Below are 57,012 nucleotides of genomic sequence, written 5' to 3'. Positions count from 1 at the left end.
AACGTGGAAAACTCGGCCGATGGTCTGGAGTGGCTGGATTGCGGCACCATGGGGTCCAAGGTGGCGCTGGGCAACCCCAACCTGCAGATCAACCTGATCATCACCCAGAGCGGCAACAACAGCGTCGCCACCGTGAATGTCAAGGGCAATACCCAGCTCTACTTCGTCGAGTCCTCCGGCGAGCGGGTACTGGCTCCCTCCATCACCCCGGTGTGCGTCTCCCGCGGCAGCCTGGAACAGAGCCTGTTCTCCACCCTCGGCAATTAAGTTGCGCCGAGTGCCAGCAAAAACCCCGTTGCCTGCAACGGGGTTTTTTGTTTCCGGCCTGGCGACAAGGTACATGTGGCCGTTGTCGATAGCCGCAAAAAACAACCCCCGGCAGGGACGGGGGTTGAATAGATACGGGTGGCTTAGCGGACGACGTCGCCGTGAAACAGCGTCTGCTCGCCGGCTTTGAGTACATAGCCCTTCCAGGGGAAGAGCTGATAGCCGCCGCCCTGCCAGGACCAGTTGCCCTCTTCGCCCTGGCGGATCAGCCGAATTGGCTCGCCTTCTGGCAGGGTCAGCTCGGCCTGACTCTGATCGGCATTGAACAGCACGAAGGCGCTGACGGTCTGACCGGCATCGGTCGGATTGAGGCGAATGCCCTGCTCGAACAGCCGCACGCACTGGCCTGCCAGCGCCGACCACTGATAGCCCGCGCTGCCGATGCAGCCATGTTCGTCGCGATCCGCGCCGACCAGGGGTTCCCTCGGTGTCGTGTTGCAGGCGGCCAGCAGCAGGGTGGCCGCCATCAGGGTCAGGGTGCGCATGGTTACTCCTTGGCGTCCCGTTCGATGACGATGCTGGAGAAGCCCAGCTCCTTGAAGTAGTTCTCCCGGTAATCCTTCACGCTCTTCTTGTCGCGGCGGCACACCTGGGCCAGCTGCTCTTCCATGGCGTGGAAGCGGGTCAGATCGATCCCCTCGGCGGCGGCAACGGCATCATAGATGCTGTTGAACTTGTCGTTGGCGTAGCCAATCTCCCTGGCCTGCTTCTTGTAGGTGTAGGTAATCTTGAACGCCATGGCGTCACTCCTTCTCTTTGGCCTGCTTGCGCTGGACGTACAGATAGAGGCTTTCGACCTTCTCTCTGGCCCAGGGGGTCTTGCGCAAGAACTTCAGGCTGGACTTGATGCTGGGATTATCGGTGAAGCAGCGGATATTGATCTGCTGCCCCAGCGCTTCCCAGCCATAGTGCGCGACCAGGGCGGTGACGATGGCCTCCAGGGTCAGCCCGTGCAGCGGGTTGTTCTTCTGGGAAGCGGGTTGATCGCTCATGCTTGTGCCGCCAGGGTGGCAAAGGGCTGACCCATGCGGGTGGTGACCCCGTTGGCCAGGTGCGGCTCGAAACCGGCCAGCATGCCCGGGCCAAACAGGCAGACGACTGTGCTGCCCAGCTTGAACAGGCCCATCTCGGCCCCCTTTTGCAGGGTGATGGCTTCATCGCCGGTGTAGTCCCAGCGCACCACCTTCTTCTCTTTGGTCGGCGCTATGTTGCCGGCCCAGATGGTTTCGATGCTCGCGACGATAGTGGCACCGACCAGCACCAGGGCCATGGGGCCGTGGGGGGTTCGGAAGGTGGCCACCACCCGCTCGTTGCGGGCAAACAGGTTGGGCACGTTCTCGGCCGTGAGGGGGTTGACGGAGAAGAGATCCCCCGGCACGAACACCATGCTCTCCAGCACGCCGTCCAGCGGCATGTGGATGCGGTGGTAATCCTTGGGTGCCAGATAGATGGTAGCGAAGTCGCCATCCTTGAACGGGGCCACCAGATCCTCATAGCCCCCCAGCAGCTCGCGGGCGCTGTAGTCGTGGCCCTTGGCCTGGATGATGCGACCTTGGCTGATGGGCCCGAGCTGGCTGACGGTGCCATCCACCGGCAGGGCCAGGGTCATGGCGTCTTCCACCACGGGGCGGATGCCGGGCTTGAGCTCGCGAGTGAAGAAAGCGTTGAAGCTCTTGTAGTGGGCAGGACTCTCGTGCAGCGCCTCGCTCATGTCGACCTGGTACTGCTTGATAAAGGCCTCGATCACCCTGGTGGTGAGGTTGCCCGCTTCGGCGGCGGCAAGTTTGCCCACCAGGCGGGAGAGGGCGTGTTTGGGCAGGCAGTATTGACCGGCAATTTTCAGGTTGTCAGTGATGCTCATGATCTTCATCTGGGAATGAGTTGAACGGGTCACAGCCGCGCCTGTTGGCGACCGTGGCGGGCTTCCTGCATGGTTTCCAGGATGCGGTGGTAGTTGTGGAAGCGATCGGCGCTGATGGCGCCCGCTTCGACCGCGGCGCGCAGGGCGCAGCCGGGATCATCCTTGTGGGTGCAGTCGCGGAACTTGCAGCCACCCAGGTAGTCGCGAAACTCGACGAAGCACCAGGTGATGCGGTCGGCTTCCAGGTGCCAGAGGGCGAACTCGCGGATCCCGGGGGAGTCGATGAGATCGCCGCCGCTCGGGAAGTGGTAGAGCCGTGCCGTGGTGGTGGTGTGCTGGCCGAGCCCCGAGTTCTCGGAGATCTCGCCGGTGAGCACGTCCAGCCCCGGCATCAGGGCGTTGGTGAGGGATGACTTGCCCACCCCGGACTGGCCCACGAAGATGCTGATCTTGTCGGTGAGCGCCGCCTTGAGGGCGTCGATGCCCTCACCGCTCTCGCAGCTCACCAGCAGCACCTCGTAACCGAGCTTGCGGTAGGTCTCGAGCTGGTGCTCGATACGGGCGCGGGCCGCGTCATCGAGCATGTCGACCTTGTTCAGCACGATGAGGGGCGCTATCTCCACATCTTCTGCCGCCACCAGGTAGCGGTCGACGATGTTGGTGGAGAACTCGGGCATCACCGCCGAGACGATGATGATCTTGTCGATGTTGGCGGCGATGGGCTTGACCCCGTCGTAGAAGTCCGGCCGGGTCAGCACCGAGTGGCGCGGATGCACCGCCTCGATGACGCCGGCAGTCGAGGCATTGAGGCCGGGGCGCCACACCACCTTGTCGCCGCACACCAGGCTGCTGATGCTGCTGCGCCGCAGGTTGCTGCGGTGGATGGCACCATCGCTCGCCTCGACATCCGCGTGCTGGCCGAAACGGCTGATCACCACCCCTTCGATGGCGGGGCCGAACAGGGTGTCATCGACCACTGTGGTGTGCTCTTTTTGCAGCCGCCGCTCGCGGTTGGCCTGGACGCGCCTTTGTTGACCCAGATTGAGTTTTGCTTTCTTTGCCACGGGGTTTGCCAGTTTATGAACAGATTCAAAGCCAGTATGATACATGCAAATTGGCAAAATTCCGCCATTCCTCCCAATAGAGAGAGCAATCATGACAGTCAGCGCGCAGAACCTGGTATGGATCGACATGGAGATGACGGGTCTGGACCCCGAAGAGAACGTGGTACTGGAGATCGCCACCATCGTCACCGACAAGGACCTGAACGTGCTGGCCGAAGGGCCGGTCATCGCCATCCACCAGAGCGAGGAAGAGCTGGGCAAGATGGATGACTGGAACGTCAACACCCACACCAAGAGCGGGCTGGTGGCCCGGGTCAAGGCGAGTCAATACGACGAGGCCAAGGCCGTTGCCGAGACCCTCGCCTTCATTCGCCAGTGGGTGCCGGAGCGCACCAGCCCCCTGTGCGGCAACAGCATCGGCCAGGATCGCCGCTTCATGGTCAAGCACATGAGCGATCTGGAAGCCTTCTTCCATTACCGCAACGTGGACGTCAGCACCATCAAGGAGCTGGTCCGTCGCTGGCAGCCTGAACTGCTGGATCAGTTCAAGAAGAGCGGCTCCCACCAGGCGCTGGACGACATCCGCGAATCCATCGCCGAACTGCAGTTCTACCGCACCCACGTCTTCAAAATCTGAGTGGCTGGCAAGGGTTTGCCGTCGTTCGGTTGCTAAAATCAGCAGTTCGGCCAGCTTTTGAGCGAACGGCTGCAACCAGACAAAAAAGCCCTTGCAATTGGAATGTCTGCTCTTATAATTCGGCTCCCGTACAGTAGCGCAAGCAACCAAATGCTGTACGGTCTGTTTTCAGGTTTTGCGGGAATAGCTCAGTTGGTAGAGCACGACCTTGCCAAGGTCGGGGTCGCGAGTTCGAGTCTCGTTTCCCGCTCCAATCATCAGCACAGCCTCAAGACAATCCATGTTGCGGGAATAGCTCAGTTGGTAGAGCACGACCTTGCCAAGGTCGGGGTCGCGAGTTCGAGTCTCGTTTCCCGCTCCAATATGCAGTGCCGGAGTCACCGCGTTGGTAGAGCATGTTGAGTGCTTGCCAAGGTCGGGGTAGCGAGCGCGAATCTCGTTGCTGGCTCCAAAATATGTAAGTGATATTCCGATGCGGGAATAGCTCAGTTGGTAGAGCACGACCTTGCCAAGGTCGGGGTCGCGAGTTCGAGTCTCGTTTCCCGCTCCAATCACTTGCAGATGACATTCTGTTGCGGGAATAGCTCAGTTGGTAGAGCACGACCTTGCCAAGGTCGGGGTCGCGAGTTCGAGTCTCGTTTCCCGCTCCAAACAGTGTCCGGTAGATATGTGTAAGTGATATTCCGTTGCGGGAATAGCTCAGTTGGTAGAGCACGACCTTGCCAAGGTCGGGGTCGCGAGTTCGAGTCTCGTTTCCCGCTCCAATCACTTGCAGATGACATCCTGTTGCGGGAATAGCTCAGTTGGTAGAGCACGACCTTGCCAAGGTCGGGGTCGCGAGTTCGAGTCTCGTTTCCCGCTCCAATCTCTCTTCGAACCCTTCGAATTCAATCTCTCCCCCAAGTACACGAATCCAGTTTCTCAGTACCATCACTGCCGCGTCCTGTTGGTAGAGCATGATCCGCGCTTGCCAAGGCTGGGGTCGCGAGTTCGAGTCTCGTTTCCCGCTCCAATCTCTCTTCGACGTCCTCATAATCCCTTTGAATTGCCCATCACATCGCGCCGCGATGATTTGTCGTATCCGGCGTTTGCCTGCTTTCTCTCTTCCCCGCACATCCCAAGTCATAAGACCAAGATGTATTGCTTGCTAATAGCCTCCCGGAGATCGGGCACAACCCTTTGCGGTCGGCTAACAGGCTTGGCAGGGCCTGAATGACAGACAGTGGCTCGCTATAAGTTAAAACCGGGGCATTTAACCAAAACTCATCATTTTGATTTATAGCGGCTGGTGGCGGCCATAAGCGGCTTGCAGGTGGGGATGGCAAGCCCGGCAAGAGCTCTGCCGGTCGGGAAGGAAAGATCGCGGGCAAAAAAATAGGAGGGGCGATGGCTCCTCCTACGGGTTCACTGGCGCTGGCTCAGATAACGGTGACGTTCTCGGCCTGAGGGCCTTTTTTGCCCTGGGTCACAGTGAACTGGACTTTTTGACCTTCAGCCAGGGTCTTGAAACCTGCGCTCTGGATGGAGGAGAAGTGAACGAAAACGTCCGGTCCCTGGGATTGCTCGATGAAGCCAAAACCCTTGGTTTCGTTGAACCATTTTACTTGGCCGGTGCGAATGTCAGACATGTGGTAAGTCCTATCTATAACAAAATGAAACTAAGCCTGGTTGGGCAGCATTTGCCTGGAAGTCAGGGGTTGAAGCATGACTGACCACGTCTCTTTGTCCCAGTAGCATGTAGCACAATCCCTGTCTAAAGCCTGACCGATTGTACTGGAGCCCGATCCCTTGTCAATTTGGCACTTTTCATTTTTTGAGCGAGCTAAAAGTATTGTGAAGTCAGCAGCTTGTTTCATGCTTCACATCAAAAAAAACGGGAAGCCATGGCCTCCCGTCTGCATAAGGGGGGTGGTCGAGCCCCTTATTCCTTGAGGGCGAACCCTTCCCCCTGGCGGTCGTAGCGGTAGCTGACCTGACCGAGAGAGCGGACCTCGACCCGCTGGATGCGGCGGCTGGTGTCCACCAGGATGAACACCGACTTGCCCGACTGCAGCCGGGTCAGCGGCCTGTCCGGCCCTTCGATGGCGATGAGCCGGCTGAGCTCGGCCCCCGGCAGCTCGAACTTGCGGAAGATGGAGTAGAGGGTTTCACCGGCCTGCACGTCGTGCTGCAACCAGGTGCCATCCACTTTTTCCTCGACGGGCTTGGCGGCCTGGGGCTCACCGGCGTTGCCGACGGTCAGGGCCTGGGCCGGCACGGCCAGGGGGACCGCCAGAGAGCCTGACGGCGCCGTGGTCGGGGCGGCGGGGGCGGGCTCCCAGGCCAGCACCAGCAGCCAGAGCGGGATCAGCACCAGCAACCCTATGGTGTGTTTGCGGGGCAGGGGGCTTGCCAGCTTGAACGAGGCCGCCTTCGGCTCCTTGTTGCGCTGACCCAAGCCACTCATGCCCTGGCCGAGACGCTGGCGCAGGGGCAGGGTAGCCGCGTTGATACGTTGGAGCAGGGTTCCTTGTGATTCGTCTTGGCGACGCTGCTGGGCTCGTCTGTTATGGCCACGTGGGCGACGGTCCGGGGTGGGCACGGCATTTACCTCTCACTACATTGCCTGCCATCAGGCAAATATGCCGCCTATGGTAAACGGACTCGTCCCCGAGGGGGAGAGTCCGGAGCATGAAAATTATCAGCTGAGACGAAACTGACCCAACAATTGCTGCAAACGTTCCGCCGCCTGACGCAAGGCCTGACTGGCGTTGGCCGTGCTGGTGGCGTCCCTGGCGATGTCGTTGGCCAGTGCGCTGGTTTTTGACAGATTGCCGGAGACGGTCTCGGAAACCGAGCTCTGCTCCTCGGCGGCGGAGGCGATCTGGTAGGTCATGTCGTTGATGGTGGCGATGGCCTGGAAGATGCTGCCGAGGGCCGCCTCCGCCTGATCCGCTTCCCCCACCGCCTGATGGGTCAGCTGCTGGCTCTGCTGGATGGCGTTGACCGCGTTGGTGGAGCTGTGGCGGATCTTGTCGATCAGCTCCTGGGTATTCTGCACCGCCTGCTGGGTGTTGCCCGCCAGCTTGCGCACCTCGTCGGCCACCACCGCAAAACCGCGCCCCTGCTCGCCGGCCCGGGCCGCCTCGATGGCGGCGTTGAGCGCCAGCAGGTTGGTCTGATCGGCGATCCCCTGGATGACGGTGAGGATGCTGGTGATCTGCTCGCTGTCGTGAGCCAGCCCTTCCACCACTTCGGCTCCCTTGCCCGCCTCGGCGGCCACCTTGTGCATGGAGTGGATCACCCGCTGGAAGCGTACCTTGCCCTCGTCCGCCGCGCTCTGGGCCTGCTTGGCGGAGTCGGCGGTGTTGTTGGCGTGGGTGGCCACCTCCTGGCTGACGTAGGACATCTCCTGTACCGCGGTCAGCATCTGCTCCATCTCGGCCTGATGATGCTGCAGGTTGCTGTCGGTCTGGCCGGCGATGCGATCGGTATCCCCAGCGTGGCGATGGACCTCGCTGGCGGTCTTCTGCACATCCCCGAGCAGGGCCTGCAGCTTGTCGATGAAGCGATTGATGCCCCGGGCCAGGGCCCCCAGCTCGTCCCGGGAGCGGCTCTCCAGACGCTTGGTGAGATCCCCGTCGCCGTCGGCGATGTCATCCACCAGGCTGACCATCTGGCGGATGGGGCCCGTGATGCTGCGGGCAATGACCAGCATGGTGCCAAGGGCCAGCGCCAGTACGATGAGGGCACCGATGAGCTGCTGGGTCATGGCGGCGCGGTTCATGTCGGTGAGCTGGCGTGCCAGCTCGTCCGCTCCCGCCAGCACCACCTTGTAGGGCAGGGTGACGATGATGGCCCAGTTGCGGGCCATGCCGGGCACCGCGATGGGCACCGAGATGCGAAACGCATCGTCGAGCTCCTGGCGCTGCACGTCCGGTTTGAGGTACTGCTGCCAGCCGTTGCCGAGCACCTTGTCGGCGCGGCTGCCGAGCAGGCTGGCGTCGCCGCTGGTACCGGTGATGACGCCGGCGGCGCTGACGATCAGGGTCTCCCCCTTGCCGTCATAGATGTTGCTGTTGAGGGACTGGGCCTGGCGGCTGATGGAATCCACCGCCAGATCCAGCGCGGCGATGCCCTTGAACCGGCCATCCACCAGGATGGGGGTGGTGATGGTGCTCACCAGCACCTGCTGGCCGTTGATGTCCACCTTGAAGGGGTCGATGAGGCAGGGGCGCCCCTCCCGTTTCGGGCAGGCGTAGTAGTCGTTGGCCGGGTTGCCGAACTCGTCCGGATCGCTCTTCTCGATGGAGAGCAGCAGGTCGGTGCCTATGCTCTCCTTGTCGCGATAGAAATAGGGAACGAAGCGCCCCTTGTCGTCGCTGCCGAGCGCGCTCTGGCCGGCGAAGCTTTCGTCCTGGCCGTCGAAGCCGTTGGGCTCGAATCCCGCGAAGGCGCCATAGAGCTGGGGCTCCAAAGCAAGCTGGGCCTTGAGCAGGTCAGTGGCTTGCTGGCGATCCAGCGGCAGCTTGCCCTCCTGCTGGCGGGCGAAGACGCTGGCCATCTGCTGGGTGTAGGAGAGCCCCTTTTGCAGCAGCTGGGTGATGGTGGCGGCCTCGGCACGGGCGTTGGCGCTCACCTTCTGCCACGCCTCCTGTTGCAGGGCGGCGCGGCTGGAGTCGATGGTGAGCTGCTGGGTCTGCCGGCCTGAATACTGGTTGAGCAGGATCAGGATGACCAGGGCCGTGGTCATGGCGACACCGGCCAGTACCAGGATACGATTCTGGATAGAACGAAACTGCATCGCGCGTTCCTTGTATCGTTGAGGGTTCGTTGACGGGGTGACTGAAGTATCGGCTGTGCGGGAGATCTCTCCAGCGACCTCGCCTAGCTAAGCGGGAAAAAAGGGAAAATTCTGAGACATCACTCTAAAACAGCGGTTTTTGCGGGAATAGACCCTATTTTCCCCTCTGCCTCGCCATGGTTTTCCCATCCGTCATTGTCGGTGCTAAAATGCGACGGTTTTTTTAACGAATTGGCCCAAGGCCCTCTACACAAGGCTTAAAGATGAAAGTCAAAACCCGTTTTGCTCCCAGCCCGACCGGCTTTTTGCATGTCGGCGGTGCCCGTACCGCACTCTATTCCTGGTTGTTTGCAAAGAACCAGGGCGGTGAGTTTGTGCTGCGTATCGAGGATACCGATCTGGAACGTTCCACTCAGGAGGCCATCGACGCCATCATTGAGGGCATGGAATGGCTGGAGCTGAACTGGGATGAGGGCCCCTACTACCAGACCAAGCGCTTCGATCGCTACAACGGCCTCATCGACGAGATGCTGGCGGACGGCCGCGCCTACAAGTGCTACTGCTCCAAGGAGCGGCTGGAAGCGCTGCGCGAAGGCCAGATGGCCAACGGCGAGAAGCCCCGCTATGACGGCAAGTGCCGGGATGGCGCCCACGATCACCCGGCCGATGCGCCCCACGTGATCCGCTTCCGCAACCCGACCGAAGGCTCCGTGGTGTTCGATGACCACGTCCGTGGCCGCATCGAGTTCGCCAACACCGAGCTGGACGATCTCATTATCCGCCGTACCGACGGCGCGCCGACCTACAACTTCTGCGTGGTGGTCGATGACTGGGACATGGAGATCACCCACGTGGTGCGTGGGGAAGACCACATCAACAACACCCCGCGCCAGATCAACATCTACAAGGCCCTGAACGCGCCGGTGCCGGAGTTTGCCCACGTCTCCATGATCCTGGGTGACGACGGCGCCAAGCTCTCCAAGCGCCACGGTGCCGTCTCCGTCATGCAGTACCGCGACGATGGCTACCTGCCGGAAGCGCTGCTGAACTATCTGGTGCGTCTGGGCTGGTCCCACGGGGATCAGGAGATCTTCACCCTGGACGAGATGATCAAGCTGTTCAGCCTGGATGCCATCTCCAAGTCTGCCTCTGCCTTCAACACCGACAAGCTCTTGTGGCTGAACAACCACTACATGCGCAGCCTGGATCCGGCCTATGTGGCCAAGCACCTGGCCTGGCACATGGAACACCAGCAGATCGACACCAGCAATGGCCCGGCGCTGGCCGACGTGGTCACCCTGCTGGCCGAGCGCTGCAACACCCTGGTGGAGGTGGCTGCCCAGAGCCGCTACCTGTTCGAAGAGTACGAAGCCATTGACGAAGCCGCTGCCAAGAAGCACCTGCGCGGTGTGGCTGCCGAGCCGCTGGCGCTGGCCAAGACCAAGCTGGCGGCCCTGGAGACCTGGACCACCGAGGCGCTGCACGAGCTGATTGAAGCGACCGCCGCCGAGCTGGGTCAGGGCATGGGCAAGGTCGGTATGCCGCTACGTGTGGCCGTCACCGGTCTGGGCCAGTCTCCTGCCATCGACGCAGTGATGGCGCTGGTGGGCAAGGAGCGGGTCCTCGCCCGTATCGACCGCGCTTTGGCGTATATCGAAGCGCGCATGGCCGCCGAGTAAGCTTGCCGTCGCACATTGCCGTCACCGGTCTGGGGTAGTCTTTCTCCTGCCATCGACGCCGTGATGGCGCTGGTGGGCAAGGAGCGTGTCCTCGTCCGCATCGACCGCGCCCTGGCGTATATCGAAGCGCGCATGGCCGCCGAGTAAGCTTGCCGCCGCACATTGCCGTCACCGGTCTGGGGTCATCTCTCCCCCGCCATCGATACTGTGATGGCGCTGGTGGGCAAGGAGCGGGCCTCGCCCGCATCGACCGCGCCCATGGCCGCTGAATAAACATCGGCCATGGCATGAAAAGGGCTCCCTGACGGGGGCCCTTCGTATTTTGGCCTCAAGCGGATTTGCGACGTAAAACAGCGACATAGCGACGAGGTTGGCGGTAAAAACAGCTAACTGCCTGAATTTTGACTAAACGCTCCAGTGGGCGAGAATTTTGGGTTGACAGCAAAGCGGGTGATGCCTATCATGCGCCTCCGTTGCCAGAGATAACTTTGGTAGCGCCGAGGTGAGTTGGGGTTATAGCTCAGCTGGGAGAGCGCTTGCATGGCATGCAAGAGGTCCGCGGTTCGATCCCGCGTAGCTCCACCAAATTCTCCTCGAACAATCTGGAATCCAAGGGGTTATAGCTCAGCTGGGAGAGCGCTTGCATGGCATGCAAGAGGTCCGCGGTTCGATCCCGCGTAGCTCCACCAGGTTCCCGATTGACATGAAGTACCCAGGGCAGTGCGGTGTGTATCACCCAGGCCGACCTTTGTGGGGTTATAGCTCAGCTGGGAGAGCGCTTGCATGGCATGCAAGAGGTCCGCGGTTCGATCCCGCGTAGCTCCACCATTATTGAGGATGAATGGCCGCCAGAACCATTCATTCAGTACCGAATTTGGGGTTATAGCTCAGCTGGGAGAGCGCTTGCATGGCATGCAAGAGGTCCGCGGTTCGATCCCGCGTAGCTCCACCAAATTCAGAGTGATTCAGTGTCACTCACACACATCGGGGTTATAGCTCAGCTGGGAGAGCGCTTGCATGGCATGCAAGAGGTCCGCGGTTCGATCCCGCGTAGCTCCACCATCTTTCGCAAGAAAGCACCAAGGCCACCGCATCGCGGTGGCCTTTTTGTTTGCCTGTCATTTGGATTTCCCATGATCTCGCCCTTTGCATTTGTCTGGCAAATGGCGCTTCACCCTGTCCGCGAAGGCATCAGCGGCTCTGGCCGCTGCTGACGGGGATTGGCGCCGATGCCGCCATGGCCATGGCGCGGGCTGCGCGGTGCCATCCTCTGCCGCGTGGCGGTTGGCTCGTTCGGCAACCTGCGGGATACGCTATCCGGCCCCTGATGTCAGCACCGGGTTTCCCCGTCGGCAGGGTGCCAGCCCTCCGGAAAAGGGGCGGGGTGGGGCAACAGGGTATTTATTCATCCCATGATGTGGCCCTTTGCATTTGTTTTTCAAATGGCCCTGGCACAAAAAAAGCCCGCGATCATCGCGGGCTTTGCACCTGGCATCGAGGATGCCGCGTCTTAGCGACGACGCCGCCAGGCGAGCGGCAACAGGGCCAGCAGCAGGGCGCCCATGGCGCCGCCACCCCCCTTGCTCGCTTCCTTGAGCTTGAGGTCGACGATGACGGGGTCGTGGTCCGAGGCGCTGAAGGGGTTGTCCGACTTGATGAGATCGCCGGTGTAGGCGCTGCCATATTCGAACAGGTTGCTCTCGAAGGAGTTGATGTGCCAGTCGGCCACCGCCACCACCTTGTCAGCCAGCGCCGGGTTGGCGAGGGCGTAGTCCAGGGTGCCGAGCTCGGCCTCGTAGCTGTAGGAGATGGCCTTCTCCTGGTTGAACTTGACGTTCAGATCCACCAGGCCGTAACCCTTGGCCACCGTCTGGCCCATCTGTTCATAGGGCTTGTCGCCGATGTAGGTGTGGGAGGCGGAGCGGATCTGGCGCTCCCCCGCGACCGGCGCATAGTCGGTCAGCACCCGGATGGGATCCTCCTTGGCGTAGGAGTTGAAGTCCCCCACCAGCAGCACCTGGCCCGGCATCTTGCTCACCGCCTCCCCCAGCACCTTGGCGGCGCTCACCCGAAACTCGGTGCACTTGCCCTGCAGATCCGCAGGCTCCGTCTTGCCATCCCCATTTTCATAGCAGCCCGACCCCTTGGACTTGAGGTGGTTGACCACCAGGGTCAGGGGGGCGTCGCTGCCCGCCACGGTGAAGCGCTGGACCAGGGAGTCCCGCTGACCGGCGCTCTTGGTGACGCCGCCCGTGGTGTAGCGCTGCTGGGGCAGGGGGATGACGTCGGCATCCCCGCTCGGGGTGAGCAGGGCGGGGCGGTAGATCATGGCCACCATGATGGTATCTATTCACCAGGACGGGGTTGACGGCATCAGTTCTGCCGGGATGGGATAATCTGTCTTCTCGATGCACGCCCTGACCACGGCCCTCAACCACTCCTGTGGGCAGCGGCCCAATCGCTTGCCGGTCTCCACCAACGACAGGATGCGCTGGCGAAACAGCTCGCCCCGGTGAGACCACACGCCGTAGCTACCCTTGCGCCAGAGCACATAGCCACGCAGCGCCCGCTCCGCCTCGTTGTTGGTCAGCGCTATTTCGTCGTCAGTCATAAACCGCCACAGCATCTCGTCATCCCGCAGCAGCAACTGGCATCGTCCACGGTAGCGTTTGCTGCACAACAGGGCGCCGCGCTCCAACTGGCTTCGCCAGCTTTGCCGGTAACGCGCGAGCCTGCGCAGGTATTTCTGCTTGCTCAACGCACCGCTTTCCCAACGGTGCCGGGTACGAAACACCGCATCCGCCAGCAAGACCAACCGGGCACCGATGGGCTGGTTGCACTGCTCGCTACTCTCGGCGATGGCCGCGAGATTGCGGGCCACGTGGGCCCAGCACAGTTGCCGCTGGTCGGCGTCGATAAACCGGTAGCCGGCGTACTGGTCGGTCACCAGCACCCCGTCAAACTCGGCGCCCAGCAGCCGCTTGGCCGCCTCCTGACCACGGCCATAGGCCGTCATGAAGCAGACGGCTATCTTGCTCAGCGCCAGCCACATCCAGCGGCGCTCTCCACCCCGCTGATGCCGGGTCTCATCGGCATGAACGTGGGTGGCCGTCTGCACCTGCTGCTTGATGGCCTGGTAGGTCGGGGTGAGCATGGCACTCACCCGCCCCTGCGCCTCACTGATGGCGCCCCGGCTAAAACTCAGGCCGAAATGCTGTTTGAGCTGCTGCTGTATCTGGCTGACGCTCTGGTGAAACTGGCCGCTTTGCAGCGCGATGTAGCTGAGCAGATTGGCCCCCATCTGGCTGCTGCTGACGTTGTCTGGCAGTGCGGCCTGGGTCGTGCCGATACACCGTGAGCAGGTCGCACGATACAGTTGGTGTTCGGTGACGAGATAGCTCACCTCGGGCAGCTCGAACACCTGATGAACCTGATAGGGTTTGGCATGGGCCACCATGTCCCCGCCACAGCAAGCGCAATCGGCGGCAGGGTAATGCGGGACCAGGGTCAGGCGGGCATCAAGCGGATGCCGCTCGCGGCGATGTCCCTTGTGACCGGGCTGCGCCCCCCGTTGCTTGCCGGACGCCGGACGCTTGCGGGCCGGCGGCGGTGCACCGGGGCCGTCGCTGGAAGGCGGCTTGGAGGAGTTGCCGCTGTGCTGATTGAGGCGGTCCTCCAGCTCGGCGATGCGGTCGAGGAGCTTATAAATCAGCTCGTTGGCCTGCTCCAGAGTGGTGGGCATTCCCGCGGAATGCATGGTGTTTTTGCTCATGGGGGGAGCGTATCTAAGGAGCAGGATCAAGCAAGCAGGAAAGTGGGATCAAGAGACGATCGTCTCATTTTTCCTGTGTCAATACTGTTCCGGTGAATACTTACCCATGATGGCGTCGCCGCCAAAGAAGCGATCCTCCGTGAGCAGGGCCTTGGGCAGGGTGACGAAGGCGTAGTGCTTGCTCGCCTCCTTCTGCCTGGCGTTGAGGCTCTCCACCAGATCGTGGAGGGCGGCGTGCTCGTCAAAGCCGTTGTTCTCCATCTCCATCAGGCCGAGCAGGTCGGCGTCCATCTCGGTGATGGCGTTAACGATCTTGGCGCGCTGCAACTGGAACTCCTCCAGGCTCTTGGCGCCGCGGTTGCAGCCCTTGGCGCTGTCCGCATCCGCCTGATCCGCGCAGAGCACGTTGAGGGCGCCCCCCACGCTGGAGTGGCTGGTGAAGTAGTTGAGCACGTTGAAGCTGCCGATGCGAAGGTCAGTGCCATCCAGGCGGGCCGGGGCGCTCTGGCGGTCGTTGTCGCCGGTGCGCAGCAGATCCCCCGCGGTGATGGTCTGATCCCGGGGCACGATCAGGCGGTACTCGTTGTAGCTGTAGCCGACCATGGCCTCCAGATTGACCGGGGCATCGCCGATGCGCAGGTAACCCTGCTCCGGCTCCCAGGCGGGCAGCCAGGGGAGCTTGCCGTCCCCCGCCTTGACGTCCGACTCGAGGAAGACCCGGTTGCTGGCGTTGGCCTCGGCCAGCGCCACGGCCTCGGGGCTGCTCGCCACATGGAGCTGGGTCGGCTTCATCAGCGGGGCGCCGTGAGCGAGCACCAGGTTGTTGCGCCGGGCGGCATAGTCGTAGCTGAAGTTGCGGCTTATCTTGAGGGCGCTGTCGGCGTCAAGGCGCACCCGCATCCCTTCGTGACGCTCCAGGGCCCGGGCCAGGGTTTCCCCCTCCAGTACCCGCAGCGCCGTGGCGGCCGGGGCGGTGCCCTGGGCCAGGGTCGTCAGGCGCGGCGTGCTGCCGTCAAACAGGGGCTTGAGCTGGGTGTGGCCGTAATACTCCTCGACCTTGGCCTCCAGACAGACCAGGGCGCCCGGCTGGATGTCCGGGTACTTGCTGGCGAAGTTCTTGTCGTTGAGGTAGACGAAAATGCCGTCCGACGTCTCGGGGTTGCCGTCCCCCTGCACATCCAGCAGGTAGAAGCCCTTGTTGAGGCTCTCCCCCAGACCTGAGACCACCGCCTTGACCGAGACGCTCTGGGCGCTTTCGAACTGATCGTCCGGGACGAGGGGGCTCTTGTCGCCGCTGCCCTGGATGGCGGGGATGGGGGTGAGGGCACTGTCGGCCGGGCAACTGAAGCCGGCGGCGTAGAGAGACGGGGACGCGAGCGCGAGCCCCACGGCCAGCGACAGCAGGGTAGGTGTTCCTTTCATGGGTATTCCTTTTTTTATTTTTGCCAGTGTTTCCATAGCCTTGGCATCGTGGCCAAGGGCGCGCATTGTCACATTTCTGGCAGCTCTGACCAGTGAACCAACGCACATTATGAGGAGACAAAGGAGCCCATCTGCCATTTTTTGACGTGGCTAACAGTTTGATATTGATGATCTATTTGTCATCAGGTGGGAGCGAAAAGTGTGAGGCGGCCAGCATTCACATATTTTCCTTCGAGAATAAAGATTGAGCAGTGGTCACTTGCTTCCTATACTCGAGCCGTTCCTCACGGAACCCAGGCAAAGGGCAAACCGGCAGTGATGCCGGGACGCAAAGCCTCCGATCTGTCCCATCCGGGCCAGACAGCGGGGTTACCCAGGGTGACTTGAGGGTTTGTGGCCCGTCCATGGCCTGTTGTCGCTCCCTTGTTCCCTGTTGCGATTGCGCTTTTCCCGGTATTGAAGCCAAGACAAAACAAGGAAGATAACAATATGCAACAGATCTTGAGGCCCAGCAGGCTTGCCATGCTGGTCGCCCTTGCGGCCATGCCCGCCTGGGCGCAGGCAGCCTATCCCGCCTATCAGGCTGGCACCGCCTACAAGGCTGGCGACATCGTCAGCAACGTGGGCAACCTCTACGAATGCAAGGAATTCCCCTACTCCGGCTGGTGCGGCGCTTCTCCCTATCACTATGAACCCGGTGTCGGCACCGTCTGGGCCGATGCCTGGAAACCCTATGGCGGTGAGGTGCCGCCGCCGGCCCTGGTCGTCGCCATCGGCTCCCCCGCCGTGGGTGCCAGCGTCAGCGAGGGGGCCAGTGTGGCCTTGGCGGTGACGTTGAGCGGCCCGGTCACGGCGCTCGCCCGGGTGGAATACCTCATCGACGGCACCCTGGTCGCCACCGCCACGGCTTCTCCCTGGAGTGCGAGCTGGTCTGCCGCCGGTGCGGGCAATCACGCCCTCAAGGCCCGGGCGCTGGATAAAGACGGCAAGGTGCTGAGCGAGGCGGATTCGAGCTTCAAGGTCGCTGCCGTGGTGGCGCCAGAGGCGCCCAGGGTGAGCATCGCAAGCCCCGCCGCCGGCGCCAGGGTGACCCTGGGCCGCGCCCTCACCGTGAGCGGCAATGTCACCGACGCCAATGACGACGTCGCCAAGGTCGAGCTGTTCGTGAATGGCCAGAAGGTGGGCGAGGACACCAGCGCCCCCTGGCAGCTGAGCTGGACGCCCCAGAACAAGGGGCTGACCGGCCTCAAGCTGGTGGCGACCGACAAGAGCAACCTCTCTGGCGAGTCGGTCCAGGTGGACGTGCAGGTGGAAGAGGCGGCCCTGCCCCCTACCGGCGGCAACCTCTCCTGCGACGTGCGCCAGATCTACCGCGCCGACGGCAGCGAGTGCATGGGGGATGACCACGGCCGCCGCGTCATCGGGTATTTCACCTCCTGGCGCACCGGCAAGAACGGCCTGCCCGCCTACCTGGTGAGCGACATTCCCTGGGACAAGATCACCCACATCAACTACGCCTTCGCGGCGGTGGACGAGCAGAGTCACACCATCAAGGTGGATGACGCCGCCACCAAGCTGACCTGGAACGGGGTGCCGGGCGCCGAGATGGATCCGGAGTTTGCCTATCAGGGTCACTTCAACCTGCTGTCCAAGTACAAGAAGCAGTACCCGGACGTGAAGACCCTCATCTCCGTCGGGGGCTGGGCCGATACCCGCGGCTTCTACGCCGCCACCACCAAGGGCGACTGCTCGGTCAACACCGCCGGCATCAACGCCTTTGCCGACTCGGCCGTGGGCTTCATCCGCCAGTACGGCTTCGATGGGGTGGATATCGACTACGAGTACCCCACCTCCATGAAGGATGCGGGCAACCCCAACGACTTCCCGCTCTCCAACCAGTGTCGCGGCAAGCTCTTTGCGAACTATGAAGTGCTGATGAAGACCCTGCGCAACAAGCTCGACAGCGCCGGCACCGAGGACGGTCGCAAGTACATGCTGACCATCGCCTCGCCGGCCTCGGCCTACCTGCTGCGCGGCATGGAAAACTTCCAGGTCACCCAGTACCTCGACTACGTCAACCTGATGACCTATGACTTCCACGGTGCCTGGAACCACTTCGTCGGTCACAACGCCGCCCTGTTCGACAACAAGGCGGATCCCGAGTTGTCCCAGTGGGGGGTCTACACCCAGGCCCAGTTTGGCGGCATCGGCTATCTCAACTCCGCCTGGGCGGCCCACTACTTCCGTGGTGCCCTGGCGGCGGGCAAGATCAACATAGGGGTGCCCTATTACACCCGTGGCTGGCAGGGGGTCACCGGTGGCACCCACGGTCTGGGTGGCAAGGCGGCGCTGCCGAGCCAGAGCGATTGCCAGCCTGGCACCGGTGGCAGCACCATTCCGTGCGGCAACGGGGCGGTGGGCATCGACAACATCTGGCATGACCTTGACAAGAACGGCAAGGAGATTGGCGGCGGCGCCGTGCCCATGTGGCATGCCAAGAACCTGGAGCACGCGGCCAGCCTCGGCATCACCACCCTGCCGAGCTACGGCCAGGCCTGGGGTCTGGATCCCAACAACCCGGCCCACGTGATGCAAGGCCAGTATGTGCGTTACTACGACGACAAGGCCCATGCGCCCTGGCTCTGGAACGAGCAGAAGAAGGTGTTCCTCTCCACCGAAGATGAAGAGTCCATGGGTCACAAGCTCGACTACATCGTCAAGCGGGGCCTGGGGGGCGTCATGTTCTGGGAGATGGCGGGGGACTATGACTTCGACGCCGCGAAGAACGAGTACGTGATGGGCAGCACCCTCACCAGCCTGGCGTATGAGAAGTTCAGCAAGGCCGACAAGGCGGCCCTGAAGCAGAATGATCTGCCGGCTCCGGCCGCCCAGCTCGACATCGGCGTGAGCCTCTCCGGCTTCAAGGAAGGGGACTCCAACTACCCGATCAACCCGACCCTCAAGCTCACCAACAAGTCGACCCAGACCATTCCGGGTGGCACCCGCATCGAGTTCCTGGTCCCCACCTCCACCTCAGACACCATCACCGACCAGAGCGGCATGGGGCTGAAAGTGGTGGAGAGCGGTGGCAACCAGAACTCGGACGGCATCGCCAATGAGAAGGACTTCCACAAGGTGGCTCTGACGCTGCCGGCCTGGAAAGCCTGGACGCCGGGCACCGACGTGGAAGTAGCCATGACCTACTACCTGCCGGCCGCCGGCGTGCCGAGTGGCATGCGCCTGATTGCCGGCAGCCAGACCATAGGCCTGAAGTCCGACTTCCCGGCCCTGGCCGAGGCGGTGCTGGGCCGCAGTGGCGGTGGTGACGGCGGCAGCGGTGGCACCACCTGTGCCAGCCAGAACGTCAACCCGGCGGACTACAATGCCTATCCGACCTGGCCGCGCGGGGATCACGCCAATGGCAACGACCGCATGACCAACGGCAAGGCGGTGTGGCAGGCCAACTGGTGGACCAGCAGCGAGCCCAAGGCGGGCGATGGAAGCTGGAAGCTGGTATGCAGCTACTGAGTTGTCCCGGCTGCTGTACCAGCAGCGAACTCAGAGTGGGCGACGGCAGCTGGAAGCTAGTGTGCAACTACTGAGTTGTCCCGGCTGCTGTACAGCCGCGAGCTCAGAGCGGGCGACGGCAGCTGGACGCTGGTATGCAGTGACTGATGACCTGTTGAAGGGGTTGCCCCCTCCCAACGCAACGATCCAATCCGGAGCCCAGGCTCCGGATTTTTTGTGCCTTGTATCAGGAGAAGGAGGGGGAAAAGGGCAGGGGAGTGACCATAAAAAAGACCGCTCCGAAGAGCGGCCAATTGCCACCAAGGCAATCTGCGGGGTGACCCCCTTGTCGATGTGTCGCGGCCCGGATGCCGAGTCGGGGAGATCCCCGCCCCGCCAGCCGGGCCGCGCAGCTTTATTGGGTGACGGCGCCGCCCTGCTGCTCTTTCAAGAAGCTGATCCAGGGGGTGGCACGACCACTGACGTTGCCGTTCTGGGCAGCCTGAGTGAAGGCGGAGAGCGCCTCCTTGGGCTTTTGCTGCTCAAAATAGGCGACCCCGGTCAGGAACTTCAGATCCGCCCGCTGCTCGCCGCTGGCGTTGGCGGCAGGCTTGGCGGCGAAGGCCACCAGATCCTGGTAGCGCTTGCTCTGGATCATCATGCGCGCCATCTTGAGCTGCAGCTCTGCATTGGGGGCCAGCTTGTAGGACTTGGCCAGGGTGTCGATGGCCGGGTCCAGCTCCTTGGCCTGATGCCAGTAGTTGGCGAGCGTCTTGTAGTTGGCCGCGGTGCTCTCGATCTGCCCCTCCTTCATGGCTTTCTCCATCACGCGGGCGGCTCGGTGGGGAATGCCGGCGAAGGCGAGGTAGTTGGCGAGCCGCTGCAACTCGTTGGCTTCGGTCAGCATGCCGAGGTTGTAGGCCCCTTCCAGTGCCGCCAGGGCCTTGGCATCGTTGCCCGCCTGCATGTGCATGGCCGAGAGCTGGGTCCAGTACTTCTTCTTCTCCGGGTAGCGGTCCACCAGGGCAGTCAGCACCTCGGTGGCCGGCTTGTACTGTTTCAGCTCGTAGTGGGCCGCCATCTTCAGCAGGTACCAGGACTCCGGCGCCTTGCCCGCGGAGAGCTTGATCGCGTTGTCCACCGCCGGAATGGCTTCCCGGTACTGCTTGAGCTGCACATGGGCGTTGGCCAGGGTGATGTAGGCGTGCGGGGTCGGCTTCTCGTCCTTACCGAGGTTTGCGAACCACTCCTTCATGGTGTTGATGGAACCCTTGAAGTTCCCCTCCGCCATGTAGAGCTGGGCCAGGTTGTAGCGCACCTGCTGGGCCACAGGGGGCGGCAGGCCGCCGGTGGCGATGGCGTCGGCGAAGTACTTGGTCGCCTGACCGTACTTCTCCTGCTGCGCCGCCACGAAGCCCAGGGTCTGCAAAATGACCCCCTTGTCGTAGACCCGCTCGCCGGCGCCGGACAGCGCCTCCTGCAGCTTGGCATTGGCCTCGCCGTATTTCTTCTCGGTGATCAACGCCTGGGCCTTGTTGACCGCGCGGTAGGCGCGGTCAGACAGGGCGGGTTGTTCGGCGGCCCAGGTGGCGGTGCTGAGCAGCACCGCCATGGCCACCGGGGCGAGGATCAGGGTATGTAACTTTTTCATCGCCACCCTCCTTAGTTGGTCGCAAACTCGATCTCTTGCTGCATGCGACTGGCCTGCGGCTTGCCGTCCACCATGGCCGGCTTGAAGGTCCACTTGGCAATGGTCTGGCGCGCCGCCTTGCCGAGGTCATAGCTGCGGGGCTCTTCCTTGACGATGCGGATGTTGCTCACGGTACCGCGCTCGGTGACGGTGAACTCCACCAGCACCTTGCCGGATGCGAGACCGGCCAGGGCCGCCTTGCGGGGCATCATGGGCTCGAAGGTCGCCATCGGGATGGCGCCGTTGTTGCCACCCATGCCGCCGCCACCGCCGCCGGTGCTGTAGGCACCGAGGGCGTTGCCGCCACCGATGTTGACCGGGATGTCGAGTTTGGGCATGTCCATCGGCGAGCTCTCCATCTGCGGCCGATCCGTGCTGGCCACTTCCATCTCGGGAGGGGGAGGAGGCCGGTTCGGGGGGGGCGGCTTGGGCAGCTCGCGTTGTCTCTCTTGCAGGGTCTCCTGAGGCTTGATGCGGATGAAGTCGGTCATGGTGACGTCCTCCCGCTCCGTCAGCTCCCGGTGATCCGGCGTGATGAGCTTGTTCATTCCCAGGAACAGGAAGAACACCACCACGCAGGAGACCGCCAACGATATCAGGTATCTCATAGGGCTCGCTCCGGCATCAGCTGCTCTTGCTCGCCGCGATGGAGATGTTCTGGACACCGGCCATGCGGATCTGGTCCATGACCTGCACCACCAGCCCGGAACGGGACTCGGTATCGGCCTGAATCACCACGGCGCTCTCCGGGTTCTCCGCCCGCAGCCGCTCGATGTTGGCGCGCACGGCACCCACTTCGACGACCCGTTTGTCGACCCAGACCTGACCGTTCTCGCGGACCGCGACCATGATGTTCCCCTTCTTCACCGTCTCGGCCGTGCTGGCGCTCGGGCGGTTGATCTCCACGCCGGACTCCTTGACGAACGAGGTGGTGACGATGAAGAAGATCAGCATGATGAACACGATGTCCAGCATGGGGGTCAAATCGATGGCCGCCTCGTCAGCACCGCTGTCGCTGTGACGTTTTCTCATGGCAAAAAACTCCTTGCTTGTTCTGTGCCCCGGCGGGCATGGCCCGGCCGGGGATGTGCATCCTGCATCAGCCGTGTTTCAGGTTGTCTTCCAGCTTCTGCACCGCCAACTTGGCCTTGTGATCGAGCTGGTTGACAAAAAACAGGCCGGAAAGGGCGGCAATCATGCCCGCCATGGTCGGTACCGTCGCCTTGGAGATCCCCGAGGCCATCGCCCTGGGGGAGCCGGTGCCGGTGATGGCCAGGGTGTCGAACACCTGCACCATGCCTACCACGGTCCCGAGCAGCCCCATCAGCGGGCAGAGGGCGATCAGCACCTTGATGACCGGCATCCCCTTGTCCACCGCCATGGCCACCCGCGAGACCAGCTCGCGGCGGATCTGCCTGGCAGACCAGGAGAGGTGATCGGTGCGGGCCAGCCAAGTAGCCTTGGTTTGCTTCACCTGTTTGGGGTAGACCGCCATGAAGTAGAACCAGCGCTCCAGCAGCAGGGCCCACATCATCAGGGTCAGGAAGAACAGGGCGACCAGCACGTCGCCCCCCAATCCCAGAAACCGGCGGACCGACTCGACTTCTTCAATCAACCAGAACCACATGGGTGACTCCTTAGGCTGCGGCTTTGGCGGCGTGCAGACGTTCCTGGTAGCGGGCGACGAAACCGGCGCTCTGCTCTTCCAGCACCTGGATCAGACGGCGGCTCTGGGTCTGCACGATGGTGTAGAGGAACAGCATGGGCACGGCCACGACCAGACCCTGCATGGTGGTCACCAAGGCCTCGGAGATACCCCCCGCCATCAGCTTGGGATCGCCGGTACCGAACAGGGTGATGGCCTGGAAGGTGGCGATCATCCCGACCACGGTACCCAGCAGACCCAGCAGCGGCGCGACCGAGGCGATCAGCTTGATGATGCTGATGCCCTTCTCGAACTTGGGCACGTTGCGCAGGATGATCTCGTCGAGCTTGGACTCCAGATCCTCGATGTTGTCGCCACGATGGCTCTGGTAGGCCCCCAGCATCTCGCCGATGGGATTGCCCTTGATGATCTGATCGGATTTGAGCTGCTTGCGCATGGATCCGCCGATGAGGGAGAGGCGAGCGCCGCAGAACAGTGCCAACAGGGTACCGAGCACGCCGAGCACCATGATGACATAGCCCACTTCACCACCCTGGTCGATCCGCTCCTTCAGGGTCGGCGACTGCACCAGCAGGGAGAGGATCACGCCGCGGGACGGGTCGACGAAGATCGGCTTGACGCCGCCGCCACCCTGTTCAAAGTCGGCGATGGGTTCCAGCACCCCCTTGTCGGGTTGGCGGGGCAGCTGTTCGAACTTGCCGGTCTCCGGCACGAAGGTGAGGTACTTGCCTTCGGAGACGGTGTTGAACTCACCGATCTGGGTGACGGTCTTCTCGGCCTGGTTGCCTTCGCCATAGACCACGGTGGCCGGGATCTGGCTCACCTTGCCACCGTCGACCATGCGGCTGAGGGTGGTGGTCCAGAAGGCGGTCAGGTCATCGCTGGAGGGCAGCTCCTTGCTCTCGGCCAGGCGGGTCAGCAGGGCGGTCTGCTCCGGATGCTCGACCCGGCGGGCAGAGGCGTTGAAGATCCCCTTGAACTCGCCGGCGAACTGGCGCAGCACGCCAAACATCTCGCCCATGTTGCCGGAGCGCTGGCGCAGGGTCTCGGTCAGCTCGGTGAGCTGCTTGTCGTTGGCATCGAAGGTGGCCTTGAGCTTTTCGCCCCTGGCGACTTCGGCGGCGAGATCCGCCTTGGCCTTGGCGAGCAGGGCCCCTTGTTCGTTCTTGTCAGCCAGGAAGCGGGCTTCCCGCTCCTTGTTGAGCTGGGATTCGCTGGTGCTGGCGGCCTTGACCTGATTGAGCAGGGCGTTGAGATCCACCGGCTTCTCGGCGGCGGTCACCGGCAGGGTGACCAGGGTGGCGCCCGCGATCAGCGAGGCGATGGCAAGTTTGATTCCTTTCATGATGCTTTCTCCGCAGTTTGAACCGGCAGCTTGATGAGGGCGGGGGGCGCCTGCTTCTTCGCGATGCGAAGGCCTTGTTCAACCGCACTGCGATACTCCTGGGGCAGTACTTCCCACTGGCGGGTCTTCTTGTTCCACATGCCGGTCTCGTTGCCATCCGGGGACTGGTAGAGCAGGGCGATGCGGCCGACGCGCAGGAACTCGTAGGTCTTCTCGTCCCCATCCTTGTCCAGGCTCGCCTTGTAGGCTTCGATGGTGCGGCTGAAGCCCTCCTCGATCTGGTAGGCCTCGAGGATCTTGCGGTACTTCTCGGAGATGGTGACATCGGCCCGGTTCATGAGATCGGTCAGGGCCGCCACGCGGTCCTCACGCTCCACCTTCTGGAACGGCAGGTCCAGGGAGACGAACTGCTCGAGGGAGTCGATCATCTTGAGCATCAGGGGCACCACTTCGGTGCTGGTCTGGTCGATCTGGGCGATCTGCTTTTGCATGGAGGCGAGTTCGGCACTCTGGGAGTCGACCATCTTGCCCACTTGCTCGTTGTAGGTGCGCAGGCTGTCGACCTGGCGCAGGGCGGCCTTGTACTGGGCCAGGGCAGACTCGGCAGACTCGGCGTAGCTGTCGATCTTCTGCTGGGAAACTTTGGATGCATTGTCGGTGGCGGCTTGAGCGTCCACGGCCTGGCTGGCAGAGGCGGCACTCAGATTGAAGCTGGTCAGCAAGGCAGCCGAAATCAGGCTGCCGAGGAGCGCTTTCTTCATTGTAGTTGTCCTTGTTTTCATAGGATTACCCTATCTCCGTAACTTCCTTGGGACCTTGGGCAAAGCCGGCCCGAACGGGCCGGCTTGTGGTTTGCTGGTGGATTAGAACTTCTGGCTGTAGTCGAGGTAGTAGATGCGACCGTCGATGCTGTAGAGCTCGTCGTCATAGGTGAAGCCATCGCTCTCGAGGGACGGGCCCACGTTGAACATGTTCTTCACGCCGACCTGGATCTTGCCGTTCCAGGGCGCTTCCACGCCGACGTTCAGGTTCCAGGTGGTCTGGGACGCGATGTGGCCCACTTCCTCACCGGTATCGGCGATGTAATCCTGGCTCTGGGAGTCGATGTAGTTCGCGCTCAGGTAGGTATCCATGTTCCACCATTGGGGAACGTTGACACCCACACCGGAGCTGAAGCGCATCTGGGGCAGACCGTTCTGGCCGATCTTGTCGATGATGGGACCACCGGCGTACAGACCTTCCTTGTATTTCAGGATGTAGGTACCGCCCAGGTCATAACGCACTGTGGCGTAGTTCAGGTCGTAGGTGTAATCCACCTTCAGGTCGAGGCCGGAGGTCTCGAGGGTCCCCAGGTTGACCATGGGTGCGATGGCGTTGCTGATCTTGCCCTGGCTGTTGCGGGTGATGCTGCTGGAGCTGCCGCTGTTCAGTTCGTCATAGATGAGAGACTGCAGGGAGTTCAGCTGGATCACGTCCTCGATCTTGATGGTGTAGTAGTCCAGGGAGAGGTTCAGGTCATCCACCGGGCTGTAGGCCACCCCGAAGTTCCAGGTGTCCGCGGTCTCTTCCTTCAGATCCTCGTTGGAGGTACGGGTGGTGTCGTACTGGCGGTTCGGGCAGTCAGCCGCGGAGATGCCGTTGGCCTCGCAGTAGACGTAATCCTTCGCCCAGTCGGCAGAGAAGGAGTCAGCCGAGTAGAGATCGCTCAGGCTGGGGGCGCGGAACGAACGGGACCAGGAGGTGCGCAGCATCAGGTTGTCCAGCGGCTGGTAACGCAGGCTCGCCTTGGGGGAGAAGGCGCTGCCGAAGTCGCTGTACTTGTCGAAGCGACCGGCCACGTTCAGCTCGATCTGCTCGGTGATGGGCACCAGGGACTCGATGTAGGCGGCAGTCACGTCACGCACGCCACCGGAGGAGTTGCCGGAGGAGCCGATGATGTTGCCGGCTTCGGACTGGGCGTCGTATTTGTCGGCATAGACCCAGTCGTTGTACTCGGCACCGGCGTACCAGCTGACCGGACCGGCCGGCAGTTCACCCATGTCCCACTGGACACCGGCGTACCACTGGTAGAAGTCCATGGTGGAGCGGCGGCTGGTGTCGGCGGCCATGGAGGCCGTGGTGGAGGCGTCGAACTCGCCACCGACGAACTTGCCGTCGGCGACCGCCTGCTGGGCGGCGGACTTCAGCACGTAACCGGTGCCGTTCTCCTTGTTGTCGGTCTTGGAGTACATGTAGCCGGCGTTCCACTGCATGTCGCCGACGCTTTCGGTGGCGATGGTGCCTTCGAAGCCGAGGTTCATGCTGCCGGTGGTGTCGGTGACATAGTTGTCACGGGGACCGACGTTGCTGAAGCGGTAGTAGGCGTAGGCAGCCTCACCCAGACCCTGGGTGGCGGCGGCATCCAGGCCGTTGTCGGCGAAGAACTGGGCGTTCTTCGGGTTGGCCGGGTCAATGGTGAAGGCACCGGCGGCCGGGGCGAAGCGGCCAAAACTCTCGACTCGGGAGCCGATGATCTGCGGCACGAAGTCCACATTGTCGTTGATGTGGTAGCGACCGTTCACGTACAGGGTGTCACGGCTGCGGGAGGCCGTGGTGGCCGCGACCTGGCCGTAGTTGAAGTTACAGCCGCCCTCGAACCCGACGAAGGGCTCCTTGCATGAGCCGTCGGCATTGGTGGCGCCGGCCAGGGGGCCGTATTTCCAGATGGGGTCGCCGTTGGCGTCAAGACCCGTGATCCCTTCCACGTTGCGGCCGTAGGGGCTGGGGGAGTCGTTGCCCTGTTTGGAGAGATAGTCACGATCCCGGGCGTAGATAACGTCCTTCTTGTCGTGCTCGTAGACCGCCATCAGGGAGCCCTTCTCGCCGGCCACCCCTGCCACGATGGAGCCGCTCTTCTCGTCGCCGCCCTCTTCGCTCGGGGAGCCGATGCGGCCCTGGAAGTCCAGCCCTTCGTAGCCCTCTTTGAGCACCACGTTGATCACGCCACCGATGGCGTCGGAACCATAGATGGCGGAGCCGCCGTCCAGGTTGACCTCGACCCGCTCAACGGCGGCCATGGGGATGGTGTTGAGGTTGATGGAGGTGCCGCCCATGGTGGGGGAACCCGCTACCCGCTTGCCGTTCAGCAGAACCAGGGTACGCTCGGAACCCAAGCCGCGCAGGCCGACGGTGGATTGGGACTGGAAGGAGCTGCCGGAGGCAGGGGAGACGCCGCCAAAGGAGTTGTAGGAGGCTTGCTTGAGGTAATCGGCGACGGTCTGCTGACCGGATTGCTCGATTTTCGCCTTGGTCACGGAGACGACCGGGGTGGCGCCTTCCACATCGACCCGGGAGATCCGCGAGCCGGTGACCTTGATTTTTTGCAGTTTTTCTACGTTCTGGCCCTCTTCGGCCAGGACAGGGGTGGCCACAACTGCCGCGCTCGCCAAGGCAAACGCTACGGCAGCAGAGAGTCTGCTTTTCCTAAGCATCGCTAGTATCCTTCCTGATTGTTTATTGTTTGCTTCCATTACCGCCCTCGTTGGAGCGGTGCGTAAGGCTTATCAAGGTTTGGTGATGGACGTCAAATGGAGCGGCGGGGATGGGGGCAGCAGAGGGAATTAGATGGGAATATGCACTTGATGGAATATTTTTGGCGTTTTATTCCGTAAATGTTGCGTCAACTTATGTAAAGATGTTGTTAAGTTCGATTTTTACAATTTTATTGATTATTTTTGAACTTATCGATAAGTCGCTTGTCACTCCGGTGCCGATATCGAGAAAACGGTTTTTTGCAGTATTTTCATCTGCTTTTATGGCGAGAGCGTTTTCCGGGGAACGGATGGTGGGGGAGGCTATCCCTCTTCTTTTATAGGTAAATGAGAAAATAACCCGACTTATCCTTAACTTGTTGATTTTATTCTGTTTGATATAGATTAAAACACCTGTGTAATTAATTTTTTAATAATTAAAATCGAGTTGGACGGGTAGGCGTAGCAGTTTTTTATATTGAAGTTGGTTTTTTTGGAAAAAATCATCCGCGGGATATGCTGCGGGGGGACATTCCTGGTCGCAGACAGGGTTCTACTTGATTTTTGTTGCAGAGCTTTTACAGTGACCGAGCCGGATTGTCTGCCAATGCCAGTCAATTCAGTGAGTAATGCCAGGTAAGGATAGGCCCGTCACCGGATGTGACTGGCCATAAAAGAACAACAAGGACGAGGTTCCACCATGCTGTCGTATTTCCTACGTCGGATGCTTTTGATCATCCCGACGTTTCTCGGTATCACCCTGCTCGTCTTCACCATCACCCGCTTCGTGCCGGGCGGCCCGGTCGAGCGCATGCTGCTGCAGGCGCAGGTCTCGCAAAACGAGTCCGGCCGCTCCAGTGGCAGCAAGGGGGCGCAGGCACTCTCCGACGAACAGATTGAAGAGCTCAAGGCGTTCTACGGTCTCGACAAGCCCATGCTGGTCGCCTACTGGGACTGGTTGCAGAAGCTGGCGGTGCTGGATCTCGGGGAGTCGACCCGTTATTACGAGCCGGTGTGGGATCTCATCAAGGAGAGGTTGCCGGTGACCGCCTTCTTCGGGCTCGCCACCTTTCTGCTGAGTTATGCCGTCTCCATCCCGCTCGGGGTGGCCAAGGCGCTCAGGCACAACAGCCGCTTCGATTCCCTGAGCTCCATGCTCATCTACATGGCCTATGCGCTGCCCGCCTACGTGGTGGGGATCTTCCTCATCACCGTCTTTGCGTTCCATCTGGAGTGGTTGCCCATGGGGGGCTTCCCGGGGGACGAGTTTGACGGGATGGAGAGCAGCTGGGATCAGATCCGCACCGTCTTCGCCCACGCGCTGCTGCCCCTCATCGCCTACGCCATCGGGGATTTCGCCATCCTCACCATGACCATGAAGAACAGCCTGATGGAGAACCTGTCGGCGGATTATGTGCGCACCGCCGTGGCCAAGGGGTTGCCGTTTCGCAAGGCGGTGACCGATCACGCCATGCGCAACAGCCTGATCCCCATCGCGAGTCACTTAGGGTCGGTGCTCACCGTCTTCTTCGGGGGCTCCTTCCTCATCGAGACCATCTTCAACATCGACGGCATCGGCCTGCTCGGTTACGAGGCCATTGTCGAGCGGGATTACCCCACCGTCATGGGCATTCTGGCCATCACCTCCATGCTGATGCTGGTGGGCAACATTGTCTCCGACATCTGCGTTGCCCTGGTCGATCCTCGCGTGCGGTTTGGAGAGTGAGCATGAACCTGAATCCGGTAACTCTGAAAAAACTCAAGCGCTTCAAGTCGATAAAGCGCGGCTACTACTCCTTTGTCATCTTTTCGGTCCTGGTGGTCATCTCTCTGCTGGCGGAGCTGCTGGTCAACAGCCGGGCCCTGGCGGTGAGCTATCAGGGGGAGCTCTATTTCCCCACCTATGGGGATGTGATCCCGGGCCAGCACTTCGGGCTCGACTACGAGTACGAGACCAACTATCGCCAGCTCAAGAGCCAATTTGCGAAGGAAGATAAGGGGGACTGGGTGTTGCTGCCCCTGGTCCCCTGGAACCCCTATGAGCAGGACTTCAAGGAGGAAGCTTATCCGCCCTATGCCCCGAGCCTGGCGGAGCGCCACTTCCTCGGCACCGACACCAGCGGTCGCGACGTATTGGCACGGCTGGTCTACGGCTTTCGCATCGCCATCGGCTTTGCCTTCATCGCGCTGGTGGCGAGCTATGTCATCGGGGTCAGCATCGGCTGCATGATGGGGTTCCTCGGCGGTCGGTTCGATCTCCTGATGCAGCGTTTCATCGAGATCTGGTCCCAGGTGCCCTTCCTCTACGTCATCATGATCCTGGTCTCCCTGGCCAAGCCGAACTTCGGCCTGTTCGTCGGCATCAACGTGCTGTTCGGCTGGATGGGGATCACCTGGTACATGCGCACCCTCACCTACAAGGAGCGGGCGCGGGACTACGTGATGGCGGCGCGGGCCCAGGGGGCGAGCACCCGGCGCATCATCTTCAACCACATTCTGCCCAATACCCTGATGATGATCGTCACCCTGGCCCCGTTTGCCGTGGTGGGCAACATCTCCACCCTGACGGCGCTGGACTACCTGGGCTTTGGCCTGGCGCCGCCGACCCCGAGCTGGGGGGAGCTGCTCTCCCAGGGGATCAACAACCTCGACGCCATCTGGATCGTGAGTTCGGTGGTGGCGGCGGTGAGTCTGGTGCTCATCATGGTCTCCTTCATCGGGGAGGCCATCCGGGAGGCGTTCGATCCGCGCAAATTTACCCGTTATCAGTGAGCGGTGGCGCCTTGCCAGGGCACATCGACAGGACCCTTAATGAAGACGCCCCCAGTGCAGGGGCATGACCAGGAAGTCAAACATGAACAATAAAATCAAATGGACAGGTGCTCTCTTTCTGCTGTTGAACGGATCCTGGGTGTGGGCGGCCAGCCTGCCCGCGGATCTGACGTGGGAGACCAACGACACCGACCCCGTGTTCGCCTCTCCCAAGGCGCTGCCCGGCGGCAACCTCAATCTCTTCGTCGACAGCTTCCCGCTGACGTTTCGCACCGTGGGGCCGGATTCCAACGGCTCGTTCCGTTCCTTCATCCTCGACAACCAGATGAGGCTTATCAGCTTCCATCCCAACACGGGCAACCCCATTCCGGCCCTGGCGAATGCCTGGGCCATCGCGCCGGACAGCCAGACCGTCTATTTCAGGCTCGACCCGCGCGCCAAGTGGTCCGACGGCAAGCCGGTCACCGCCGATGACTACACCTTCGGCTACGAGATGATGCGCTCCAAGGACATCAAGGGCCCCTGGTTCAACAACTACTACACCACCGAGGTGGTGGCGGTGGAGAAGATTGACGACCACACCATCCTGGTCAAGGCGGGCAGCCGCAAGGCCAAGCTCGATCTCCTCAACACCACCGAACTGTGGCCCCAGCCCAAGCACTACTACAAGATGGGCCCGAACTGGGTGAAGCAGTACAACTGGGCCGTGGTACCCACCACGGGCCCCTACGTGATGAGCGACGTGAAGAAGGGCAAGTCCGTCACCTTCAGCAAGCAGAAGGAGTGGTGGGCAAAAGACGATCGCTACAACCAGCACAGGTTCAACCTCGACACCATCAAGGTGCAGGTGATCCGCGACCACAACATCGCGTTCCGCCACTTCCTCAAGGGGGAGCTGGACACCTTCGAGATGATCCTGCCCAACTGGTGGCATGAGAAAGCGGTCACCCCGGAGTACAAGCAGGGATACGTGCAGAAGGTGATGGCCATGACCGACACCAAGCAGGGGGGGCAGGGGGTTCACCTCAACGTGGCCAATCCCAAGCTGGCGGATCTCAACGTGCGGCTCGGCATTCAGCACGCCTTCAACATCGACAAGATGATAGAGACGGTGCTGCACGGCGATTATGACCGCGCTACCACCTTCGGCTCTGGCTTCGGGGCCTTCACCGACATCGCGCTCCCTGAGCGGGCCTACGACATCGCCAAGGCACGGGAGTACTTCGCCAAGGGCGGTTACGGCAAGCAGGGACCGGACGGCATCTTGCAAAACGACAAGGGAGAGCGGCTCACCCTGGCCCTCACCTACACCAGCCAGGAGCACTCCAAGCGGCTGACCGTGCTCAAGGAAGAGGCCAAGAAGGCGGGCCTGGATCTGGAGCTCAATCTGGTGGATGGCGCCACCGGCTTCAAGGTGATGCTGGAGAAGAAACACGAGGCGGCCTGGCTTGGCTGGGGGGGCGGCGGTCTCTATCCGCAATACTGGGAGTCCTTCCACTCCGACAACGCCAACAAGCCCCAGACCAACAACCTGTTCAACGTGGCTGACAAAGCGCTCGACAGCCTGATCGACGCCTACAACGTCGAGTTCGACATGGACAAGCGGGCCGCGCTTTCCCACCAGATCCAGCAGCGCATCTATGATCTCGCCATCTTCGTGCCCGGCGTTCAGCTCAACTACGTGCGAGCCAGCAGCTGGCGCTATGTGATGCTGCCGGAGGTGCCCGCCACCCGCAACACCCCGGATCTGCTCTACTGGCCTATGGATGGCTACCCCCACAGCAGTGGCGGCCTGCTCTGGATCGATCCCAAGGTGAAGGAGGAGACCCAGAAGGCCAAGGCTGACGGCAAGGCGCTGGCCCCCATCACCCTGATCGACAAGACCTATGCACATCATTGATGTGGCCCAGAAGGGAGCAGCAGTCATGCCCAACACACAGGCCGCCGCCCCCGGCACCAGCGATCATGAGGGGCAGTCTCTGTCCCCCATCCTCGAGGTGCGGGATCTCGAGGTGGAGTTCGCCGTCGACGACGGCAAGATCAAGGTGCTCGACGGGGTCAGCTTCCAGGTCGCCCCGGGCAAGACCCTGGGGATAGTCGGCGAGTCCGGCTGCGGCAAGAGCGTCACCTCGCTGGCCATCATGGGGTTGCTGCCAAGGCCCCACGGTCAGGTGGTGGCGGGTTCCATCCGCTTTCAGGGGGAGGAGCTGCTCAATCTGCCGCCGGAGCAGATGTACAAGGTGCGTGGCAACCGTATCTCCATGATCTTTCAGGAGCCCATGACGGCCCTCAACCCGGTGCAGACGGTCGGCGATCAGCTGATGGAGGTGTTTCGCCTCCACCGCCCCGATTACAGCAAGGCCCAGCGCCGTGACGCCGCCATCGCCATGTTGAAGAAGGTGGGGATCCCCGAGCCTGCCCAGCGTTTCGCGGCCTATCCCCACAATCTTTCCGGCGGCATGCGTCAGCGGGTGATGATCGCCATGGCGCTGGCCTGCGAACCGGCCCTGCTCATCTGCGACGAGCCGACCACGGCGCTCGATGTGACCATCCAGGCCCAGATCCTGGATCTGATGAAGGAGCTGCAAGCCCAGACCGGCATGGCCATCATCTTCATCACCCACGATCTCGGGGTGGTGGCGGAGCTGTGCGACGAGGTGGTGGTGATGTATGCCGGGCGTGCGGTGGAGCGGGCCGATATCTATGAACTGTTTGACCACCCGCGCCATCCCTATACTCATGGTCTGATGGCCTCGATCCCGCGTCTGGAAGATGTGCCAAAGAGCCTGCTCAAGACCATCAAGGGTCAGGTGCCCGCCCTGCACGAGATGCCGGCGGGGTGCCGTTTCTCCAACCGCTGCCCCCATGCCACGCCCCTTTGCGTGGAGACCATACCGGTGACCGAGCAGTTGAGCGAACGCCATGGGGTGGCCTGCCACCACTGGAAGGAGGTGAGCCTATGAACGGTCTGGTGTTACGGGGTGTCGCAGGGCAGCCTGGCGGCGGGAAGGCGACCAGGTCGTCTGCTGCCATGAATCGTCGGGGATGGAAGTCATGACCAGCTTGTTGTCGGTAAGCAATTTAAAGCAGCATTTCAAGATGGGTGGCGGTTTCTTGCGCAAGCAATACACCGTCTACGCGGTGGATGGCATCAGCTTTGATCTCAGGCAGGGGGAGACCCTTGGCCTGGTGGGAGAGTCGGGATGCGGCAAGTCCACCCTGGGGCGTTCGTTGCTCAAGCTGTTCGAGCCGAGCGCCGGCTCCATCACCTTCGAGGGGCGTGACATTACCCACCTCTCGCCCAAGGAGATGCGATCCCTGCGTCAGGAGATGCAGATCGTGTTCCAGGATCCCGCAGAATCCCTCAACAGCCGCCACACGGTGGGGCAGATCCTGGAGGAGCCCTTCATCATCCACGGCAAGGGCAACGCCGAACAGCGCCGGACATGGGTGCAGGAGCTGCTGGAGAAAGTCGGTTTGCCCGGCAGCGCGGTGGATCGCTATCCCCATGAGTTCTCTGGTGGCCAGCGCCAGCGCATCGGCATCGCCCGCGCCATCGCCCTCAAGCCCAAGCTGCTGGTGTGTGACGAGGCGGTGTCGGCGCTCGACGTGTCGGTGCAGTCCCAGATCGTGAACCTGCTGCTCAATCTGCAGCGGGAGATGAACCTCGCCATCATCTTCATCGCCCATGACCTGTCGGTGGTCAAGCACATCTCGGACAGGATTGCGGTGATGTATCTGGGCCGGATCGTCGAACTGGCCGAGGCCCAGGCACTCTACCTGGCACCACGCCATCCCTATACCCAGGCTCTCATCTCCGCCATTCCGGTGCCGGATCCACGGCGGCGCAGCCAGCGCATCCTGCTGACGGGAGATGTGCCGTCCCCCATTTCGCCGCCGAGTGGCTGCCACTTTCACCAGCGCTGCCCCCATGCAACGGATCTGTGCCGCACCCGCTCGCCCGCCCTTGAGGCGTGCGGCGGGCAGGGGCATCAGGTGGCCTGCCATTTCCCCTTACCCGTGCAGGAGGCGGTGCCGTTGGGAAAGGCGATATGATGCCGGCGCCCGCCACGTCGCGACCGGCATCGCTGCAAGGTGGCACCGAGGAGGCGCAATAAAGGCGGAAACGGGATAAAAAAATGGGGCCTGCGGGCCCCATCTTCATGGTTGGAGTTCAGGTTTGGCCGTGGGAATTCTGGCCCGGGCAGGACAGCGCCCCGATGGGGGTGGCTGCTGTGTGGATTGCTGAGTTGTTTTGTAGTTTTATTACGTTGCTAATTTCAACTTCCGGACAGGCGATATCAGGCGCCATAACGGAAGTAGTAATTGCGGGTTGCAGGCGCATAAGTGTCTTTCTCTTCAGCACCTTTCTTGCTGGTTGCACCCTTCAGGTGGAACAGCACTGCCAGATTCTCGAACATATGATGACCTCGTTTCTCTGTGGTTCATGGGTTGTGTGACCTTGGTCACGTTCTGATCCTAGGGGCATATGTGAGCTGGATCAACTTTTTGTGTTGTAAATTTACATAAATCATGGAAAGGGTTTTCAAATGCAGACCTGTTCATGGATACGATTTCAAGCCAGGGCCACGTATGGAGTCGGGGATATGAGAGAGGTGGCCGAGGAGGAAGTACAAAAAAGATGCCCCGCACGGGGCGGGGCATCGATATGGTCGTGAGCTGGCTTACTTGGCCGGGATATGTTCCAGCACGTGAACCAGCAGTTGCCAGAAACGCTCGACCGCCGGGATGTGTACCTTCTCCCCCGGTGCGTGGGCGCCACGGATGGTCGGGCCGAAGGAGACCATGTCCCAGTCCGGGTAGGCGCTCTTGAACAGACCGCACTCGAGGCCTGCGTGGATCACCATGACGTTCGGCATCTCGCCAAACAGGGTCTGGTAGCTGCTTCGCACCAGTGCCATGACCGGTGAGTCAACGTTCGGGGCCCAACCCGGGTAGGCGCCGGTGAACTCGCAGCTGGCGCCGGCCAGGGTGAACAGGGAGCGGGTCATCTGCTCGATGTTCTCGCGACCGGAATCGATGAGGGAGCGGATCAGGCACTGCACATAGACTTCCCCCTCGAGTGTCTTGATGACACCCAGGTTGGTGGAGGTCTCGGTTACGCCCGGGATGGCGTCGCTCATGCGCATCACCCCGTTCGGGCAGGCCATCAGGGCATCCAGCAGGCGGCTTTGCAGGGACTCGCTCATGAGCTGGGCCGGTTTCTCCCGGGCGGTGAGCAGCACGGTGAGGTTGGCCTCGGTGGCGGCCAGCTCGCTCTGATAGATGCCGGCGTAGCGGTCCACCAGGGCCTTGAAGTCAGCCACGCTGGCGGCGGGCACCAGCAGGCTGGCACGGGCCTCGCGGGGGATGGCGTTGCGCAGGGTGCCGCCGCTGAGATCGCCAAGGCGCACCCCCAGCGGTTCGGCGGCCTTGAGCAGACGGACCAGCAGCTTGTTGGCGTTGCCGCGGCCGCGATGGATGTCGACCCCGGAGTGGCCGCCGCGCAGGCCCTTGACCTGCAGCTCGAATCCTTCCCCCTCGGTGGCAGCGACCCGCTCCAGGGGGAAGCGGATATTGGCATCCACCCCGCCGGCGCAGCCCATGTAGACCTCGCCATCCTCTTCGGAGTCGGTATTGAGCAGGATCTCGCCTTCCAGCCAGCCCGCTTCCAGACCGAAGGCGCCGGTCATGCCGGTCTCTTCGTCGGTGGTCAGCAGCACTTCCAGCGGACCATGCTTGATGGTCTTGTCGGCCAGCACGGCCAGGCAGCCCGCCATGCCCATGCCGTTGTCGGCGCCCAGGGTGGTGCCGCGGGCAGTGACCCATTCACCGTCAATGTAGGCATCGATGGGATCGGTGGTGAAGTCGTGCTGGGTGTCGGCGTTGGCCTGGGGCACCATGTCGATGTGGGCTTGCAGCACCACGGCCTTGCGGTTTTCCATCCCCGGCGTGGCCGGTTTCTTGATGATGATGTTGCCGACGGCATCTTGCTTGACCGCCAGGCCTTCTCCCTGGGCCCACGCCACGATCCAGGCGCTCAGCTGGGCTTCGTGCTTGGAGGGGTGGGGGATGGAGCAGATCTGCTCGAAGAATTGCCAAATCAACTTGGGAGACAGAGAACTGAGCTGTGCCACGTCGGGACTCCTTACCAGCATGGAAAATGTCGGGCCCCACTCTGCGGGCCGGGGAAGAGGATAACGATAATACAGTCAATCACGCAAAAATGTGAGCGATCAGCGCAAATGACGCTCTGCTTGTGCTGGGAAAGGGAGCATGGATGGCGAACTTCACTGCCTGCCTTATTCGTGTCAGCACAACATCAACTTTGTGATGTTGGTCACAAAAATATTGTCTTTTTGGCGCCGGGTGGTAAATTAGCCGCCGTGGCCAGCCCACTTGTCAGGATGACAATCAATGCCTCCAGGGAACCGAAGCAAAGCAAGTGCGCCTCCATGGAACCGAGTGTCAGTTCAAGGATGTGAACCCGCATTAAGGTACGTAACTTGTTAAGCAATCAGGAGTTTATGATGTCAGGCAGCAATTCAACCTATTGGTTTGCCCAATCTCTCTATACCCAGGGCTTCAACTACCCGAATCCCTACGCCACCCGCCGTTAAGGCTCGCAGGCGTCACAGGTAACAGCAGCAGGTGTGTGAGGATCCTCTCCTCCCCCTGCTATTTTTTTGCCCGAATGTCATGAAGTGTGTGTCGAACGGCTACCATTTCGGTGTCGCCGGAGCCCTCCCAAAAGGGCGACAGAGCGGAAGATGGCGGACATTTCCTGTTTTTCGCATACGTTTGCCGCTCAATTTATCCATAAAGAGTGCTATCATACCGGCCCAACAGCCGGCCCGAGATCGGGAGTCCACCCGAGATGGCCGCCAGCTACATCCCATCCCTGTTCGCATTGCATCCGTTTTTGCCGCCGAGGCGTCAGCCCCGAGGCCGAAAAAGTGCAAGCAAAATTCGGGAAACGGGGTGCCAGAATTGACCTGAACCCGTCTCTTTGCCGGGTTCCGCCTCATAAGTGATTGCTTTATAACTCGTTGAGATCGATAGCATGCCAAAAAAGTTCTATGTATCGTGGGATAACCTGCAACGCGAAGCGCGCCGTCTGGCCCGTCGTCAACTGCCTGTCAGCCAGTGGAAAGGGATCATCGCCGTCAGTCGCGGTGGTCTGGTGCCTGCGGCCCTGATGGCCCGCGAACTTGGCATTCGCAATGTCGAAACCCTCTGCATCTCCAGCTATGACCACGACAACCAGCGCGAGCTGGTGGTGGTGAAGGCTGCCACCACCGCAGGTGACGGCGAAGGCTGGCTGGTGGTGGACGATCTGGTGGACACCGGCGGCACCGCCAAGGCGATCCGCGAGCTCTACCCCAGAGCCAAGTTCATCACCATCTTCGCCAAGCCCATGGGCGAACCCCTGGTGGATGACTTCGAAGTCGCCATTCCGCAGGACACCTGGATTGAACAGCCCTGGGACATGGCGCTGGAGTTCGCCAAGCCGATCTGCGACGAAGCGTAATCGCCCCACCGGTCGCGACCAGTGACTCCCCGGCATTCGGGAGCGGACTGATCCGTCGTGATGCAAGGTTGACCACATTGAGCCCCTTTTGGGGCTCAATGCGTTTATGGTGTGGCTGCTCGATGTGAAAAGTGGTTAAGATGGGACATTGTTTGAGACAGAAGAGCCACCATTTTGGAACCAAACGACGATACCAATCTGACGGAAAAGCTGTTTACCCGGGTCAAAAAGGTATTGGAAACTTCCGAAGTCTCCAACTCAAGCCCCGTCGACGAGCAAGACAGCGCACTGTCTGACAGCTTCATCGATGGCGCCCTGTCGCCCCGCTGGTATCGCCTGCTGCGCAGACCGACCTGGGCCTGGCAGGGGGCCGATCCCGTCGAGGTGGAGCAGACCCTGGCGCACATCGCCATGGGGCAGGGGGAGCGCAGTCACGAACGCTATCTGGACACCATCAAGGGCTATGTGCCCGGCAACTGGGTCTATGAGTGGAGTCAGCTCGCCGGCCGTTATTTCAATACGGGGCGGACGCTGCTGGGGGAAGGGGATCGCGCCGCGGCGCTGAAGAGCCTGCTCAAGGCAGTGCGCTACTACTCCATCGCAAGCTACCCCCACCTCAAGCACGACGAGCTGGCGGATCAGGCCCAGTTGCTCGGCAACATGGCCTATCGCGAGGCCGGGCGCCTGTTCAAGGTGCCCCTCAAGGAGTTGCAGGTCCCGTTTCGGGGCAAGACCATCCAGGGCTACCTGCATCTGCCCACCACCGAGAAACCTGTGCCCCTGGTCATCGTCAGCGGTGGCATCGATTCGCTTCAGGTGGACTTCCTCAATTTCTATTTCAAGTGTCTCGAGCCCCACGGCATCGGGATGCTCTCCCTGGACATGCCGGGCACCGGCTATGCCGAGCACTGGCCCCTGGTGCAGGACACCAGCCGCCTGCACCAGGCGGTGCTCAACTACCTCTCGGAGGTGGCCTGGGTCGATCACCAGCGCATCGCCATGGTGGGGTTCCGCCTCGCCGGCAATGTGGCGGCCCGTCTCGCCTTCGTCGAGCCATTCAAGCTTCGGACCGTGGTCTGCATCGGTGCCGGCATCAACCAGGTGTTCACCAATCAGGAGATGTTCGCCCGCTGCCCGCGCATGATGCGCGACGGGCTGGCGAACCGGCTGGGGGCGGACGCGGCCCAGTGGGATCTGCTGCGCACCAAGTGCCAGGTCTTCTCCCTCAAGACCCAGGGGTTGCTGGGGAGTCGCACTTCCGTGCCGATATTGAGTATCGGGCACAAGAAAGATTTTATTTGTCCCGAGCAGGATGTCCGGGCATTGGCCGCTGCGAGTCGCAACGGCAAGGCGGTGGTGTTTGACAAGCAGCCGCTGCTCGAGGTCTATGACGAGGCACTGAAAGAGACGGTAGATTGGCTAAAAAAGCACTTATGTACATGATATAAAACTAAAAATGTAACATCATCATGTGATGGTATGGCTTGTTCAACAGGGAGGTTAGCATGTCAGAAAGAGTGACTTACAAGCGATTGCTGCGGCAGTTCGCGGCCATTGGCCCCTATTTGCGTGAAGACCTGTGCGAGGAGGGCCGCTACCGCTTTGACTGCCTGTCCGTCTGCGTCAGCGCCAAGCCTGCCCCGGACAAGCGGGAGTTCTGGGGCTGGTGGCTGGTGCTGGAGCAGGCGGATCACAGCTTCAGCTACCACTATCAGACGGGGTTCTACAACGCGGACGGGGAGTGGATCGACAAGGCGCTGCCCAAGAAGCATCAGGCGGAAGTGGAACGCACCCTGCAACATTTCTACAAGCTGATCAGCGGCAAGTTGACCCAGCTGGAGTGCACCCTCTCCCCCGCGAAGCAGGTGACCGCCGAACTGAGCGTGACGGCAGCCTGATCCCCAAGCCCCGCATCTTCCCGGTGCGGGGTACCCCGATGCTTTGTCACCGAGCCCGCAACTGCCTGGCGAGGCTTAATTGCCTTGCAGGGCAGGGGGGCCGTGGGTATAAAGGGATTCCTTACTTTTCTAACCCTTCGTTCCCATGGAAAACAGAACCATAGTCGTCAAACTGGGCACCAGCGTGCTCACCGGGGGATCTGCCCGCCTCAACCGTGCCCACATGGTCGAGCTGGTCAGACAATGTGCCGCCTTGCATCGACACGGGCACCGTGTCGTACTGGTCACGTCGGGGGCCATCGCCGCCGGTCGTGAGCATCTGGGCCACCCTCCGCTGGCGCCTACCCTGCCGAACAAACAGATGCTGGCGGCGGTGGGTCAGACCCAGCTCATCCGGGTATGGCAGGACCTGTTCAACCTCTACGGGCTGCACATCGGCCAGATGCTGCTGACCCGCGCCGACCTGGAAGACAGGGAGCGCTACCTCAATGCCCGCGACACCCTGCGCACTCTGCTCGATCACCGCATCATCCCCGTCATCAACGAGAACGACGCCGTGGCCACCGCCGAGATCAAGGTGGGGGACAACGACAACCTCTCCGCCCGTGCCGCCATCCTGGCGGATGCGGACTTGCTGATCCTGCTCACGGATCAGAAGGGGCTCTTCACCGCCGACCCGCGCACCAACCCGGATGCCCAGCTCATCGAAGAGGTGCAGACCATAGACGACACCCTGCGCTCCCTCGCCGGTGACAGCGTGAGCGGCCTTGGCACCGGTGGCATGGCCACCAAGTTGCAGGCCGCCGACGTGGCGCGCCGCGCCGGGGTGGACGTGGTGATCGCCACCGGCCAGATCCCGGAAGTGATCGGCCGACTCGCCGCCGGGGAGCGGGTGGGGACCCTGTTCCCGGCCCTGGCATCCCCCCTGGAAGGGCGCAAGAGCTGGATCCTGGCAGGGCCCCCTCCTCACGGCGAAGTGCAGGTGGATCAGGGGGCCGTGGCCGCCATGCAGGAGAAGGGCTCCAGCCTGCTGCCCAAGGGCATCGTCGCGGTGAAGGGAGATTTCGTGCGCGGCGACGTGGTGCGTATCCTGGATCCCAAGGGGAGCGAGCTGGCTCGCGGTATCTGCCGTTACGACCATCTGGAGCTGGATCGGCTGCGGGGTGTCCACTCGGATCAGATTGAACAGGTATTGGGTTACGGCTATGGGGCCGTGGCCATCCACCGTGATGACATGGTGCTGCTCTGAACAGGGCGGCACCGCATGAACAAAAGGGAACTGTGATGAGTCTGGAGAAAATGGGGCAGGCGGCCCGTGAAGCTGCCTATCAACTGGCCACCGTCAGCACGGCACAGAAGAACCGGGCGCTGGCGGCCATCGCCGATGAACTGGAAGCACGCAGTGCCCAGATCCTGGCGGCCAACGAGAAAGACATCGCCGCCGGGCGCGAGGCGGGGCTCACTGAAGCCATGCTGGATCGCCTGCTGCTCAACCCGGCACGCCTTGCCGGCATAGTGGCGGATGTGCGCAAGGTGATCACCCTGGACGATCCGGTCGGGGCCGAAATCGACAGCCGGGTGCTGGAGAACGGCTTGCGCCTCTCCCGTCGCCGGGTGCCCATCGGGGTCATCGGCGTCATCTACGAGGCGCGCCCCAACGTCACCATCGACATCGCCAGCCTCTGCCTCAAGACCGGCAACGCCAGCATTCTGCGCGGCGGCCGCGAGACCTTCCACTCCAACCTGGAGCTGGTGCGGGTGATCCAGCATGCCCTGGCGGCGTCCGGTCTGCCCGAGGCGGCGGTGCAGTACATCGACAACCCGGACAGGGCGCTGGTGGCCGAGTTGCTGCGCCTCGACCGCTACGTGGACATGATCATCCCCCGCGGCGGCGCGGGTCTTCACAAGATGTGCAAGGAGAACAGCTCCATCCCCGTCATCATCGGCGGGTTCGGTATCAGCCATATCTTCGTGGACGAGAGCGCCGATCTGGCGCGTTCCCTGGCGGTCATCGAGAACGCCAAGGTGCAGCGCCCCTCCGCCTGCAACGCCCTCGATACCCTGCTGGTACACGAGAAGGTGGCGGCTACCTTGCTGCCGCAACTGGTGGCTCTGATGAACGAGCGCAAGGTGACTCTGGTGGGGGCGCCCAACGCCATGGCGCTGCTGGCTGGCAGCGACAACCTGTGCGACGCGGGGCCGGAAGATTTCGACACCGAGTGGCTGGGGCTGACCCTGGGGGTCAAGGTGGTGGCGGACGTCAACGAGGCGCTCGCCCATATGCGCGAGCACAACGCCGGCCACTCCGATGCCATCCTGACCAACTCCCTCGCCAATGCCGAGCGTTTCGTCAACGGGGCCGGTTCGGCGGCGGTCTATGTCAACGCCTCCACCCGCTTCACCGACGGCGGCCAGTTTGGCCTCGGGGCCGAGGTGGCGGTCTCGACCCAGATGCTTCACGCCCGTGGCCCCATGGGGCTGACCGAACTCACCAGCTACAAGTGGGTGGGGCAGGCGGATTATCTCAGCCGTGCCTGATCCAGGCACGCTCAGCAAGCAGGACAATGCCGACTCAGGTCGGCATTTTTGTGCTTTTTTATTGCTCGCAATCAATGGCTTGCATATAACTATCCAGCAGGATGCGGTGTCACCCGGGGCATCAGGCCAGCGACAGCAAGGGGAGCAACTTCAAGGATGAAGGGACAGGATAGGAGTGCGTGGTGGGGCAGCCTCTGGCTGAGCCTGCCACTGCTGCTGGGGGCGCTCTGTTTCAGCGGCGCCAGCCACGCCAGCTGGGACCAGGATCTCTATCGTCAGCTCGGGCTGGCCGGCAAGCTCGACAGCCGCGTGTTTCGCAAGGCCCTGGACGGTTACCAGAGCGTGCGCCACAAGCGAAAACCCATTCTCACCATCATCGACTACAGCAAGCCCTCGACCATGCGCCGGCTGTTCGTCATCGACGTCAAGCGCCACAAGCTGCTCTACCACACCTGGGTCAGCCACGGCCGCAATTCGGGAGAGCTGGCCGCCCGCCAGTTCTCCAATCAGATGAATTCCCGGCAAAGCTCCCTCGGGGTCTACCGCACCGCCGAGACCTATCAGGGCAAGCACGGTTACTCCCTGCGTCTCGACGGCCTCAGTCCCGGCAAGAACAGCAATGCCCGCAAGCGCGCCATCGTGGTGCACGGGGCGGACTACGCCAGCCCCAGGCATCTGCAGAAGTTTGACAAGCTGGGGCGCAGCTGGGGATGCCCGGCCCTGCCAAGGGAGCAGTCCAGGGCCATTATCGACACCATCAAGGGAGGGAGCGTCATCTATGCCCATGGCTGAGACCCTGCCCGCGAGTCTGCTGCGATGAGCATCTCATGGCAATCAACAGCAAAAAGGCCAGCATATGCTGGCCTTGGCGCATCAGGCGGGGATTATTTGCGGACCACCAGCACAGGGCAGGGTGCGTGGCGCACCACGGATTCCGCCACGCTGCCCACCAGCAGGTGGCTGATACCGGAGCGGCCATGGCTGCCCATGACCACGAGATCCACCTTGTCTTCCTTCGCCTGGAGGACGATTTCATCGGCGGCGCGGCCAAAGCGGACCTCGAACTTGGCCGGAATGGGCAGGCAGACGACCAGCTCCTTGAGCTGACTCTTGGCCTGGCGCTCCATCTCGTGGGTGATCTCGATGGCCGTCATGTGCAGGATCTTGTAGCTGTCGAAGCCGTGCAGCTGATCCACCACGTGGACCAGTTTGAGCTCGGCCTGGTGGGTGTTGGCCATGAAGACGGCGTAGTCGAGTACCGCTCTGGACATCTCGGAAAAATCGACGGGGCAGAGCAGGGATTTGATGGTTGGCATGAGAATCTCCCCTCAAGTTGGGCTACTAATGAATCTTGTTTGCCATGATACGCTGTGGGGCGACAATAACCCTCGACCCGCTCGCAAAATGGGGAAAATGTCGGCCGGGACTCTGTTTTTCTATGCTATCTGTATGCCTGAACGGGCCGTCCGGCGGTGAGCATCTGCCGAGTGCCATATCACTGAGGATATTCATGGTTCGTCTTTTTCTGTTCTGTTGCCTGCTGATCACCTCGTTCGTGCGGGCAGACACCATACACGTCTATTGCGACGACTGGCCCGGCTTCTGTCACCGGGACGGCAAGGGGGTCTATCTGGATGTGGTTCGAGCCATCTATGAACCCCTGGGGCACGAGGTGAAGCTTCACATGGTGCCTTACAAACGGGCACTGGCGGTGGTGTCGCAAAAGGAGGGGGATATGGCGATGGGGGTCTATCGGGGAGAGGTGCCCGGGGTCCATCAGCCCGACTACCCCGACTCGGCGGACTACGTGAGCGCGGTGATGCAAAAGCGCTGGCTGCCGCACTGGGCAGGGGAGCACAGCCTCAAGGAGCAGGAGGTGCTCTGGCTGAGGGGGTGGGCCTTTGACAAGTTCATTCCGGAGCCGATGCGCTGGTTCGAGATAGACAGCCACGAGATGGCGCTGCAATTGCTGATCAAGGGGCGTTACCGCTACTACCTGACCGACGGCGCCCTCTACCCCGAAGGCTCCCTTCCCCCCGAGCTGGTACAGGTATTCCTGCGCTGGATCCCTACCTACCCCATCTTCGCCGATACCCCGAAGGGCAGGCAGTTGCACGGGCTCTGGGATCCCGGCATGCGCACCCTGATAAGGCAGGGCAAGCTGGCGGAGATCTATCGGCAGAACAAGCTCTACGACTACTACCAGGACTTTCTCAGGGAGCAGGTGGTGCGGGCGAACAAGCCACAGCCCTAGCTGTCGGGCCTGATAACGTCATCGGGCCCCTCTTGTCCTGCCTCAGCCTTTGGCGCTGAGCGTCTTGGCCAACCGGTCATAGAGGATGACGTTGACCGAGGCGGCCAGGTTCATGCAACCCTGAGTCGGCACATAGATGACCTCCTTCACCGCCGCGAAGCGGGCGGGTTCCAGGGTGCCATCCTCCGGGCCGAAGATGTAGAAGGCTCTCTCGGGGTGCACGTAATCCGGCAGGGGCGTGGCCCCCTCGATCAGATCCACCAGCACTGGGGTGCAGCCCTCGGGCACGAAGTCCAGCAGATCCTCGACCCCGAGCAGGGGTATCTTCTCCACCATCTGCTTGGTGTCGGTGACAAAACGCCTCGCCAGCTCGAAGCGCTGCCCCGTGTAGTAGACCTCGTCCGCCCCGTAGCAGCCGGCGGCCCGCATCACGGCACCCACGTTCTCCGGGGATTTGGGATTGACCAGCCCGATGGCGCAATAGTCCCCTCCCTCCCGGGCATCTGCCCGGTGCTGCCCGGCAGCGCCTTCATCTGACACTTTCATCTCTCTCTCCTGTGTGGCGGCGCATTATACCCCCGGTGGGCCCCTTTCCCAGCGTGCGGGGCGGATTCCCGCAAGGCGGGCCCAACAAGGGGGCGGCTGCACCGTGGCGGCGCAGCCCGACCCCCTGATGCGCAATGGCGGCGTCCCTTGCATCCTGGCGCGGGGTTTGCAGTCATTTCCCCATACAAGACGATGAGGCATCCGGACAAAGGCGTCCGTCCCCGCAGGGGGGCGGACGCTTTTTTTATGGGCCCTTCGTCAGACACATGACAAGGAGCAAGGGAATGAAGACCACCTGTGCCTATTGCGGAGTGGGGTGCGGCATCCGGCTGAGCCGGGAGGGTGACAACTGGCAGTTGCAGGGGGATGAGCAGCATCCGGCCAACGGTGGCGCCCTGTGCGTCAAGGGGGCCAGCCTGCTGGAGAGCCTGGCCTTTCCCGATCGCCTGCTCTATCCGCGCTGGATGGGGCAGCGCATCGGCTGGGAGGAGGCCCTGGACACTCTGGCGGAGCGTTTTGCCGCCATCCTGGCCGAGTCCGGGCCGGATGCCATCGGCATCTATCTGTCGGGCCAGCTCACCACCGAGGATTACTACGTCGCCAACAAGCTGATGAAGGGGTATCTGGGCAGTGCCAACGTGGACACCAACTCCCGGCTCTGCATGTCGTCGGCGGTGGTGGCCCACCAGCGCGCCTTCGGGGAGGATCTGGTGCCCGCCTGTTACGAGGATCTCGAGCTCGCCGATCTGGTGGTGCTCACCGGTGCCAACACCGCCTGGACCCATCCCGTGCTGTTTCGCCGCCTGCAGCAGGCCAGGGCGCGGCGCCCCGAGCTCAAGCTGGTGGTGCTGGATCCCCGCCGCACCATGACGGCGGAGCAGGGGGATCTGCATCTGGCACTCAAACCCGGCAGCGACGTGACGCTCTGGAACGGCCTGTGCCGCTACCTGCTCGATGTCGATGGCTGGGACAAGGCCTATGTGGCGCAGCACGTGAGCGGTTTCGAGGAACTTGCGGGCGCGCTGGACAACCCCGCCTGGCAGTTGGACGAGGTGGCCCGCAGCTGCGGCCTCTCCCGCAGCGATCTGATCGGTTTCTACCAGCTCTTTGCCCGCACCCCCAAGACCGTCACCCTGTTCTGCCAGGGGATCAACCAGTCCAACCAGGGGGTGGACAAGGCCAACGCCATCATCAACGCCCACCTGATGTGCGGTCGCATCGGCAAGCCGGGGGCGGCTCCCTTCTCCATGACGGGGCAACCCAACGCCATGGGAGGGCGTGAGGTGGGAGGGCTCGCGACCCAGCTCGCCGCCCACATGGGCTTTGGCGAGGCCGAGTGCGATCGGGTACAGCGCTTCTGGGGAAGCCCGACCATGGTGCGCGGGCCGGGGCACAAGGCCGTCGAGCTGTTCGAGGCGGTGCACCGGGGGGAGATCCGCGCGCTCTGGGTGCTCGGCACCAACCCGGCCGTCTCCCTGCCGGACGGCAACCGGGTGCGCGAGGCCCTGAGCCGCTGCGAGCTGCTGGTGATCTCCGAGGTGACGGCCAACACCGACACGGCGCGCCTCGCCCACCTGCTGTTGCCTGCCGCCGCCTGGGGGGAGAAGAGCGGCACCGTCACCAACTCCGAGCGCACCATCAGCCGCCAGCGCGCCTTCCTGCCTCTGCCGGGGGAGGCCAGGCCCGACTGGTGGGCCCTGACCCGGCTCGCCCGCCGGCTCGGCTTTGGCGAGGGGTTCGCCTATGAGCACGAGCACGAGATCTTCTGCGAGCATGCCGCCCTCTCCGGGTTTGAGAACGACGGATCCCGCCAGTTCGACATCTCCGGGCTGGCGGGTCTCACCCGCGCCGAATTCGAGGCGTTGGAACCCTTGAGCTGGCCCGTCAACGTCGACTGGCCCCAGGGGAGGGCCCGCCTGTTCGAGGATGGGCGCTTTGCCACCCCGGATGGCCGGGCCCGCCTGCTGCCCCTGGCCCAGCGCTTCCCCGAGCAGCCAGCAACGCCCCCGCTTGCAGGGGCTGTCTCCCTGCTCCTCAACAGTGGCCGCCTGCGGGATCAGTGGCACACCATGACCCGCACCGGCCATGTGCCCCGGTTGCAGGAGGCCGAGCCCTGGCCCAGGGTGCGAATGGGGGCCGCCAGCCTGCTGGCGCTTGGCGTGAAGGAGGGGGATCTGGTGCGCCTTTGCAACGGGCTCGGGGAGGCGCTGCTGCTGGTGGGGCTGGATGAGGGGCTCAGGGAGGGGGAGGCCTTCCTGCCCATGCACTGGACCGACAGCCAGTGCAGCCAGGGGGCGGTCAACCGCCTCATCGCCCCCGTGGTGGATCCCCTTTCCGGCCAGCCCATGTTCAAACAGGGGCGGGTGCAGGCCAGGGCGCAGCCCACCCGCTGGCAAGGGCTCTGGTGTGGCCGGGGTGAGTGGCGCGAGCCGGTGGACTGGTGGGCCAGGCGTCCCCTGCCCGAGGGGAACTGCACCCTGCTGGCCTCCTGGTCAGAGAGCACAGAGAGCCTGTGGCAACGGTTGGGGGCCGAGGGGCACTGGCTCAGGCTGCCCATGAAGGAGGGGTGGCTGGCCGTGGCCCTGGCCGGAGATCGTATCGAGGGGATCCTGCTGGTGGGGGTGCGGCGCCCGGACATCAAGGTCGACCTGCTGGCCAGTCTGCTCGGCACGCCGCTCCAGGCGGGGGCCCTGAGCCAGACCCTGAGCCAGGCCCTGGCCGGGGAGAGCCGGCTGGTCTGCTCCTGCCTGCGGGTCTCGGAGCAGCGCATCGTCGATGCCATCACCCGGCAGGGGGTGAGCGAGTTGGCGGGGCTGCAGGCCCTGCTCGGCTGTGGCAGCAACTGCGGCACCTGTCTGCCCGAAATCGACAAGCTGTTGATCAAACATGTTTTCCTGGCATCCGCTTAGTGCGGTGCCAGGACACAAGGAGCCTGAGATGAGCCAAATCAGTCTGGTGGGAGCGGGCCCCGGGCCCCTCGAATTGTTGACCCTGCGCGCCCTGCTCCGTCTGGAGGCGGCAGAGGTCGTGGTCTATGACCGCCTGGTGGGGAGCGAGATCCTGGCCCGCATTCCCCACGGGGCGGCCCGCTTCGACGTGGGCAAGCGCTGTGGTGAACCGAGCCCGACCCAGGAGGAGATCAACGCCCTGCTGCTGGCCCTGGCCCGCACGGGCAAGCGGGTGGTGCGCCTCAAGGGAGGGGATCCCCTGGTGTTCGGGCGCGGTGGCGAGGAGGCGCTGCACCTGGCCCGGCACGGCATCGAGGCCGAGCTGGTGCCGGGGATCACGGCGGCCCTGGGATGCGCCGCCAGCAGCTTCATTCCCCTGACCCACAGGGGGCTGGCCCGCTCCCTGACCCTGGTGACGGGGCACCTGATGGACGAGCGCGACTATCAGGGCTGGCAGGGGTTGACCCGGGCGGGCCACACCCTGGTGTTCTACATGGGGCTGGAGCGGGCGGCCCGCATTCGGGAAGGGATGTTGAGGGCGGGGGCTCCGGGCGCGCTGCCGGTGGCCCTGGTGGTGGCTGGCTGCAGCCCCCGCCAGCAGGTGCACGAGGCCACGCTCGATGGCCTGGAGCAGGCCGCCCGTGCCCTGCTGGGCCAGAGCCCGGTGCTGATCATCATGGGGGAGGTGGTGCGGCTACGCGCCGAGCTGCAGGGACTGCTGACGGAGGCCCTGGAACGGGTCGCCTGAGGGGCGATTCTCCCTCTACCCCCACTACCTCCTGATAGATAAAAAGGAGGTAGATTCAAAGAGTTGGCCTTCATGTTGCGGCATTTTCGCCAGACAGAACGCGATCGTCGCCGGCAAGGAGCGCCATGACCACTTTTTCCACTCGGGGCCAGGACGGCCCCGCTTCCCGGCTGTTGATCCACGCCGATGACCCGGGCCAGGCGAACCGCCTGGCCCTGCTGGTCAGTCACTACGGCCATCAGCCCGGGATCCTCGATACCCGCCAGTTGCTGACTCCGACGCAGAGGGGGGATGCCCTGCTCGTCAGTTGCCGCCAGTTCAGCGCCGAGGTACGCCTTGGCCTCTCCCTTTGGCCCGACATGCCGCGCCTCTTGTTCTGCGAGCGGCTGGGGGGTGATACCCAGCTCGCCCTGTTGCAGCAGGGGGTGTTGCTGGTGCCCCACCCTTGCGGCGAGCGTGAGCCGGTGGAGCAGTGGCTGCGCCTGGCCCGCAGTCAGCTCGCCATGGTGCAGGCCCTGATGCAGACCGAGAGCGAGCTGCGCCAGAAGCTGGAGGATAGGCGGCTCATCGAGCAGGCCAAGGGACGCCTGATGCGCCATCAGGGGCTGGACGAGGACGAGGCCTATCGCCTGATGCGCAGCACCGCCATGAGCCGTCACCTGAGCCTGGGGGAGCTGGCGCGGCAACTGCTGCAGGCTTTGCCCGCCTGAGCGCTCCCGTGGCCAACCGTTTTGGTGCAACTGCGCCTAATTGAGGCAAATTTGAGGGAGGATCAGGGCACCACAGGCCGCAAAGGGCCGCCTGATGCACCCTGGACGAGCTGGCACGGAAAGTGAATAACAAAAACACGATAGCAATGAAGTAACGATGCGCAGTGAGGGGCCGGTCAGGTCACTCACCCGCAACAGGGCAAAGAAGCCCCGCCGATCCCGGATCGGCGGGGCTTTTTTTTGGTCGCGACGCACCTTGGGTCGCAGCGCTGCAACGAGGTGGCACTGCGATTCCAGGCAGCCTGGCGCCATGGCCCTGACCCGGAACCGAGGGAGGAGATGCAATGAACGGACGACAAGGATGTGCGGGACTGCTGCTGGCGGCGTTGTCGCTGCCGGTGCTGGCACTGGGAGCCCCGGAGCAGGAGGAGCTCAGGCTCGGCTTCATCAAGCTGACCGACATGGCGCCGCTGGCGGTGGCCTACGAGCGTGGCTATTTCGAGGATGAGGGACTCTACGTCACCCTCGAAGCCCAGGCGAACTGGAAGATCCTGCTGGATCGGGTGATAGACGGCGAGCTGGACGGTGCCCAGATGCTGGCGGGCCAGCCCCTGGCGGCCCACATCGGCATCGGCACCCAGGCCGAGCTGGTGACGGCGTTTGCCATGGATCTCAACGGCAACGCCATCACGGTGGCCAACAGCGTCTGGGCTGCCATGGCGCCCCAGTTGCCCAGGCCGCAGGCGGGCCAGGTGCCGCCCCCGGTGAGCGCCGCCGCCCTCAAGCCCGTGGTGGCGGAGTATCGCCAGGGGGGCAAGCCCTTCAACATGGGGATGGTCTTCCCCGTCTCCCCCCACAACTACGAGCTGAGGTACTGGCTGGCGGCAGGCGGCCTGCACCCCGGTTTCTATGCGCCCAAGCTTGGGGACAACTCGGGCCAGCGCCAGGCGGACGTGCTGCTGTCGGTGACGCCGCCCCCCCAGATGCCCGCCACCCTGGAGGCGGGGACCATAGCTGGCTACAGCGTGGGGGAACCCTGGAACCAGCAGGCGGTCGTCAGGGGCATAGGGGTGCCCGTCATCACGGATCACGAGATCTGGCGCAACAACCCGGAGAAGGTGTTCGGCGTCACCCGGCAGTGGGCCGAACGTCACCCCAACACCCATGTGCGGCTGGTGAAGGCGCTGCTGCGGGCGGCCTGGTGGCTGGATGCAGACGACAACGGCAACCGGCGCGCGGCGGCCAAGCTGCTGGCCAAACCCGAGTACGTGGGGGCGGACGAGCAGGTGATCGCCAGCTCCATGACGGGCACCTTCGAGTACGCCAGGGGGGACAAGCGCCAGGTGCCGGATTTCAACGTCTTCTTCCGCCATCACGCCACCTATCCCTACTACTCCGACGCCATCTGGTATCTGACCCAGATGCGGCGCTGGGGCCAGATCCCCGAAGCCAGACCGGACGCCTGGTTCGAGCAGGTGGCCAAGGCCGTCTATCAACCGGATGTCTATCGCCAGGCCGCCGAGGCCCTCATCGCCGAGGGCAAGCTCAAGGCCACCGACTTCCCCGACTTTGCCAGCGAGCAGGGCTATCGCGGCCCCCAGGATGGCTTCATCGACGGCCTCATCTACGACGGCCGCCACCCCAACGCCTACCTGCAACAGTTCGCCATCGGCCTCAAGGGCGATGAGCGGGTGCAATGAGCAAGGAGATCCCGATGAAACGACACACATGGCCCCTCATCCATTTAAAAGCCATCAACTGGAAAATCATGGTGCAGCCCCTGCTCGGCGTGCTGCTCTTCCTCGGCCTCTGGCAGTGGGGGGCGAGCCAGGTGCAGACCAGTCTGGGCACCCTGCCGGGGCCGCTCGCCACCGCCAGCCAGCTCTGGTCCCTCGGGCAGGAGCATCTGCAGGAGCGGGAGAAGGCGGCGGCCTTCCTCGAACGCCAGCAGGTGCGCAATGCGGCAAGGCTGGCGGCGGATCCGGCGGCCGAGGTGAAGCTGCGTCCCTACACAGGGCGCCCCACCTTCTTCGATCAGATAGCCACCAGCCTGCTCACCGTGCTGTGCGGCTTCGCGCTGGCGACCCTGATCGCCATCCCGTGCGGGGTGCTGCTCGGCATGAACCAGGGGCTCTATCGCGCCGCCAACCCGGTGATCCAGCTGCTCAAGCCGGTGTCGCCGCTGGCCTGGCTGCCCCTCATCACGCTAGTGGTGAGCGCTCTGTATGCAAATCCCGCCCCCTGGCTTGCCAAGTCCTTCCTCACCTCGGCCCTGACGGTGACCCTCTGCTCCCTCTGGCCGACCCTGATCAACACGGCGGTGGGGGTGGCGGGGCTGGATGGGGATCTGCACAACGTCAGCCGGGTACTGCGCCTCTCCTTTGTGACCCATGTGCGGCGCATCGTGCTGCCCGGGGCCCTGCCCATGATCTTCACCGGGCTGCGGCTCTCCCTGGGGGTGGCCTGGATGGTGCTGATCGCGGCGGAGATGCTGGCCCAGAACCCGGGGCTCGGCAAGTTCGTGTGGGACGAGTTCCAGAGCGGCGGCTCTGCGTCTCTGGCCCGCATCATGGTGGCGGTGATCACCATAGGCCTCATCGGCTGCGCCCTGGACAGGGGCATGCTGGCCCTGCAGCAGTGGTTGTCCTGGGACAAGCGCCAGGTGCTGCGTTAATCACATTTCTATTCAGGCAGGAGAAGAGCCAATGAAGAGTTATCTGGAGATAAGCGACGTCGGCATCTCGTTCGAGACGGAGCAGGGCAGCTTCGAGGCCTTGAGCCGGGTCAACCTGCGCATCGAGAAGGGGGAGTTCGTCTCCCTCATCGGTCACTCGGGCTGCGGCAAGAGCACTGTGCTCAACCTGGTGGCCGGGCTGCTGGAGCCGACCCTGGGGGGCATCATTCTCGATGGTCGCGAGGTGGCGGGCCCGGGGCCCGAGCGGGCCATGGTGTTCCAGAACCACGCCCTGCTGCCCTGGCTCAGCGTCCAGCAGAACGTGGCGCTGGCGGTGGCCCAGGTGGAGTCTGACAAGCGGGCGGTGGCGGAGCGGGTGGACTACTACCTTTCCCTGGTGCAGATGGATCACGCCAGCCAGAAGATGCCCCACGAGCTGTCGGGGGGGATGAAGCAGCGGGTCGGCATCGCCCGCGCCCTCTCGCTCTCCCCCAAGGTGCTGCTGATGGACGAACCGTTCGGCGCCCTCGATGCCCTGACCCGGGCCCATCTGCAGGACGCGCTGATGGCGATCCAGGCGGAGCTTGGCAACACCGTCATCATGATCACCCACGACGTGGACGAGGCGGTGCTGCTCTCCGATCGCATCGTCATGATGACCAATGGCCCCAGCGCCACGGTCGGAGAGATCCTGACCGTCGACCTGCCAAGGCCCAGAGACAGGGTCGCCCTGGCGGACGATCCCCACTACCACAAGCTGCGCCAGCAGGTGCTGCGCTTCCTCTACGAGAAGCAACGCAAGGTGACCCCCCTCAAGGCAGCCGGGCAGGTGCGCAGCAAGCTGCGCGCCTGAGCCCGCCGGATTCAAGGAAGAGAGACATGACTGACAAAGAGCAACAGTGGGTGACAGAGGACGGCATGGGCCTGCTCGGTCGCCAGAACAGTGGTTCCGCCGAACAGACCGCAAAGCAACGGCTGCTGGTGGTGGGCAACGGCATGGTGGGTCACCACTTCGTCGAACAGCTGGTGGCGGCGGGCGGCCTCGAGCGGTTCGACGTGACGGTGTTTGGCGCCGAGCCTGACGCCGCCTACGACAGGGTACACCTCTCCGAGGTATTCGGCGGCAAGGCGCCCCAGGCCCTGCGCATGGCGGATCCCGCCTGGTATGAAGAGCACGGCATAACGCTGCGACTGGGGGCCGAGGTGGAGGTGCTCGACGGGGCGGCCCGCACCCTGACGCTGGCCAACGGCGAGCAGTTCCCTTACGACCGTCTGGTGCTGGCGACCGGCTCTGTCCCCTTCGTGCCCCCCATCCCCGGTCATCAGCGGGAGGGCTGCTTCGTCTATCGCACCCTGGGAGATCTCGCCGCCATCCGCGATGCCTGCGCCCAGGCCCGCAGCGGCGTGGTCATCGGTGGCGGCCTGCTGGGGCTGGAGGCGGCCAACGCCCTGCGCCTGCTCGGCCTCAAGACCCAGGTGGTGGAGTTCGCCCCCAGGCTGATGCCAGTGCAGCTCGACGAGAGCGGCGGCGCCGTGCTGCGGGACAAGATCCAGGCCCTCGGGGTCGAGGTGCTGGTGGAGAAAGCCACCGAGTGCATCGAGCAGGGGGAGCAGGCCCGTCATCGCCTGCGCTTCAAGGACGGCACTCACATTGAGACCGACGTGCTGCTGTTCTCCGCCGGCATCCGCCCCGCCGACGCCCTGGCCCGGCAATCCGGGCTGGAGGTCGGGGAGCGCGGCGGCATCTGCATCGACGACGGCTGCCACAGTTCGGATCCCGCCATCCTCGCCATCGGCGAGTGCGCGCTCTGGCAGGGGCGCATCTTCGGCCTGGTGGCCCCCGGCTACCAGATGGCCCGGGCCGCCGTGGCCAGTCTATGCGGCGGCGAGACCCGCTTTATCGGGGCCGACATGTCCACCAAGCTCAAGCTGATGGGGGTGGACGTGGGCTCCATCGGCGATGCCCACGCCAGCACCGCCGGCGCCCAGGAGTTGCTGCTGCTGGACAGGGTCAACGGCATCTACAAGAAGCTGGTGACCGACGGCGAGGGCAATCGCCTGCTCGGCGCCATCCTGGTGGGGGACGGGGCCGATTACGAGCGGCTGCTGCAGTACTACCAGAACGGGGTGGCGCTGCCCCAGCCGCCGCTCTCCCTGCTGGTGGGGGAGGTCGGGGCCGCTCCCGCGCCCCTGGTGCTGCCGGACAGCGCCATCCTCTGCTCCTGCCACAACGTCAGCAAGGGGGACGTGGTGGCCGCCGTTCGGGCGGGCAATCACGAGCTGTCGGCGGTGAAGAGCTGTACCAAGGCCGGCACGGGTTGCGGCGGTTGCAGCAACCTGCTCAAGCAGGTGGTGGATCAGACCCTGGCGGACCTTGGCGTCGAGGCGGACAAGGGGTTGTGCGAGCACTTCGCCTACGGCCGTCAGGAGCTCTATCACCTGGCCCGGGTGGGTGAGCTGAAGAGCTTCGAGGCGCTGCGGGACAAGCACGGCCAGGGGCTGGGGTGCGACATCTGCAAGCCGACGGTGGCCTCCATCCTGGCGTCCCTCTGGAACGAGCACGTGCTGGAGAAGCCCCACCGCGCGTTGCAGGACACCAACGACGCCTTCCTTGCGAACCTGCAAAAGGACGGCACCTATTCGGTGGTGCCGCGCATCCCGGGGGGGGAGATCACCCCGGAGGGGCTCATCACCATCGGCGAAGTGGCGCGCAAGTACGGCCTCTACACCAAGATCACCGGCGGCCAGCGCATCGATCTCTTCGGCGCCCGGGTCGACCAGCTGCCCGCCATCTGGGGCGAGCTGGTGGCGGCGGGCTTCGAGACCGGTCAGGCCTACGGCAAGTCGGTGCGCACCGTGAAGTCCTGCGTGGGCTCCACCTGGTGTCGTTACGGGGTACAGGACTCCATGACCCTGACCCAGACCCTGGAGCACCGCTACAAGGGGCTGCGGGCGCCACACAAGCTGAAGTTTGCGGTCTCAGGCTGCACCCGGGAGTGCGCCGAGGCCCAGAGCAAGGACATCGGCGTCATCGCCACCGAGCGGGGCTGGAACCTCTATGTGTGCGGCAACGGCGGGATGCGGCCGCGCCACGCCGACCTCTTTGCCACGGATCTCGACGAGCAGACCCTGATCCGCTACATCGACCGGCTGCTGATGTTCTACGTGCGCACCGGGGACAGACTGCAACGTACCTCGGTCTGGATGGAGAACATGGAAGGGGGGCTCGACTACCTAAAGTCGGTGATCATCGAGGACAGGCTCGGCATCGGTGCCGAGCTGGAGGCCATGATGGAGGGGATAGTCGGCACCTGGCAGTGCGAATGGAAGAGCACATTGGCGGATCCGGACAAGCTCAAGCTGTTCGAGGCCTTCGTCAACCGGCCCGAGGACGAGACGCCGCCGCGCCGTGAGGAGCGGGGGCAATGGGTGCCGGATATCGCTATCAAGGAGGTGGTATGAGCGACATAAAAGAAGAGACCTTACAGTCAGAACCTGGAGCCTGGCATAGGGTATGCGAGCTGGCGGCGCTGCCGGAGCAGGCCGGGCGCAGCGCCTGGCTGGAGGGGCGGGTGCTGGCGCTGTTTCGCCTCGGGGAGCATGTCTATGCCCTGGACGGGGTGGATCCCCTGGCCGGCGTGGCGGTGCTGGGGCGTGGTCTGGTGGGGGATGCCGGTGGGGAGCCCGTGGTCGCCTCGCCCCTTTACAAGCAGCGCTACGCCCTGATGGACGGTCGCTGTCTGGACGATCCTGCCCTGAGCGTCGCCTGCTGGCCGGTGCGGTTGGAGGGAAACGAGGTCTGGGTACAGCTGGGGTGAGTGGCCCATCTGAAAACCATGTTGTGATCGCCGGGCACTGCCCGGTGATTTTTTGTGCGCGACCCGACATTTCTTGTACGAGAGGATGGCGGGGAAACGTTTTTCGGAAATAATGGACAAACGTTTGCAACTGGATGTTTGTCTATGACGGAACGTGAGCAAGAGATCCTCGCCCTGCTGCGCCAGGATCCCATGATTGCCCAGCAGGAGCTGGCGGACAGGCTCGGCATCAGCCGCTCCGCGCTGGCGAGCCACATCTCCAGCCTGATGCGCCAGGGCTATGTGCAGGGGCGCGGCTATGTGCTGCGCGAAGGCCCCTACGCCGTAGTGATCGGCGGCGCCAACATGGATATCTGTGGCTGCAGCCACGACAACCTGCGCATCGGGGATTCCAACCCGGGCCGGGTACGCACCTCCGCCGGTGGGGTAGGGCGCAACATCGCCGAGAACCTGGCGCGCCTTGGTACCGACACCCGGCTGTTGACTGCGGTGGGCAACGATCAATACGGCCACCACCTGCTGGAGGTGAGCCAGCGCGCCGGGGTCGACGTGCGTCAGGTGCTGGTACTGGAGGGTCAATCGACCTCCTGCTACCTCAGCCTGCACGATGGCAGCGGCGAGATGAGCTGCGCCGTCAACGACATGGGGATCATCGAGCAGCTCACCCCGGCCCGGCTCACCCCCCTGAGCGGTTTTCTCGGTGCGGCCCGGCTCTGGGTGCTCGACACCAACCTCGCCACCCACACCCTGGACTGGCTGTTCGAGCGCCAGGGGGAGCACATCATCTTCGTGGACACCGTGTCGGTGGCCAAGGTGGAGAAGATCCGCCCCTGGCTGCACCGCATCCACACCCTCAAACCCAATCGCACCGAGGCGGAGCAGCTGTGCGGCTTCACCATCGGCGGGCCCGACACCTGGCCCATGGCGGCGGCCTGGTTCCACCGCGCCGGGGTGCAGCGGCTCTTCCTGAGCCTCGGCGATCAGGGGATCTTCTATAGCGACGGGGCCTGCCAGGGCCATCTGCCCGTGCTCGGCAGCCCGGTCGTCAACGTGACCGGCGGCGGCGATGCCTTCATGGCAGGGCTGGCCCACGCCTGGTTGCAGGATCAGGGCATCATGGAGACAACCCGGTTCGCCCTCGGTTGCGCCGCCCTCACCGTCAATTGTTCCGATACCGTCTTTTCCGGCCTATCCAAGGCCGCCGTTGAACGCATGCTGGAGGAGTACCCATGTTGAACGCTTACCTCGATATCCAACCTGAAGTTGCCGCCGCGCTGGCTGCCGGCAAGCCGGTGGTGGCCCTGGAGTCCACC

46 protein-coding genes, 11 tRNA genes, 3 pseudogenes and 1 riboswitch (2 of these 61 running past the window's edge) are annotated in these 57,012 nt (G+C 63.1%); of the genes and pseudogenes, 39 read left to right on the top strand and 21 right to left on the bottom strand.

Annotated elements, in window-relative coordinates; genetic code table 11:
* A protein-coding gene (locus H7R73_RS18235; protein WP_029314787.1) for a hypothetical protein crosses the window boundary here: on the top strand, nt 1-267 show its 3' portion. It extends 228 nt beyond the left edge of the window; only the last 267 of its 495 coding nucleotides appear in the window; its start codon lies beyond the left edge, outside the window; it ends in the stop codon at nt 265-267.
* 143 nt (nt 268-410) lie between these two features.
* Here the strand turns inward: H7R73_RS18235 and H7R73_RS18230 are convergent, their stop codons facing one another.
* Genes H7R73_RS18230 through rsgA form a run of 5 tightly spaced genes read right to left on the bottom strand, consistent with a single transcriptional unit; the run spans nt 411 to nt 3,252 of the window.
* Nucleotides 411-812, bottom strand: a complete 402-nt coding sequence (locus H7R73_RS18230) for a hypothetical protein (RefSeq protein ID WP_103259631.1) — start codon at nt 810-812, stop codon at nt 411-413.
* A 2-nt stretch (nt 813-814) separates the two neighbouring features.
* Complete coding sequence (locus H7R73_RS18225; RefSeq protein ID WP_042865041.1) at nt 815-1,066, bottom strand: DUF2960 domain-containing protein; 252 nt, start codon at nt 1,064-1,066, stop codon at nt 815-817.
* Between the two features lie 4 nt (nt 1,067-1,070).
* Nucleotides 1,071-1,319 (bottom strand): VF530 family DNA-binding protein, encoded by a 249-nt coding sequence (locus H7R73_RS18220; protein ID WP_041212447.1) that lies wholly within the window; start codon nt 1,317-1,319, stop codon nt 1,071-1,073.
* Nucleotides 1,316-2,188 carry an archaetidylserine decarboxylase gene (gene asd / locus H7R73_RS18215; RefSeq protein WP_039040204.1) on the bottom strand — a complete coding sequence of 291 codons (873 nt, stop codon included), beginning with the start codon at nt 2,186-2,188 and terminating at the stop codon, nt 1,316-1,318. The genes H7R73_RS18220 and asd overlap by 4 nt, the downstream gene beginning before the upstream one ends.
* 29 nt (nt 2,189-2,217) lie before the next feature.
* On the bottom strand, nt 2,218-3,252 hold the full coding sequence (rsgA, locus tag H7R73_RS18210) for a small ribosomal subunit biogenesis GTPase RsgA (RefSeq protein ID WP_197971166.1): 1,035 nt from the start codon (nt 3,250-3,252) through the stop codon (nt 2,218-2,220).
* Nucleotides 3,253-3,343: 91 nt separating this feature from the next.
* Here rsgA and orn point away from each other — a divergent pair, with 91 nt between their 5' ends.
* From orn to H7R73_RS18175, 7 genes are all read left to right on the top strand, one after another.
* Nucleotides 3,344-3,889 carry an oligoribonuclease gene (orn, locus tag H7R73_RS18205; protein WP_041215717.1) on the top strand — a complete coding sequence of 182 codons (546 nt, stop codon included), beginning with the start codon at nt 3,344-3,346 and terminating at the stop codon, nt 3,887-3,889.
* Nucleotides 3,890-4,066: 177 nt separating this feature from the next.
* A tRNA-Gly gene (locus H7R73_RS18200) sits at nt 4,067-4,142 on the top strand.
* Between the two features lie 32 nt (nt 4,143-4,174).
* Nucleotides 4,175-4,250: transfer RNA gene (locus tag H7R73_RS18195), tRNA-Gly, on the top strand.
* A 113-nt stretch (nt 4,251-4,363) separates the two neighbouring features.
* Nucleotides 4,364-4,439 (top strand) — tRNA-Gly (locus H7R73_RS18190).
* 24 nt (nt 4,440-4,463) lie between these two features.
* Nucleotides 4,464-4,539, top strand: a tRNA-Gly gene (locus H7R73_RS18185).
* 38 nt (nt 4,540-4,577) lie between these two features.
* Nucleotides 4,578-4,653, top strand: a tRNA-Gly gene (locus tag H7R73_RS18180).
* A gap of 24 nt (nt 4,654-4,677) precedes the next feature.
* Nucleotides 4,678-4,753, top strand: a tRNA-Gly gene (locus H7R73_RS18175).
* Nucleotides 4,754-5,307: 554 nt separating this feature from the next.
* Here the strand turns inward: H7R73_RS18175 and H7R73_RS18170 are convergent.
* From H7R73_RS18170 to H7R73_RS18160, 3 genes are all read right to left on the bottom strand, one after another.
* The gene (locus tag H7R73_RS18170; RefSeq protein ID WP_005297820.1) at nt 5,308-5,517 is read right to left on the bottom strand and encodes a cold-shock protein; all 210 of its coding nucleotides are present in this window, start codon (nt 5,515-5,517) and stop codon (nt 5,308-5,310) included.
* A gap of 293 nt (nt 5,518-5,810) precedes the next feature.
* Entirely contained in the window at nt 5,811-6,470 is a 660-nt protein-coding gene (locus tag H7R73_RS18165; RefSeq protein WP_010675484.1) for a LysM-like peptidoglycan-binding domain-containing protein, read from the bottom strand.
* 99 nt (nt 6,471-6,569) lie between these two features.
* Nucleotides 6,570-8,672: a methyl-accepting chemotaxis protein gene (locus H7R73_RS18160; protein ID WP_103259633.1), complete on the bottom strand. Its 2,103-nt coding sequence runs from the start codon at nt 8,670-8,672 to the stop codon at nt 6,570-6,572.
* Nucleotides 8,673-8,935: 263 nt separating this feature from the next.
* On the opposite strand from H7R73_RS18160, the gene gltX reads away from it, so the two are divergent.
* From gltX to H7R73_RS18130, 7 genes and pseudogenes are all read left to right on the top strand, one after another.
* Complete coding sequence (gene gltX / locus H7R73_RS18155; protein WP_039040158.1) at nt 8,936-10,351, top strand: glutamate--tRNA ligase; 1,416 nt, start codon at nt 8,936-8,938, stop codon at nt 10,349-10,351.
* Nucleotides 10,352-10,362: 11 nt separating this feature from the next.
* Nucleotides 10,363-10,498: pseudogene (locus H7R73_RS24590) on the top strand (glutamyl-tRNA synthetase); the annotation flags it as partial.
* Nucleotides 10,499-10,860: 362 nt separating this feature from the next.
* A tRNA-Ala gene (locus H7R73_RS18150) sits at nt 10,861-10,936 on the top strand.
* A 28-nt stretch (nt 10,937-10,964) separates the two neighbouring features.
* A tRNA-Ala gene (locus tag H7R73_RS18145) sits at nt 10,965-11,040 on the top strand.
* Between the two features lie 63 nt (nt 11,041-11,103).
* A tRNA-Ala gene (locus H7R73_RS18140) sits at nt 11,104-11,179 on the top strand.
* Between the two features lie 48 nt (nt 11,180-11,227).
* Nucleotides 11,228-11,303 (top strand) — tRNA-Ala (locus H7R73_RS18135).
* A 34-nt stretch (nt 11,304-11,337) separates the two neighbouring features.
* Nucleotides 11,338-11,413 (top strand) — tRNA-Ala (locus H7R73_RS18130).
* A gap of 448 nt (nt 11,414-11,861) precedes the next feature.
* Here the strand turns inward: H7R73_RS18130 and H7R73_RS18125 are convergent.
* The 3 genes and pseudogenes from H7R73_RS18125 to H7R73_RS18115 form a co-directional block, all read right to left on the bottom strand.
* A pseudogene (locus tag H7R73_RS18125) lies at nt 11,862-12,698 on the bottom strand (GlyGly-CTERM sorting domain-containing protein); the annotation flags it as partial.
* Nucleotides 12,699-12,701: 3 nt separating this feature from the next.
* Entirely contained in the window at nt 12,702-14,123 is a 1,422-nt protein-coding gene (locus H7R73_RS18120; RefSeq protein WP_043155065.1) for an IS66-like element ISKpn15 family transposase, read from the bottom strand.
* 105 nt (nt 14,124-14,228) lie between these two features.
* Nucleotides 14,229-15,545: pseudogene (locus H7R73_RS18115) on the bottom strand (ExeM/NucH family extracellular endonuclease); the annotation flags it as partial.
* Nucleotides 15,546-15,838: 293 nt separating this feature from the next.
* Nucleotides 15,839-15,922, top strand: a riboswitch (cyclic di-GMP riboswitch).
* A gap of 112 nt (nt 15,923-16,034) precedes the next feature.
* On the opposite strand from H7R73_RS18115, the gene H7R73_RS18110 reads away from it, so the two are divergent.
* A complete protein-coding gene (locus H7R73_RS18110; protein WP_442859278.1) occupies nt 16,035-19,073 on the top strand; it encodes a glycosyl hydrolase family 18 protein in 3,039 nt (1,012 codons plus the stop codon).
* 394 nt (nt 19,074-19,467) lie between these two features.
* On the opposite strand, the gene H7R73_RS18105 is transcribed toward H7R73_RS18110, so the two are convergent.
* The 7 genes from H7R73_RS18105 to H7R73_RS18075 form a co-directional block, all read right to left on the bottom strand.
* Nucleotides 19,468-20,703 (bottom strand): tetratricopeptide repeat protein, encoded by a 1,236-nt coding sequence (locus H7R73_RS18105; RefSeq protein WP_041212454.1) that lies wholly within the window; start codon nt 20,701-20,703, stop codon nt 19,468-19,470.
* Between the two features lie 11 nt (nt 20,704-20,714).
* Nucleotides 20,715-21,350, bottom strand: a complete 636-nt coding sequence (locus H7R73_RS18100) for an energy transducer TonB (protein WP_103259635.1) — start codon at nt 21,348-21,350, stop codon at nt 20,715-20,717.
* Nucleotides 21,351-21,366: 16 nt separating this feature from the next.
* Complete coding sequence (locus tag H7R73_RS18095) at nt 21,367-21,774, bottom strand: ExbD/TolR family protein (RefSeq protein ID WP_005327075.1); 408 nt, start codon at nt 21,772-21,774, stop codon at nt 21,367-21,369.
* Nucleotides 21,775-21,841: 67 nt separating this feature from the next.
* A complete protein-coding gene (locus H7R73_RS18090; protein ID WP_041212455.1) occupies nt 21,842-22,369 on the bottom strand; it encodes a MotA/TolQ/ExbB proton channel family protein in 528 nt (175 codons plus the stop codon).
* Between the two features lie 10 nt (nt 22,370-22,379).
* A complete protein-coding gene (locus tag H7R73_RS18085) occupies nt 22,380-23,753 on the bottom strand; it encodes a MotA/TolQ/ExbB proton channel family protein (protein WP_041215711.1) in 1,374 nt (457 codons plus the stop codon).
* Nucleotides 23,750-24,514 carry a DUF3450 domain-containing protein gene (locus H7R73_RS18080; protein ID WP_041212457.1) on the bottom strand — a complete coding sequence of 255 codons (765 nt, stop codon included), beginning with the start codon at nt 24,512-24,514 and terminating at the stop codon, nt 23,750-23,752. The genes H7R73_RS18085 and H7R73_RS18080 overlap by 4 nt, the downstream gene beginning before the upstream one ends.
* Nucleotides 24,515-24,616: 102 nt before the next feature.
* Nucleotides 24,617-27,223 (bottom strand): TonB-dependent receptor plug domain-containing protein, encoded by a 2,607-nt coding sequence (locus H7R73_RS18075; protein WP_039040352.1) that lies wholly within the window; start codon nt 27,221-27,223, stop codon nt 24,617-24,619.
* Nucleotides 27,224-27,333: 110 nt separating this feature from the next.
* Here H7R73_RS18075 and H7R73_RS18070 point away from each other — a divergent pair, with 110 nt between their 5' ends.
* The 6 genes from H7R73_RS18070 to H7R73_RS18045 all read left to right on the top strand — a co-directional run bounded on the left by H7R73_RS18070 (nt 27,334) and on the right by H7R73_RS18045 (nt 34,090).
* Nucleotides 27,334-27,606, top strand: a complete 273-nt coding sequence (locus H7R73_RS18070; protein WP_103259636.1) for a hypothetical protein — start codon at nt 27,334-27,336, stop codon at nt 27,604-27,606.
* 356 nt (nt 27,607-27,962) lie between these two features.
* Nucleotides 27,963-28,988, top strand: coding sequence for an ABC transporter permease subunit (locus tag H7R73_RS18065; RefSeq protein WP_010675471.1), 1,026 nt, complete (start codon nt 27,963-27,965; stop codon nt 28,986-28,988).
* Between the two features lie 2 nt (nt 28,989-28,990).
* Nucleotides 28,991-30,034 carry an ABC transporter permease gene (locus H7R73_RS18060; protein ID WP_041212459.1) on the top strand — a complete coding sequence of 348 codons (1,044 nt, stop codon included), beginning with the start codon at nt 28,991-28,993 and terminating at the stop codon, nt 30,032-30,034.
* Nucleotides 30,035-30,116: 82 nt separating this feature from the next.
* Nucleotides 30,117-31,934: an extracellular solute-binding protein gene (locus H7R73_RS18055; protein WP_039040350.1), complete on the top strand. Its 1,818-nt coding sequence runs from the start codon at nt 30,117-30,119 to the stop codon at nt 31,932-31,934.
* A 25-nt stretch (nt 31,935-31,959) separates the two neighbouring features.
* Nucleotides 31,960-32,997, top strand: coding sequence for an ABC transporter ATP-binding protein (locus tag H7R73_RS18050; protein WP_103259637.1), 1,038 nt, complete (start codon nt 31,960-31,962; stop codon nt 32,995-32,997).
* Nucleotides 32,998-33,088: 91 nt separating this feature from the next.
* Nucleotides 33,089-34,090 (top strand): ABC transporter ATP-binding protein, encoded by a 1,002-nt coding sequence (locus H7R73_RS18045; protein ID WP_041212969.1) that lies wholly within the window; start codon nt 33,089-33,091, stop codon nt 34,088-34,090.
* A 629-nt stretch (nt 34,091-34,719) separates the two neighbouring features.
* On the opposite strand, the gene H7R73_RS18040 is transcribed toward H7R73_RS18045, so the two are convergent.
* Nucleotides 34,720-36,171 (bottom strand): aminoacyl-histidine dipeptidase, encoded by a 1,452-nt coding sequence (locus H7R73_RS18040; protein WP_039040348.1) that lies wholly within the window; start codon nt 36,169-36,171, stop codon nt 34,720-34,722.
* A 926-nt stretch (nt 36,172-37,097) separates the two neighbouring features.
* Between H7R73_RS18040 and gpt the strand changes: the two genes are divergently transcribed.
* From gpt to H7R73_RS18010, 6 genes are all read left to right on the top strand, one after another.
* Nucleotides 37,098-37,565 carry a xanthine phosphoribosyltransferase gene (gene gpt / locus H7R73_RS18035; protein ID WP_039040347.1) on the top strand — a complete coding sequence of 156 codons (468 nt, stop codon included), beginning with the start codon at nt 37,098-37,100 and terminating at the stop codon, nt 37,563-37,565.
* 174 nt (nt 37,566-37,739) lie between these two features.
* A complete protein-coding gene (frsA, locus tag H7R73_RS18030; RefSeq protein ID WP_010675462.1) occupies nt 37,740-39,008 on the top strand; it encodes an esterase FrsA in 1,269 nt (422 codons plus the stop codon).
* 62 nt (nt 39,009-39,070) lie between these two features.
* Nucleotides 39,071-39,463 carry a sigma factor-binding protein Crl gene (gene crl, locus H7R73_RS18025; RefSeq protein ID WP_039040346.1) on the top strand — a complete coding sequence of 131 codons (393 nt, stop codon included), beginning with the start codon at nt 39,071-39,073 and terminating at the stop codon, nt 39,461-39,463.
* A gap of 145 nt (nt 39,464-39,608) precedes the next feature.
* The gene (gene proB / locus H7R73_RS18020) at nt 39,609-40,712 is read left to right on the top strand and encodes a glutamate 5-kinase (RefSeq protein WP_010675460.1); all 1,104 of its coding nucleotides are present in this window, start codon (nt 39,609-39,611) and stop codon (nt 40,710-40,712) included.
* A 32-nt stretch (nt 40,713-40,744) separates the two neighbouring features.
* A complete protein-coding gene (locus tag H7R73_RS18015) occupies nt 40,745-42,001 on the top strand; it encodes a glutamate-5-semialdehyde dehydrogenase (RefSeq protein WP_262512438.1) in 1,257 nt (418 codons plus the stop codon).
* A gap of 156 nt (nt 42,002-42,157) precedes the next feature.
* Nucleotides 42,158-42,793: a murein L,D-transpeptidase catalytic domain family protein gene (locus tag H7R73_RS18010; RefSeq protein WP_042016892.1), complete on the top strand. Its 636-nt coding sequence runs from the start codon at nt 42,158-42,160 to the stop codon at nt 42,791-42,793.
* A 92-nt stretch (nt 42,794-42,885) separates the two neighbouring features.
* Here H7R73_RS18010 and H7R73_RS18005 read toward each other — a convergent pair whose 3' ends face one another.
* Complete coding sequence (locus H7R73_RS18005; RefSeq protein ID WP_103259638.1) at nt 42,886-43,317, bottom strand: universal stress protein; 432 nt, start codon at nt 43,315-43,317, stop codon at nt 42,886-42,888.
* 194 nt (nt 43,318-43,511) lie between these two features.
* Between H7R73_RS18005 and H7R73_RS18000 the strand changes: the two genes are divergently transcribed.
* Nucleotides 43,512-44,255, top strand: a complete 744-nt coding sequence (locus H7R73_RS18000) for a hypothetical protein (protein ID WP_041212464.1) — start codon at nt 43,512-43,514, stop codon at nt 44,253-44,255.
* A gap of 42 nt (nt 44,256-44,297) precedes the next feature.
* Here H7R73_RS18000 and H7R73_RS17995 read toward each other — a convergent pair whose 3' ends face one another.
* Nucleotides 44,298-44,801, bottom strand: coding sequence for an RNA methyltransferase (locus H7R73_RS17995; RefSeq protein ID WP_103259639.1), 504 nt, complete (start codon nt 44,799-44,801; stop codon nt 44,298-44,300).
* A gap of 284 nt (nt 44,802-45,085) precedes the next feature.
* Here H7R73_RS17995 and H7R73_RS17990 point away from each other — a divergent pair, with 284 nt between their 5' ends.
* The 10 genes from H7R73_RS17990 to H7R73_RS17945 form a co-directional block, all read left to right on the top strand.
* Entirely contained in the window at nt 45,086-47,710 is a 2,625-nt protein-coding gene (locus H7R73_RS17990) for a nitrate reductase (RefSeq protein ID WP_182951346.1), read from the top strand.
* Between the two features lie 28 nt (nt 47,711-47,738).
* Entirely contained in the window at nt 47,739-48,497 is a 759-nt protein-coding gene (gene cobA / locus H7R73_RS17985; protein WP_103259641.1) for a uroporphyrinogen-III C-methyltransferase, read from the top strand.
* Nucleotides 48,498-48,622: 125 nt separating this feature from the next.
* A complete protein-coding gene (locus H7R73_RS17980) occupies nt 48,623-49,207 on the top strand; it encodes an ANTAR domain-containing response regulator (protein ID WP_010675452.1) in 585 nt (194 codons plus the stop codon).
* A gap of 344 nt (nt 49,208-49,551) precedes the next feature.
* Nucleotides 49,552-50,907: a CmpA/NrtA family ABC transporter substrate-binding protein gene (locus tag H7R73_RS17975; protein ID WP_182951345.1), complete on the top strand. Its 1,356-nt coding sequence runs from the start codon at nt 49,552-49,554 to the stop codon at nt 50,905-50,907.
* A gap of 14 nt (nt 50,908-50,921) precedes the next feature.
* Entirely contained in the window at nt 50,922-51,881 is a 960-nt protein-coding gene (locus H7R73_RS17970) for an ABC transporter permease (RefSeq protein WP_052815472.1), read from the top strand.
* Nucleotides 51,882-51,912: 31 nt separating this feature from the next.
* Nucleotides 51,913-52,734: an ABC transporter ATP-binding protein gene (locus tag H7R73_RS17965; protein ID WP_010675449.1), complete on the top strand. Its 822-nt coding sequence runs from the start codon at nt 51,913-51,915 to the stop codon at nt 52,732-52,734.
* A gap of 26 nt (nt 52,735-52,760) precedes the next feature.
* The gene (gene nirB, locus H7R73_RS17960) at nt 52,761-55,343 is read left to right on the top strand and encodes a nitrite reductase large subunit NirB (protein WP_103259642.1); all 2,583 of its coding nucleotides are present in this window, start codon (nt 52,761-52,763) and stop codon (nt 55,341-55,343) included.
* Nucleotides 55,340-55,699, top strand: coding sequence for a nitrite reductase small subunit NirD (nirD, locus tag H7R73_RS17955; RefSeq protein WP_103259643.1), 360 nt, complete (start codon nt 55,340-55,342; stop codon nt 55,697-55,699). Before nirB ends, nirD begins: the two co-directional genes overlap by 4 nt.
* Nucleotides 55,700-55,843: 144 nt before the next feature.
* Complete coding sequence (locus tag H7R73_RS17950; protein ID WP_010675446.1) at nt 55,844-56,935, top strand: PfkB family carbohydrate kinase; 1,092 nt, start codon at nt 55,844-55,846, stop codon at nt 56,933-56,935.
* Nucleotides 56,929-57,012 carry the beginning of a pseudouridine-5'-phosphate glycosidase gene (locus H7R73_RS17945; protein WP_010675445.1) on the top strand. 825 nt of this gene lie beyond the right edge of the window, so 84 of the gene's 909 nt are visible here — the first part of the coding sequence; its start codon is at nt 56,929-56,931; the stop codon falls past the right edge of the window. Before H7R73_RS17950 ends, H7R73_RS17945 begins: the two co-directional genes overlap by 7 nt.

Source organism: Aeromonas sp. WP2-W18-CRE-05, from assembly GCF_014168615.1.
GTDB classification, from domain to species: domain Bacteria; phylum Pseudomonadota; class Gammaproteobacteria; order Enterobacterales; family Aeromonadaceae; genus Aeromonas; species Aeromonas caviae.
The sequence above is the reverse complement of the archived record's forward strand: the minus strand, read 5'-3'. Positions and strand labels throughout refer to the sequence as shown.

Coding starts and splice junctions, on each gene's coding strand:
- H7R73_RS18085 (WP_041215711.1), bottom strand. CDS start 23,753: ATGAAAGGAATCAAACTTGCCATCGCCTCGCTGATCGCGGGCGCCACC.
- orn (WP_041215717.1), top strand. CDS start 3,344: ATGACAGTCAGCGCGCAGAACCTGGTATGGATCGACATGGAGATGACG.
- H7R73_RS18010 (WP_042016892.1), top strand. CDS start 42,158: ATGAAGGGACAGGATAGGAGTGCGTGGTGGGGCAGCCTCTGGCTGAGC.
- cobA (WP_103259641.1), top strand. CDS start 47,739: ATGAGCCAAATCAGTCTGGTGGGAGCGGGCCCCGGGCCCCTCGAATTG.
- H7R73_RS18055 (WP_039040350.1), top strand. CDS start 30,117: ATGAACAATAAAATCAAATGGACAGGTGCTCTCTTTCTGCTGTTGAAC.
- H7R73_RS18050 (WP_103259637.1), top strand. CDS start 31,960: ATGCCCAACACACAGGCCGCCGCCCCCGGCACCAGCGATCATGAGGGG.
- H7R73_RS18000 (WP_041212464.1), top strand. CDS start 43,512: ATGGTTCGTCTTTTTCTGTTCTGTTGCCTGCTGATCACCTCGTTCGTG.
- proB (WP_010675460.1), top strand. CDS start 39,609: ATGGAAAACAGAACCATAGTCGTCAAACTGGGCACCAGCGTGCTCACC.
- H7R73_RS18120 (WP_043155065.1), bottom strand. CDS start 14,123: ATGAGCAAAAACACCATGCATTCCGCGGGAATGCCCACCACTCTGGAG.
- H7R73_RS18045 (WP_041212969.1), top strand. CDS start 33,089: ATGACCAGCTTGTTGTCGGTAAGCAATTTAAAGCAGCATTTCAAGATG.
- H7R73_RS18100 (WP_103259635.1), bottom strand. CDS start 21,350: ATGAGATACCTGATATCGTTGGCGGTCTCCTGCGTGGTGGTGTTCTTC.
- H7R73_RS18065 (WP_010675471.1), top strand. CDS start 27,963: ATGCTGTCGTATTTCCTACGTCGGATGCTTTTGATCATCCCGACGTTT.
- H7R73_RS18230 (WP_103259631.1), bottom strand. CDS start 812: ATGCGCACCCTGACCCTGATGGCGGCCACCCTGCTGCTGGCCGCCTGC.
- H7R73_RS18005 (WP_103259638.1), bottom strand. CDS start 43,317: ATGCCAACCATCAAATCCCTGCTCTGCCCCGTCGATTTTTCCGAGATG.
- gltX (WP_039040158.1), top strand. CDS start 8,936: ATGAAAGTCAAAACCCGTTTTGCTCCCAGCCCGACCGGCTTTTTGCAT.
- H7R73_RS18170 (WP_005297820.1), bottom strand. CDS start 5,517: ATGTCTGACATTCGCACCGGCCAAGTAAAATGGTTCAACGAAACCAAG.
- H7R73_RS17950 (WP_010675446.1), top strand. CDS start 55,844: ATGACGGAACGTGAGCAAGAGATCCTCGCCCTGCTGCGCCAGGATCCC.
- H7R73_RS18220 (WP_041212447.1), bottom strand. CDS start 1,319: ATGAGCGATCAACCCGCTTCCCAGAAGAACAACCCGCTGCACGGGCTG.
- H7R73_RS17990 (WP_182951346.1), top strand. CDS start 45,086: ATGAAGACCACCTGTGCCTATTGCGGAGTGGGGTGCGGCATCCGGCTG.
- H7R73_RS18075 (WP_039040352.1), bottom strand. CDS start 27,223: ATGCTTAGGAAAAGCAGACTCTCTGCTGCCGTAGCGTTTGCCTTGGCG.
- H7R73_RS17975 (WP_182951345.1), top strand. CDS start 49,552: ATGAACGGACGACAAGGATGTGCGGGACTGCTGCTGGCGGCGTTGTCG.
- H7R73_RS18225 (WP_042865041.1), bottom strand. CDS start 1,066: ATGGCGTTCAAGATTACCTACACCTACAAGAAGCAGGCCAGGGAGATT.
- crl (WP_039040346.1), top strand. CDS start 39,071: ATGTCAGAAAGAGTGACTTACAAGCGATTGCTGCGGCAGTTCGCGGCC.
- H7R73_RS17995 (WP_103259639.1), bottom strand. CDS start 44,801: ATGAAAGTGTCAGATGAAGGCGCTGCCGGGCAGCACCGGGCAGATGCC.
- H7R73_RS18095 (WP_005327075.1), bottom strand. CDS start 21,774: ATGAGAAAACGTCACAGCGACAGCGGTGCTGACGAGGCGGCCATCGAT.
- H7R73_RS18060 (WP_041212459.1), top strand. CDS start 28,991: ATGAACCTGAATCCGGTAACTCTGAAAAAACTCAAGCGCTTCAAGTCG.
- asd (WP_039040204.1), bottom strand. CDS start 2,188: ATGAGCATCACTGACAACCTGAAAATTGCCGGTCAATACTGCCTGCCC.
- H7R73_RS18090 (WP_041212455.1), bottom strand. CDS start 22,369: ATGTGGTTCTGGTTGATTGAAGAAGTCGAGTCGGTCCGCCGGTTTCTG.
- H7R73_RS17980 (WP_010675452.1), top strand. CDS start 48,623: ATGACCACTTTTTCCACTCGGGGCCAGGACGGCCCCGCTTCCCGGCTG.
- H7R73_RS18070 (WP_103259636.1), top strand. CDS start 27,334: ATGGGGGCAGCAGAGGGAATTAGATGGGAATATGCACTTGATGGAATA.
- H7R73_RS18080 (WP_041212457.1), bottom strand. CDS start 24,514: ATGAAGAAAGCGCTCCTCGGCAGCCTGATTTCGGCTGCCTTGCTGACC.
- H7R73_RS18105 (WP_041212454.1), bottom strand. CDS start 20,703: ATGAAAAAGTTACATACCCTGATCCTCGCCCCGGTGGCCATGGCGGTG.
- H7R73_RS18110 (WP_442859278.1), top strand. CDS start 16,035: ATGCAACAGATCTTGAGGCCCAGCAGGCTTGCCATGCTGGTCGCCCTT.
- gpt (WP_039040347.1), top strand. CDS start 37,098: ATGCCAAAAAAGTTCTATGTATCGTGGGATAACCTGCAACGCGAAGCG.
- nirB (WP_103259642.1), top strand. CDS start 52,761: ATGACTGACAAAGAGCAACAGTGGGTGACAGAGGACGGCATGGGCCTG.
- H7R73_RS17965 (WP_010675449.1), top strand. CDS start 51,913: ATGAAGAGTTATCTGGAGATAAGCGACGTCGGCATCTCGTTCGAGACG.
- H7R73_RS18160 (WP_103259633.1), bottom strand. CDS start 8,672: ATGCAGTTTCGTTCTATCCAGAATCGTATCCTGGTACTGGCCGGTGTC.
- H7R73_RS17970 (WP_052815472.1), top strand. CDS start 50,922: ATGAAACGACACACATGGCCCCTCATCCATTTAAAAGCCATCAACTGG.
- nirD (WP_103259643.1), top strand. CDS start 55,340: ATGAGCGACATAAAAGAAGAGACCTTACAGTCAGAACCTGGAGCCTGG.